Source organism: Alsobacter sp. SYSU BS001988 (assembly GCF_054796215.1).
Map to the genome: position 1 here is coordinate 91,507 of NZ_JBTAMK010000013.1, position 45,122 is coordinate 136,628.

The following is a 45,122-nucleotide window of genomic DNA, read 5'->3' on the forward strand; positions in this document are numbered from 1 at the left end:
GGCGCGCCCGCCGCGGGGGCCCCCCCCCCCCGCCCCCCCCCCGGGGGGGGCCCCCCCCCCCCCCCCCCTCGGCCGTCCCTGCCCACCCAGTCGGAGCGCGAGGGAAGCGTTTGGGTCAGTACATCATCAAGCGTGCGGCGAGCCTGGTCCTGACGCTGTTCGCGGCGTCCTTCCTGGTCTTCGCCGTGACCGAGTTCTCGCCCTCCAACGTGGCGCGCAAGACGCTGGGTCCCTTCGCGCTGCAGAGCCAGGTGGACATCCTCTACGACAAGCTCGGCCTGCGCGACACGCTGGCGGTCCGCTACGGCCGCTGGCTGGGCGTGCTGCTCGGCCTCAAGGCCGACCCCCTGCAGGACCCCGCGCTCGGGCTGCAGTTCAAGGACCCGCGCGGCGACCGGTATCTCGGCAATTTCGGCTATTCGACCCTCTACAAGGCGCCCGTCAACGACGTGATCTGGAGCCGGCTGCGGGCGACCGCGATGCTGGCCGGCATCGCCTTCGCGCTGATCGTGCCGGTGTCGCTGGCGCTCGGCGTGCTGGCCGGCATGCGCGAGGGCAGCGGGCTCGACCGAACCATCTCGATCTTCGGCATCGTCGCCACCTCGGTGCCGGAATTCGCCTCCGGCGTGTTCCTGGTCGCCGTCTTCGTGGTCACGCTGGGCTGGCTGCCCGGCACGAGCCCGCTCGATTCCGGCTCCGGCTGGCCGATCTGGACGCAGCTCGTCCTGCCCGTCACGGTGCTCGTCCTCTATGACGCCGGCTACGTGGTGCGGATGGTGCGCGGCTCCATGGCCGAGGTCATGAACAAGGCCTATATCCGCACCGCCGTCCTCAAGGGCCTGCCGATGCGCGACGTGGTGATGCGCCACGCCGTGCGCAACGCCATGATCGCGCCCTTCACGGTGATCCTGCTGCAGATCAACTTCCTGATCTCCGGCGTCGTCGTCACCGAGATGGTCTTCGCCTATCCGGGCTTCGGCCGCATGATCCTCGACGCCTCGCTGTTCGGCGACATCGCCCTCATCGAGGCCGCCACCCTGATCGCGCTCAGCATCGCGATCGTGACGCAACTGGTGAGCGACGTCGGATACGCGCTCCTCAACCCGCAGATCAGGCTGGCATGACCGCCGTCACGCCCGACCTCGCCCCCATCGCGCCCCCCGCCGAGCGGGCTCCGCCCAGCCTGCTGCGGCGCCTGCCGACCTCGCCGGTGGCGATGGTGGGGCTCGGGCTGATCCTGTTCTGGGTGCTGCTCGCCCTGCTCGCCCCGCTGCTGCCGCTGATCCCGCCCAACAAGCAGGACCTGATGGCCCTGGCCGATCCGCGCCCGTCGGCGGCGCACTGGCTGGGGGCCGACTTCAAGGGCCGCGACATCCTCTCGCGCCTGATCTGGGGCGCCCGGACGGTGCTCACCGTCGCGCCCGCGGCCGCGCTCGCCGCCTATGTGGTCGGATGCCCGCTGGGCCTCGCCGCGGGCTATTACGGCGGCAAGATCGACACGCTGATCAGCCGCCTGTCGGACATCATCCTGTCCTTCCCGATCATCATCCTCTACGTCATCCTGATCGCCAATATCGGGCCGTCGGTGCTCAACATCGTGCTCGCGGTCGTGGTGACGGCGGCCCCCGGCATCGCCCGCATCGTGCGCGGACTGACGCTGGAGCAGCGCCATCTCGACTATGTGGCGGCGGCGCAGCTGCGGCGCGAGAGCGCCCTCTACATCATGTTCGTCGAGCTTCTGCCGAACTGCCGCGGGCCGCTGATCACCGATTTCTGCCTGCGCGTCGGCTACACCATCATCACGATCGGGATCCTGGGCTTTCTCGGCCTCGGGCTGCCTCCCCCCGATCCCGACTGGGGCACCATGGTGAAAGAGGGGACCACGATGATCTCGGTCCGCCCGCACATGTCGCTGTTCCCGTCCATCGCCATCGTCAGCCTGATCCTGGGCTTCAACCTGCTCGCCGACGGCGTGCGCGAATTGTCGCTGAGGGAATGACATGAGCGCCGCCCCGTTGCTGAGCATGGAGCATGTCAAGGTCGAGTACGTCTCGTCGCTCGGGGCGGTTTCGGCCATCCCCGACCTGACGCTCGACATCCGCAGCGGCGAGAGCTACGGGCTCGTGGGCGAGTCCGGCTGCGGCAAGTCCACCCTGCTGATGGCCATCCTGGGCTATCTCGGCCAGACGGGCCGGATCGCGAATGGCAGGATCGTGTTCGACGGGCTCGACCTGACCCATGCGGACGCCGCCACCCTGGCCAAGGTGCGCGGACGCGGCGTCTCCATCGTCTACCAGGACCCCAACGCCGCGCTGAATCCGACCCTCACCATCGGCCGCCAGCTCATCGAAGTGCCCATGCTGCATGAGGGCCTCGACGAGAAGGCCGCCCGGGCGAAGGCCCGCCGCATCCTGGCGGACGTGCACCTGCCGGACCCCGACGCCGTCATGGAGCGCTATCCCCACCAGCTCTCGGGCGGCCAGAAGCAGCGCGTCGTCATCGCCATGGCGCTGCTGGCCCATCCCAAGCTGCTGCTGCTGGACGAGCCGACCACCGGCCTCGACGTCACCGTCGAGGCGGCCGTCCTCGACCTCGTCAACGAGCTGCGCGACAAATACGGGACCACGCTGCTCTACATCTCCCACAATCTCGGCGTCATCGCGAAGGTGTGCGACCGGGTGGGCGTCATGTATCTGGGCGACCTCGTCGAGGAGGCGCCGGTCGGCGAGCTCTTCGCCCGTCCGCGCCATCCCTATACGCGGCGGCTGCTCGCCTGCGTGCCGCGGCTCGATTCCGACAAGCACCGGACGACGTTCCTGCCCATCCCCGGCCAGCCGCCCTCCCTTTCGGCGCGGCCGCGCGGCTGCAGCTTCGGCCCCCGATGCGCCGGCTTCGACGCGCCGCGCTGCGGCGTGGCGCCCATCCCGGAGGAGCCCGTCTCGCCCGGGCACGCGGTGCGCTGCGTGCGCTGGCGCGAGCTGGACCAGTTCGAGAGCCGCGACATCGAGCATGTCACGCCGGCGACGCCCAGCCAGGACAGGGTGCTGGAGGCCGCGGACCTGTCCAAGGTCTACGAGCTCGGCAACGCCTTTTTCGGCTTCGGCTCGACCCGGCGGCTCATCGCCAACGAGGACCTCTCCTTCGACGCGAACAAGGGCGAGATCCTCGCCATCGTGGGCGAATCCGGGTCCGGCAAGTCGACCTTCGCCCGGATCCTGGCCGGGCTGCAGGACGCCACCGCCGGCAAGCTCACGGTGCTCGGCCAAGACCTGTCGCGCCTGCCGGCCCATCGCCGCACGCTGGAGCAGCTCTCCGCCGTCCAGATGGTGTTCCAGAACCCCGACGCCACGCTGAACCCGTCCCACACCGCCGGCTTCTCCATCGGCCGGGCGCTGAAGAAGTTCGGCGTCGCGACGTCCCGCAAGGACCTCGACGCCAGGGTGAAGGAGCTTTTCGGCATGGTGCGGCTGTCGCCGCATCTGGCGCGGCAGCGCCCGGGCCGGCTCTCGGGCGGGCAGAAGCAGCGCGTCGCCATCGCGCGCGCCTTCGCGGGCGATCCGAAGATGCTGGTGGCGGACGAACCTGTCTCGGCGCTGGACGTGTCGGTCCAGGCCGCCATCGTCAACCTGCTGCTGCAGATCCAGGCGCGGCGCGGGGCGACGATCGTCTTCATCAGCCACGACCTCGCGCTCGTCCGGCATCTCGCCGACCGGGTGGTGGTGATGTATCTCGGCCGCGTCATGGAGATGGGGCCGGTCGCCTCCATCTTCTCGCCCCCGTGCCATCCCTACACGGAAGCCCTGCTGGCCGCCGTCCCGGTGCCGGACCCGACCGTGAAGCAGAAGCATGTGCGGCTGGAGGGCGAGCCTCCGAGCCCCATCAACGTGCCGGCCGGGTGCCGCTTCGCGGCCCGCTGCCCGCGCAAGATCGGCGACATCTGCGACACCACGCCCCCGCCCGACAGGGACGCCGGCGGCGGCCACCTCATCGCCTGCCATATCCCGATCGAGGAGCTGCGGCGGGTGACGCCGATCTTCCAGCGCGCGCCTGCGCCGCAGACCGCCTGAGCGTCAGACGTCCTTGAGCAGGCGCAGCGCGTCGTAGACGGCCGCGTGGATGTTGCGCGAGGACACGGCGTCGCCGATCCGCCAGAGCGTGAACCGGCCGGCCGGGTTGGCCCGCACGGCCTGGGGCCGGTCCTGGGTCAGGGCGTCGTAGTCCACCTCGCCGAGATTGGTCGACAGCGGCTTCAGGGCGAAATAGAGGTCCTCGTTCGGCAGGCAGCCGTGCTCGACCACGATCTGGTCGGCCTCCTTCTCGACGGTCCGGCGGCCATACTCGTCCTCGAACGACGCCACCAGGGCGTTGCCCTCCCGGCGGACGCTGCGCAGGCGCAGATTGAGGGTGAAGACGACGTCGCGGCTCGCCAGCGCGCGGAAATACGCCGGGTAGTTGGTGCCGCCGACATCGGGCGCGATGACGCGCTCGGGCGAGACGAACTCCAGCCGCGAGCCCGCCTCGACGGCGTATTCCGCCGCCGTCAGGCCGGGGTGGCCGCCATGGTCGTCGTAGAGCAGCACGCGCTCGCCGGGCTTGGCCGCGCCCGACAGGATGTCCCAGGTGGTGGTGACGAGGTCATGCCCGGCGTCGAGGAAGCTCGTGTTGGGCAGCCCGCCGGTGGCGACGACCACGATGTCGGGCTCCTCGGCCAGGACGTCGGCCGGCTCGGCGTAGGCGTTGAAGCGCAGCGCGACGCCGTCGCGCTCGCAGGCCGCGACCCGCCAGTCGATCACGCCCTGGATCTCGCGGCGGCGGCGCAGCGCCGCCGTCAGGGCGACCTGGCCGCCCGGCCGGTCGGCCGCCTCGAACAGCACGACCGCATGGCCGCGCGCCGCCGCCACCCGGGCGGCCTCCAGCCCGGCCGGCCCGGCGCCGATCACGACCACCTTGCGGGCCGGTCCGCCCGATCGCGCCACCTCGTGCGGCATGGTCGCCTCGCGGCCTGTCGCGGCGTTGTGGATGCACAGCGCCTCGCCGGCGAAATAGATGCGGTCGATGCAATAGCCCATGCCCACGCAGGGGCGGATCTCCGCCTCGCGTCCCTCGGCGACCTTGCGGGCGATGTGCGGATCGGCGATGTGGGCGCGCGTCATCCCCACCATGTCGAGCTTGCCGCTGGCCACCGCATGCCGCGCCGTCGCCACGTCCTGGATGCGGGCGGCGTGGAACACCGGAAAGCGCGTCGCCGCCCTCACCTCGCCGGCGAAGTCGAGCGCCGGCGCGGAGCGCGCGCCCATGCCGGGGATGACGTGCGACAGCGCCTCGTCGGTGTCGATGTGCCCCTTGATGACGTTGAGGAAATCCACCTGTCCGGTCCCGGCGAGGCGCTGCGCGATGGCCAGCCCCTCCTCCCGGCTGAGGCCGCGGTCCCAGTCCTCGTCGCAGACGAGCCGGCAGCCGACGAGGAAGTCCGGGCCGACGCGCCGGCGCACGGCGTCCAGCACCTCCAGGGAGAAGCGCATCCGGTTCTCCAGGGCGCCGCCATAGTCGTCCTCGCGCCGGTTGGTCGCCGGCGACCAGAACTGGTCGAGGAGATGGCCGTACATCTCGAACTCCAGCCCATCCAGCCCGCCCGCCTGGCAGCGCTCGGCCGCGTCCGCATAGGCGGTCTTGATCCGCCGCAGGTCCCAGTCCTCGGCCGCCTTGGGGAAGGTGCGGTGGGCCGGCTCGCGCACCGGCGACGGGGCGACCACCGGCAGCCACTCGCCGGTCGACCAGCTGGTGCGGCGCCCCAGATGGGTGATCTGGATCATCACCGCCGCGCCATGCTCATGCACGTCGTCGGTCAGCTCCTTGAGCCAGCGGACGACCTCGTCGCGGTAGAGGACGATGTTGCCGAAGGCCTGCGGGCTGTCCTGGGCCACGACCGACGACCCGCCGATCATCGTCAGCGCGAGGCCGCCCTTGGCCTTCTCGCGATGATAGAGCCGGTAGCGGTCCTTCGGCATGCCGTCGACCGTGTAGGCCGGCTCGTGGGCGGTCGACATGAAGCGGTTGCGCAGCGTCAGCGACTTCAGCCGGAAAGGCTGCAGGAGGGGATCGCTGGTGAGGGTCGACGGCATCTCGCGCCTTTCTGTCGAGGCCGGGCCTGACCTGCGCCCAGCGTCGCACGGAGATTAAGGGGCGCCGCCGATCGCGCCATCCGCAAAGCGACGCCGCCTGGAAAAAGTCCGAAATGCGGGAACAACCGCGGATGCGACCCGTTGCCACTGCTCATCCACGGCCAGGGAGACAGAACATGGGGCGAGAGTTCCGTCCGAACACCATCGTCGTCGTCGAGGACGAAGAGGATATCCGCGCGCTCGCGGCGACCTTGTTCGAGGAGGCCGACCTGAAGGTGCGCGAGTTCGAGCGAGCCGATGCGGCCTGGGCGCATATCGAGAAGAACCCGGAGCAGATCGCGATCCTGTTCACCGACGTGAACACGCCGGGAAGCATGGACGGGCTCACCTTGGGCCAGAGGGTGAGCCAGCGCTTTCCCTGGATCCGGGTGATCGTGACCTCCGGCAAGGCGCTGCCCAGCGAAGCCGCGGGCGACGTGACGTTCCTGCCGAAGCCCTGGCTTCCGCTCGACCTCCTGATGGCGGCCGAGGATGGCCGCTCAGGCGACGCCCGCCACGCGTGAGCGCCACATAGGGCGTCGTCTCGCGCCGGAACCGAGCGAGCGCGCCCCTTTCCTCCGGCTTTCGATCGACAGCGGCGCAGTGGCCTCAAGGCCTCTGTCAAGTCGTCGCAAGATTGCGATCTGACGATTTTGCCGTTTTGTGTCTTCCCAGCGTCACACGGCTCGGTTAACCTCTTCGGCACAGGGAGAAGGTTGGAGGCCCATGATGACGCGGTTCACGCCGTGCGGCCCCATGCGAGCCGCTGAGGAAAGCATCTACTATCCCGACGACCTGCTGCCCAAGGTGCAGGAGACGCTGGGCGCTCTCGCCGACATCGAACTTCGTTACGAGCAGGAGCGGGCGCGTCTGGCCCGGCTCGATGGTCCGGACACCGCGCGGGTCCATGCCCGTCGCCGCCTGGACGACGAGCGCAAGCAGGAGCGGCTCGCCTTCGAGCGCCGCCTTTTCCGCCTGCATGAGCGCATGACCGAGATCGTGCTGCAGGATCTGCGCTCGGTGCATTGAGGCCTCGGCCTCGCCCCCGCCACAAGCCATTTACATCGCCCGAAAAGCCGGGACTATGCGTGATCGCATGTCCCGGTCCTTCAGGATGATCCATGAAGCTTCTCTACGCCGTCGCCTCGCCTTTCGCGCGCAAGGCGCTCGTCGTCGCGCATGAGCGCGGCCTCGAGTCGCAACTGACGCTGGTCACCAGCGCCGCGAGCCCCGTTGCGCGAAACCCCGACATCGTCGTCCACAACCCGACGGGCAAGATCCCGACGCTCATCCTGGACGACGGCACGGCGCTCTATGACAGCCGGGTGATCGCCGAATATCTCGACGCCCTGCAGGGGCCACGCCTGTTTCCCGCCGGCGCGGCCCGTTGGCCGGCGCTCTGCCTCCAGTCGCTCGCCGACGAGATGATGGGGGCCGCGCTGCTGATGCGCTACGAGGGCTTCATGCGCCCCGAGGCGCTGCGCTGGACCGAGTGGATGGACGGGCAGAAGGCCAAGGTCCTGTCGTCGCTCGATCACCTGGAGGAGCGCTGGATCGGCCATCTCGGCGGAGAGGTCGACATCGGGACCATCGCCGCCGCCTGCGGGCTCGGCTACCTCGATTTCCGCTTCGCGGATCTCGGCTGGCGCCAGGGCCATGACCGCCTGGCCCAGTGGTACGAGGGCTTTTCGGCGCGCCCCTCGATGGTCGCGACCGTCCCGGCCTGAGGCTCACGCCTCCCCGCCCATCTCGGCCAGCGCCCGCGCCCGGGTCCGGTCGAAATAGGAGGCCAAGGCCGGCCAGAGCGCGCGGCACTGGCCGGCGAGGTCGGCGGCGAGCGGCAGGTCGCCGGCCGCCAGCGCGGCCTGCATGCGGGCGTGGAGTTCGCCCAGCGCGGCTCCCGCCGGGCCGACCGTCTCGCGCGGCCCGAGCACCGTGAGGATCGGCGAGGGCTGGCTCCTGCCCTTGACGGCGATGCGGTCCAGTTCGAGGAACACGAAGGCGTCCGCGGCGGCGTCCGCGGTCTCCTCGCCCACCAGCAGGGGAACCGCGAAGGCCTTGGAGAGGCCCTCGATTCGTGAGGCGAGGTTCACGGGGTCGCCCAGCACCGAATAGTCGAAGCGCCAGCGCGAGCCGAAATTGCCGACGATGCAGTCGCCGGTGTTCACCCCCACCCCGACCGCGAAGCGCGGCGCCCCCTCCCCCTCCTCGACGGCGAGTTCGGCGTTGACCCGCTCGACCGCGTCCAGCATGGCGAGTCCCGCCCGCACGGCCCGGGCGGCGTGTTCGGGGGTGTTCAGCGGCGCGTTCCAGAACGCCATCACGCAGTCGCCGATATATTTGTCGATGGTGCCGCCATGCTCCAGCACCGCCGCCGACAGCGCCTCGAGCAGCCTGTTGATCAGGGTGGTCAGCCGCTCCGGCTCGTCGCGCAGCCGCTCGGAGATGGTGGTGAAGCCCCGGATGTCGCAGAAGAGCACCGTCAGCCGCCGCCGCTCGCCGCCCAGCCGCAGGGCGTCGGGATTGCGGGCGAGCTCCTCCACCATCGCGGGGTTGAGGTAGCGCGAGAACGCGTCCGAGACGGCCCGCCTCAGCTTGCGCTCGCGGGCATAGTCCAGGCCGACCCGGCCGGCGAACGCCGCCAGGGACGCCGCCATGGGCAACGCCGGCGAGGTCCAGACCCGGCCATGGCGCAGCAGCGCCCAGGACAGGACCGCGATCGCCGGGATCCACACCGCCGCCCAGAGCGCGCTGCGCCAGGACGACCGCCGTCCGGCCAGCAGCGAGGCGCCGAGTGCCGCCGCGAGGCCGAGCCCGAACGCGACCCACCAGGGCGCGGCCCGGACGAAGAGCCCGCCGCGCAGGTTGTCGTAGATCGTCGCCTGGATCTCGACGCCGGCCGTGAGCGTCCGCTCCCTCACCGTGTAGGCGGTCGGGAACGCGTCTCCTGCGCCGCTGTCGGCCTGGGGCGGATGGCTGAGGCTCAGGCCGACGAAGACGGTCTGGCCGCGCAGGCGCCCGGGCGGCAGGAACTGCTCGGGATCGAGCGCCTGGTAGTAGGAGACCGTGGGATAGCTCCGGGCCGGCCCGAAATACTGGATCAGCGCGCCCTCGGGCGCCGCGGCGGGCGCTCCGCCCGCGGCTTCGAGCGCCAGCGCGGCGAAGCCGGCCTGCTGGTCCGGCATGCGCCGCAGATAGGCGTCGGCGTCGAGGTCCACCGAGGTGGAGCCCGAGCGCGCCCCGGCCGCCAGCAGGGCCGGAAGGGGCTCCACCCGGCTCGTCTGCACGCCCTGCGGCATGGCGATGACGCTCTCTTCGGCCGAGAGCACCACGTCCGGCCCCATGGCGGCTGCGAGGGCCTGGTCGTCCTGGGCGAGCGACGGTTCGGAGAACAGGATGTCCAGCGCCACGACCTTGGCGCCCGCGCCCCGCAGCTTCTCCACCAGCCGGCCATGCAGGCTGCGCGGCCAGGGCCAGCGTTGCCCCACTTCGGCGAAGGACGGCTCGTCGATCGCCACGATGACGACGCCGGGTTCGGCCGGACGGGGCGGATCGACGGTCGAGAAGAGATCGTAGAGCCGCAGGTCCAGCAGGCGCAGCGGCTCCGACAGGAAGGCGAGGCCCAGCGCGGCCGCGACCGCCAGCGAGAGCAGATGCGGGCGCAGCGCGCTCTCCCGGCCGGCCTTGCGCGCCTGCGCCAGTTCGGCGGCGGGATCGCTGCGCCCCGGGCCCTTCATCTCAGAAACGCGCCGTCGCGGTCGCCGTCACGGTGCGGCCGGAGCCGAGCAGGCCGCTCGAGCGCTCCGCCTTCTCGTCGAAGATGTTGAACACCGCGACGCCCATCTGGAGGCGCCGGTCCGGCGTCTCCCAGGTCAGGCTGGCGTCCGTGGAGGCGAAGTCGTCGATGCGCGTTCCCGCGAGATCGCCGCGGCGCCGGCTGACGACGGTCTCGGCGACGGTCAGCTTCAGCCGCGAGGGGTGGACGAAGGTCAGTCCGGCCCGAGCGAAGCGCTCAGGCACGAAGGGCACGGGCAACCCGGTCGCCAGCCCGCGCGTGATCTCGCTGTCGGCCGCCCCGATGGTGGCGAAGACGCCGACGCCGCCGCCCAGCCAGAGATTGGCCGTCGCCGTCACCCGGTCGATCCGGGCCTTGTCGATCGCGAGCGTCGTCTGCAGGTTCGGGATGAGGATGCCGAGGTCCCCGGCCGTCTGGCGCTGGTACTCGACGGCGGTGAAGAACCTCTTCGACCATTCGGCGTCCCAGCGCAGGGCCGCAGTGCTCATCCGGCCCCCGAGCGACGCCGGCAGCAGGTTCGGGGCGATGCCGATCGTGGTCACGGGGGAGAGCGTGAAAGCGGAGGCCTGCTCGACGTCCTGGCGGTATACCGCCCGCAGCCACTGGCCCTCCCAGGGCGACACCGCAAGGCCCAGACGCGGGCCGAGCCCGCGGACGGTGCGCTCCTGGTCCGGCCCGGCCCGGACGGAGACCGCCTCCTCGGGCGCCCGCAGCAGCGTCCCGAAGAGGCCGGCCTCGGCCTCGAAGCGGTCCGACGGACGCCAGAGCGCGTCGGCGTAGACACGGCCGGACCGGAAGGTGGACCGGGTGCTGGTGAAGGCGGGATCGCCCTCCACCGGCGGGTCGAGGATGAATTGCTGGCTGAGGCTGGTCGCCGTCGCCCGGCCGACCTGTCCCTCCACGCCGTAGCGCAGCGACACGTCGCCGACGCCGACGGTGTGGTTCACCGCCGCCGTCGCGACGTCGAGCCGCTGCCGGTCGCGGACGGACGCCAGCGCCGGGAAGCTCACCGGGACGCCCGGAAAGGGCGCGAGCTCGAAGGCCGAGAGCGATCCCTGCCGCGTCGCCCCGGAGGCGGCCGTGACGGCGACGTTGAGCACGTTGCGGTCCGAGAAGGTGTGGCTCCACCCCAGGCCGACCTGCCCGTTCAACACCTCGTTGCGCAGGCGCGCCGTCCCTCCGCCATTGGCGAGCACGAAGCGCGGGTCGAGCCGGCTGAAGGAGCCGAACATCAGGAACCGGTCGGCGCTGCTCGGCGCGGATCCCACGAAGAAGGAGCCGTTCTGGCCGACGTCCCACTCGCGGGTGAGCGGATCGGGCGCCCGGATCGCGTTGGCCGAGACCACGAAGGAGGTTGGGTACGGCAGGTTCGAGAAGCCCTGGACGGTGAGGCCGCTCTGCCATCCGGCCCGCCCGTCCCGCGCCACGACGCCGCCGGAGACCTCGGTGTCGAGGAAAGGCCGGCGGATCAGGTCGATGCGCCCGGCCCGGCCCGCCACGGCGAGCGGATCATAAAGCAGGCCCTGGACGATGAGGTTGAACGCCTGCAGGTCGAAGGCGGCCGGGTCGTTCTTCAGGTCCGGCACCGTCTCCAGCAGCGACGGCAGGGACCGGGCGTTAGCCTGGTCGAAATAGCCCGTCGAGGTGAAGGGATCGAAGACCCGGTCGCCGTAATAGCGGGCCCAGGCGTCCAGCCCGATCAGCCGGTAGGCCTCCGACATGTAGGAGCCGCCGGCCTTGGTGTGGGCCAGGGGCGCATAGTAGCCGCCGCGGTTGCGGAAGCGCCGGACCGATTCCCGCGCGTTCTCGATGGCGTCGTCGGCCTTGCGCATGTCGATCGCGATGGCGGTGCGGGCCACCGAAGTGACAGGGTCGCTCGGGTCGAGCCGGTCGGCCGCGTCGAGCTGCTGCTCGGCCAGGTCCACCTGCCCGTCCATGTAGTAGCCGATGGCGGCGGCGAGCACGCCGTTCGCGTAGGACGGATTGGCGGCGGTGCCGGCGAGGAAGTACTCGATGGCCTTGGCGGAGTCGCCGCGCTGCAGCAGGAGCCGGCCCTTGGCCGTGTAGGCGACGTAGAAGGCGGGGTCGACCGCCAGCGCCTTGTCGATCAGCACCGCGGCCTCGTCCACGCGGCTCTGGTCGAGCAGCGTGATGGCGAGGTTGGCGTAGGCGACCGGGCTGTCCGGGTCGACCTCGATGGCGCGGCGGAACGCGGCCTCCGACTCGCGCTGGGCGTCGCGGGCGCTCTGGATCAGGCCGATGGCGTTCCAGACCTGGGCGTCCCCGGGCGCGAGGGCGGCGGCGCGCTGCAGGTCGGCGAGAGCGCCGTCCAGGTCGCTGTCGACGTCGCCCTTCAGCATGCTGCGGGTCAGCAGCACCAGCGGGTCGTCCGGATCGAGGCGGCTCAGGGTGTCGACGCGCTTGCGCATGGCGTCGCGCCGGTCCAACGCGTAGGAGACCTGCGCGCCGAAGGAGCCGAGCAGCGTGTCATCAGGGTGGAGGCGCTCGGCCGCCTCGGCGACCTTGGCGGCGTCCTCCAGGTTGTGGGTGAACCCGGTCAGGAAGGCCTTGAGCAGGGACGAGTAGCCGTCGCCCGACTGGATCTTGGGCTCCGGCAGGACGCGCCGCGGATCGGCCAGCGAGGCCGCGATGTATCCGCCATAGGCCGCCGTCACCCTGCGGCGTCCCGAAAGTCCGGCCTCGGCGCGCTTGAACAGCCGGGCGGCGTCGCTCCAGCGCCTCTCGCGCGCCGCGAGCGTCCCGGCGACGAGGTCCGCCCGGGCGCGCTGGCCCGGGGTGAGCCGGCCGGCCTCGGCCTCGCGCAGCAACGCCGCAGTCGTCTCGCGCGTCTCCCGGCCGAGCGAGACCTCGGCCAGCGTGAGCCGGTCCTCGACGCTGCGCGACGGCGGGGCGACCGCCTCGATGCGCGCCTTCTCCCGCCGCAGGGCGGCGCCCTGGAGCGGCGTCGCCGGCATCCAGGTGAAAGCGTCGCGCAGGGTGAGATGAAGCAGCATCTGCTCCCGCTCCTTGCGCTTCACCAGGATGATCTTGGTGGGGGCCGACCCGATGGTGGCGACGGCGGCTTCGCCCTGCCGCACCGTGACGGAGCCCTGGGGATTGGTGAGGTCGACCACCCCCTCGATGACGACCAGCGACGTCTTCGAACCGTCGACGGAGAGCGACCAGTCGGTGCCGCGGATCGTGGCGGCGGCGGCGGGCGTCTTCACCACCACGCCGGTCCCGCCGCGCGCGGCGCGGGCCCAGACGTTGCCGGCCGGGAGCTCGACGGAGGTGGGACGATCGCCGGAGGCGATGTCGTTGAGCACCAGGGTCGAGCGCGGGCCCACCCGGATCTGGGTCTGGTCGGAGAACAGAATGCCGAGATTGCCGATCGTGTTGGTGCGCAGCGTGTCGCCGCCGACGAGATCCTGCCGGATCTCCGCCGGGCGCCAGGCTTCGTCCTTCACGAAGCGCAGCTCCTCGCCGCCCTTGTTGGCCACGATGGCGCCGAGCGGCGCGGCCTGGCGCGGAACAGGCGCCTGGGCGAAGACGGGAAAGGACCAGCTCGCCGCCGCGAAGGCGAGGCCCAGCAGGCGGAACACGACATGCTTCATGCGCTCTGACTCATCGACACCGCGGCCCGGCCTGCGCCGCTGACGAAGAGCGGCGCCTCGGCCGGACCCCATCTTCGCCACATTTTCGACAGTGTCCGCGCAGGTCAAGAAAGCAACTCACGGTTGTCTTCAGAAGAAGAGTGACCGTGTTCAATCCGTCACGCCGGCCCTCGCCTGTGCGCGATCGCACATCGCAGCGGCGCTTCAGGTCCCGCGGCCGGGCCGACGGCCGACTCGCGCCCGCCATGGCCGCGCTTGTCCTCGCGGCTTCACCGGCGTAAGAGAACGCGCCGGGCCGGACGCGCAAACGCGATGCCGGCCCACTCCTTTTTCAGCCAAACCTTGGGACCTGACCCGCATGACGGCCCAGCCCCGGATCTCCTTCGTCTCGCTCGGTTGTCCGAAAGCGCTGGTGGACAGCGAGCGGATCATCACGCAGCTGCGGGCGGAGGGCTACGAACTGGTCAAGACGCATGAGGGCGCGGACGCCGTCATCGTCAATACCTGCGGGTTCCTGGACAGCGCCAAGGCGGAATCGCTGGCCTCGATCGGCGATGCGCTGGCCAAGAACGGCAAGGTCATCGTCACCGGCTGCATGGGAGCCGAGCCCGAGCAGATCCGAGCCGCCCATCCGGGCGTGCTCGCGATCACCGGGCCGCAGGCCTATGAGAGCGTCGTCAGCGCCGTCCACGAGGCCGTGCCGCCGGCGCATGACCCGTTCATGGACCTGGTGCCGCCGCAAGGCGTCAAGCTGACGCCGCGCCACTACGCTTATCTCAAGATTTCAGAGGGTTGCAACAATCGCTGCACCTTCTGCATCATCCCCAAGCTGCGCGGCGACCTCGCCTCCCGGCCGGTCGGCGACGTGCTGCGCGAGGCCGAGAAGCTCGTGAAGGCGGGCGTCAAGGAGCTGCTGGTCGTCTCCCAGGACACCTCCGCCTATGGCGTCGACATGCGCTACGCACCGAACCCCTGGCAGGGCCGCGAGGTGCGCACGCGCTTCTACGACCTCGCCAAGGAGCTCGGCGAACTCGGCGCCTGGGTGCGGCTCCACTATGTCTACCCCTACCCCCATGTCGACGAGGTCATCCCGCTGATGGCCGAGGGCAAGGTGCTGCCCTATCTCGACATCCCGTTCCAGCACGCGTCCCCGACGGTGCTGAAGGCCATGCGCCGCCCCGGCAACCAGGACAAGACGCTGGAGCGCATCCGCGCCTGGCGCGAGATCTGCCCCGACCTCGCCATCCGCTCCACTTTCATCGTCGGCTTCCCGGGCGAGACCGAGGAGGATTTCGAGACGCTGCTGTCCTTCCTGGACGAGGCCCGCATGGAGCGCGTCGGCTGCTTCAAATACGAGCCCGTCACCGGCGCGACCGCCAACGACCTCGGCCTGCCGGTCGTGCCGGACGAGGTGAAGCAATCACGCTGGGACCGCTTCATGGCGCGCCAGCAGGCCGTCAGCGCCAGGCGCATCGCCTCCCGGGTCGGCCGGCGCATCAAGGTCATCATCGACCAGCCCGGGCCCACCGTCTCCAAGGGCCGCTCCCAATGGGACGCGCCGGAAATCGACGGCAATGTCTACGTGGCGAGCCGCCGGCCACTGCGGGCGGGCGACATCGTCACCGTCAAGGTCGAGCGGGCGGACGCGTATGACCTGCACGGGGTGGCGGTGTGATTTGTCAACACACCGTTGACAGATCTGATTGAGCTCTGCATGCTCTGGCCATTGTGATTGGCCATTTTCGCTCGAAGACGTTGCGACAATTCTGGGAAGACGGCCGCACGCGCGGCCTCAGGCCGGATTGGCTTGCGCGCGTCGGGCGCATTCTGGACGCCTTGGATCAGGCGGAGGCCGCGGCCGAATTGAACCTGCCAGGATTGGGCTTTCACGCGCTTACGGGGGACATGAAGGGACGCTTCGCCGTAACCGTCTCTCGCAACTGGCGAATAACGTTCGCGCTCGAAGGTGGAATGGCGACGGACATCGATCTGGAGGACTACCATGGCTAGCGTGAGGTCGCCCGGCCGTTGCCCCACCCATCCGGGCGCGCTGCTGCGGGAAGACATCCTTCCTGCGGTCGCGAAGTCGAAGACGGAGATCGCGGCGCTTCTCGGGATCTCGCGCGAGACCTTGTATCGTCTGCTGCGGGAAGAGCAGAGCGTCACGGCTGAACTGGCCGCGCGCCTCGGCAAATTGTTTGGGAATGGCCCGGGGCTTTGGCTCCGCATGCAAGCCGCGCATGACGAATGGCGGGCCCAGCAAATGGACGTGTCCGCCATTCCGACGCTCAGCGCCGCATAGGCCGCAATAGCGCTGGACGACCTGTCTGCACCAGGTCGGCCGTTCCAGCTCCTCGAACAAACATCATCGCGTTCCACCAACCCGTTTCCACATGGTGGAATGATGCGCCTGGGACCCGCGGGCCAGCGGCGTGCAAAACCGAGCACCACGGTTGCACCCGGAGGCGAGCGGATCGCCTCCGGGGAAACGCCCGCTTACTTCGGCAGCTTGTCGTCGATGCCCTTCACGTAGAAGGCCATGCCGAGCACCTGCTCGTCGGACAGGTTCGCGCCGCCCTTGCACTCCACCGTCTTGCCGTCCTGGTCGACGACCGGGCACTTGAACGGGTTCAGCGCGCCGGACTTGATGGCGGCCTCGGTGTCGGCGGCCAGCTTCTTCACGTCGTCGGGCATGTTGGTGAAGGGGGCCATGTTGACCATGTTGGCCGCAAAGCCGCCCCAGGTGTCCTCGGACTTCCAGGTTCCGTCCAGCGCGGCCTTCACGCGGGCCACGTAGTAGTCGTTCCAGTTGTCGACGATGGAGGTCAGCGTCGCCTTGGGGGCGAAGCGGATCATGTCGGAGGCCTGCCCGAAGGCGAGCTTGCCGCGGCTCTCAGCCTGCTGCAGCGGCGCCGGGCTGTCCGTGTGCTGGGTGATGATGTCCGCGCCCTGGTCGAGCAGCGCCTTCGCGGCGTCGGCTTCCTTGCCGGGGTCGAACCAGGTGTTGGCCCAGACGATCTTGACCTTGATGGCCGGGTTCACGGATTGCGCGCCCAGCATGAAGGCGTTGATGCCCGACACCACCTCGGGGATCGGGAACGAGGCGACGTAGCCGATGGTGTTCGACTTCGTCAGCTTGCCGGCGATGACGCCCTGCACGTAGCGGCCTTCGTGGAACTTGGCCGAGTAGGTCGCCAGGTTCTTGTCGCGCTTGTAGCCGGTGGCGTGCTCGAACAGCACGTTGGGGTACTTTTTCGCCACCTTGACGGTCGGCTCCATGAAGCCGAATGAGGTCGTGAAGATCAGCTTGTGGCCAGTGCGGGCGAGCTGCTCGATGGAGCGCTCGGAGTCGGCCTCCGGCACGTTCTCCAGGAAGGTGGTCTCGACCTTGTCGCCGAGCGCCTTCTCGACCGCGAGACGGCCCTGGTTGTGCTGGTAGCTGTAGCCGAAGTCGCCGATCGGGCCGACATAGATGAAGCCGACCTTGAGTTTGTCGGCGGCGGCGGCCGGCGTGGCCAGCCCGGCCGCGACCGCAATCGCGCCGGCGACCTTGAACAATGTGCGCATTCTCGTCTCCACTCCCCGGGTAATCAATAAGCAGGTTGGACCGTACCCGACCCGATCCTTCCCGAAAACATCAATCGGATCAGCGATCCGGCACGAAGGACGTCCCCAGCGACCCCGGCGCGGCGGCCGCCTTGCGACGCCCCGCCGACATGATCACCAGCGCCACGATGGTCGCCACATAGGGGAAGGCCGACATCACCTGCGAGGGGAAGCCCAAGGAGGCCGCCTGGGCGTGCAGCTGCAGCACCGTCGCGCCGCCGAAGAGGTAGGCGCCGAACAGCACGCGCAGCGGCTTCCAGGAGGCGAAGACCACCAGCGCCAGCGCGATCCAGCCGCGGCCGGCCGTCATGCCAGGCGACCAGAAGGGCGTGTAGACGAGCGACAGATAGGCGCCCGCCAGCCCGGCGCAGCCGCCGCCGAACAGAATCGCGAGCAGGCGCACCTGCATCACCGGCAGGCCGAGCCAGTGCGCCGAGGTGTGGTTCTCGCCGATGGAGCGCAGCGTCAGCCCCGCGCGGCTCCGGCCGAGGAACCACAGCACCGCGCCCGCGAGCGCGAGCGAGAGGTAGACGAAGGGGTCCTCGCCGAAGAGCAGGCGCCCGACGCCCGGAAGCTCCGTCAGGCCCGGAATGCGGATGGCCGGGATCGCCTCGCGGCTCGTGCCGACGAAGCCGGCGCCGATGAGCCCGGACAGGCCGAGGCCCACGATGGTGAGCGCCAGCCCGGTCGCGACCTGGTTGGTGGCGAGCCCGAGCGTCAGCAGCGCGAACACCGCCGAGAGCGCCACGCCCGCCGCCACCGCGGCGAGGACGCCCAGCGCGGACGAGCCGCTCAGCGTGGCGGCCGCGAAGCCGCAGGCGGCGCCCACCGCCATCATGCCCTCGATGCCGAGATTGAGCACGCCAGCCCGCTCCACCACGAGTTCGCCCAGGGCGGCGATGAGCAGCGGCGTGGCCGCGGTGATCACCGTGATGAAGACGGCCTGCCAGATGTCCATCTCAGGCCCTCGCCATGGTGACGATCCGCACGCGGTAGGACACCAGCGCGTCGGCCGCCAGCACGCACATCAGGAGCACGCCCTGGAAGGTGCGGGTGAGGTCCAGCGGCAGCTTCAGGGCGATCTGCGCGCTCTCGCCGCCGATCACCGTTAACGCCACCACAAGCGCGCCGAACACCATGCCGAGCGGATGGAGGCGGCCGAGGAACGCCACCGTGATGGCCGTGAAGCCGTAGCCCGAGGAGATGCCCGGCTTGAGCTGGCCGATCTGCCCCAGGACTTCGAGCACGCCCGCGAGCCCTGCCGCCGCGCCCGAGATCGCGAAGGCGGCCAGCACCATGCGGTTCGCGTCGAAGCCGGCGAACCGCGCCGCCTTGGGGGCTTCGCCGGCGACGCGCACGCCGAAGCCGAACAGGGTGCGGCTGATCACGAACCACGCGACAAGCACCAGCACGGGCCCCAGCAGCACGCCGGCGTGAAGCCGGCCGCCGTCGGCCAGAAACGGTAGCGTGGCGTCGAAATTCACCGTCTGGGGGAAGTTGAAGCCCTTGGGGTCGCGCCAGGGGCCGCGCACGAGATAGTCGAGCACCAGGTCGGCGACATAGACCAGCATCAGGCTGGTCAGGATCTCGCTGACGCCGAAGGCCACGCGCAGCAGCGCCGGAATCATCGCATAGGCGAGCCCGCCGAGCGCGCCCATGACGAGCGCCAGCGGGATGACCCAGAAGCCCGCGCCGGAGCCCGCCGTGTAGAGCGGCAGGATGGAGCCGACCAGCGCGCCGATGATGAACTGGCCCTCCGCGCCAATGTTCCAGAGGCTGGCCCGGAAGCAGAAGGAGAGCCCGACCGCGATGATCAGCAGCGGCGTGGCCTTCACGGCCATCTCCTGCAGGCCCCAGCTCTCCGACAGCGTGTCGACGAAGTAGACCTGGAAGGCGGCGGCCGGCGAGCGGCCCATGATGGCGATCACGACGCCGCCGATCAGCACGGCCGCGATCACGGCCGCCACCGGCGCGAGCACGCGAGCCCAGGGCGAGACGTCCCCGCGCGGGACGAGTTCAAGCCGCATGGGGGCGCTCCTCGGCCGTGCCGGCCATCAGCAGGCCGATCTTCTCGCGATCGATCTCGCGCGCCGGGTAGGTCGCCGACAGATGGCCGTCATGGATCACCGCGATGCGGTCCGCGATGGCGAAGATCTCGTCGAGGTCCTGGCTGATCACCACCACGGCCGCCCCCCGCGCCGCGAGGTCGATCAGCGCCTGCCGGATGGTCGCGGCCGCGCCGGCGTCCACGCCCCAGGTCGGCTGGTTGACGATCAGCACGCCGGGCTCGCGCAGGATCTCGCGCCCGACCACGAATTTCTGCAGGTTTCCGCCCGAGAGCGTGCCGGCGGGCGGATCCACCCTGCCCTTGCGAACGTCGAAGACCCGGATGATCTCGGCCGCGACCGCCTTCGCGGCGGCCGCATCCACCAGCCCGTTGCGGGCGACGCCGCCGGTGGCGTGGCGCGACAGCACGACGTTCTCGGACAAGGTGAGCCGCGGCGCCGCGGCGTGGCCGTTGCGCTCCTCGGGCACGAAGGCCGCCTTGCGCCGGCGCCGCGCGTCGATGTCGTCGCGGCCCACGTCGACGCCGTCGATGCGCACGGCGTCGGCGGTCTCGGCCCGGGACTCGCCCGACATGGCGGCGAAGAGCTCCGCCTGGCCGTTGCCGGCGACGCCCGCCACCCCGACGATCTCGCCGCCCCGCACCGCGAGGTCGACGCCTTTCATCGCGACGCCGTGGATCTCGTCCGGCGCCAGCGACAGCGCGTTCAGCTCGAAGCGCACGGGCCCGAGCTGGTGCGCGGCGGCGGCGCGGACCTCCATCACCTCCGAGCCGACCATGAGGCTGGCGAGGCGCCGCACGCTCTCCTGGCGCGGATCGCAGGCGGCCACGACCTTTCCGGCGCGCATCACGGTAGCGCCGCTGCAGAGCCGCTTCACCTCCTCCAGCCGATGGGTGATGTAGAGGAGGCCGCAGCCGCCGGCCGCGAGCTTCTCCAGCGTGACGAAGAGGGTGTCGGCCTCCTGCGGGGTGAGCACCGAGGTGGGCTCGTCGAGGATCAGGAGCCGCGGCTCGCGCAGCAGCGCCCGGACGATCTCGATGCGCTGGCGCTCGCCGGCCGACAGCGTCCAGACCGGCCGGCCGGGCTCCAGCGCGAGGCCGTAGCGCTCGCCGACCGAGGCGATGCGGGCCGCGATGGAGCGCATGTCCTCGCCCTTGGGCAGGGCCACCGCGATGTTCTCGGCCACGGTCAGGTTGTCGAACAGCGAGAAGTGCTGGAACACCATGCCGATGCCGAGCCGGCCGGCGTCCTCCGGATTGGCCAGCGTCACGGGCTGGCCCTGCCAGCGGATCTCGCCCTCGTTGGGCTGCAGGAGGCCGAACAGGATCTTGACCAGCGTCGACTTGCCGGCGCCGTTCTCGCCCAGCAGCGCATGGATCTCGCCGGCGCGGATGTCGAGATCGACATGGTCGTTGGCGGTCAGGGTCCCGAACCGCTTCACGATGCCGCGCAGGCTCACGAGCGGCGGCTCGCCCGCCGGGCCGTCCTGATCCACCCCGCCCGCCATCGCTACCCCTCGCACGTCTCCTGCGGCTCTTCTGGGGAGCCCATGCAGGTCGGGCGCCACTGTCCCGCTTGAGGCGGCCCTGCACGGATTTTGGACCGGGTCGCGGCGGCCCCGCAACGGCTAACCTGCGGTTTCGCCCAGCTTTTCCGCCTCGCCCCGGCTGTTACGGGATGAGGATCGTGGCCCCGGTCGTCTCGCGCCCTTCGAGCGCCCGGTGGGCGTCTGCCGCATCTTTGAGCGCGAATGTCTGGCTGACCGGGATCTTCACGGCCCCGGAGGCGATCACCGAGAACAGGTCCTCGCACATGGCTAGCAGGTCCGTCCGCTCCGCCGCATAGGTGAAGAGCGTCGGACGGGTCGCGAACAGCGAGCCCTTCTGGGCCAATATGCCGATGTTGAAGGCGTCGATGGGCCCGGAGGCGCTGCCGAAGCTGACGAACATGCCCAGGGGCCGCAGGCAGTCCAGGGAGCCCGGGAAGGTCGCCTTGCCGATGCCGTCATAGACGACGTGGCACTTCTTGCCGCCGGTGATCTCGGCCACCCGGGCGACAAAATCCTCCTCGCGGTAGAGAATCGCGTGATGGCAGCCGTTCGCCTTGGCGAGTTCGGCCTTGTCGGCGCTCCCCACCGTTCCGATCACGGTGGCGCCGAGATGCGCCCCCCATTGCGACGCGATGAGGCCGACGCCGCCGGCCGCTGCATGGATCAGGATCGTGTCGCCGGGCTGCACCCTGTAGGTGCGGCGCAGGAGATACTGGGCCGTGAGGCCCTTCAGCATCATGGCCGCGCCGGTCTCGTACGAGATGGCGTCAGGCATCTTCACCAGCACCTTGGCGGGCACGTTCCGCTCCTCGGCGTAGCCGCCGAGGCGCGCCACATAGGCGACGCGGTCGCCCGGCCGGAACTCGGTCACGCCGTCGCCCACGGCCGTCACGTCGCCGGAGGCTTCGCTGCCCGGGATGAACGGGGTCTGCGCCGGATAGGCTCCGGTCCGGTCGTACACGTCGATGTAGTTCAGTCCGATCGCCCGGTGGCGCACCCGCACCTCGCCCGGACCCGGCGCCGGCAGATCGACGTCCTCATAGACCATCGCCTCCGGACCACCCACCTTGTGAACCCTGACCGCCTTGACCATGCATCGTCCCTTCGCGTTTTCAGGCGCATCTTAAGGAGATGACCGGACTCGGCAACCGCCTTCGACTCTGCCATGATTTCACATCGTCCATACGTATTTTTAGACGGCGCGGACCCGCGCGGCTGACCTGGATCCTGCATCCGATGACGTCCTCCCCACGGCGCGCCCGGCCGAGTTTCGCCGAACTCTTCACTCCCAAGCTCGTCACCGTCCTGCGCGAGGGCTATGGCGCGAAGGCTTTCCGGGCCGATGCGCTGGCGGGCTTCACGGTGGCGATGGTCGCCCTGCCCCTCTCGATGGCGATCGCCAAGGCCAGCGGCGCGACGCCCGACCGGGGGCTGTACGCCGCCATCGTAGGCGGCTTCCTGGTCTCGGCCCTGGGCGGGAGCCGGTTCCAGATCGGCGGCCCCGCCGGGGCCTTCATCGTGGTGGTGGCGGCCGCCATCGAGCGGCACGGGTTCGACGGCTTCCTGCTCGCGACCATGCTGGCCGGCCTGATCCTCATCGCGATCGGGTTCCTGCGGCTCGGCGCCTACATCAAGTACATCCCCCACCCGGTGACGGTGGGCTTCACCAGCGGCATCGCGGCGATCATCTTCGCGAGCCAGGTCACGGACCTGCTGGGGCTCACGCTGCCGGGCCGCGAGCCCGCCGCGTTCCTGCCCAAGGTCCAGGCGATCGGGGCTGCGCTGCCCACCGCGAGCCCCGGCGCCCTGGCGATCACGGCGCTGTCCATCGGCCTGATCCTGCTGCTGAGGCGGGTCCGGCCGCATTGGCCCGGCTTTCTCATCGCCATCGCGGCGGCGTCGCTCGCCTCTGCGGCGCTGGCGCGCGCCGGCTTGCCGGTGGAGACGATCGGGTCGAAGTTCGGCGGCGTCCCGAGCTCCCTGCCCTCCCCGGCCCTGCCGCCGATCTCGCTCGAGAGGATCGCGGCCGTCCTGCCGGACGCGATCACCTTCGCGCTCCTGGGCGGCATCGAATCGCTGCTCTCGGCCGTGGTCGCCGACGGCATGAGCGGCCGCCGCCACCGCTCGAATTGCGAGCTGGTCGCGCAGGGCGTCGGCAACGTCGCCTCGGCTCTGTTCGGCGGCCTATGCGTCACCGGCACGATCGCCCGCACCGCCACGAATGTGCGGGCGGGCGCCAGGGGCCCGGTCGCCGGGATGTTGCACGCGGCGTTCCTGCTGCTTCTGATGCTCCTGGCCGCGCCGCTCGCGGCCTATATCCCGCTGGCCTCGCTCGCCGCGGTGCTGGCCGTCGTCAGCTGGAACATGGCCGAGAAGGCCGAGTTCGTCGCCATCCTGCGCCACTCCCGGGGCGATGGGCTGGTGCTGCTGGCGACCTTCCTGCTCACCGTGTTCCGCGACCTCACCGAGGCGATCGCGGTCGGCGTCGTGCTGGGCGCGGTGCTGTTCATGCATCGCATGGCCGAGCTCGTCAGCATCGAGACCCATACGGACCTGCTCGATGACGACCAGCCCGACAGCCTGGACCCGCGCGGCGCCTATCTGGGGCTCGCCAACGGATCGGACGTGATCGCCTACCGGATCGCGGGGCCGTTCTTCTTCGGGGCGGCGTCGGAGGTGGCGGCCGTGCTGGACCGCATCGGCGAAACCCCGAAGGCCTTCGCGCTGGACCTCGGCGGCGTGCCCTTCGCCGACTCGACGGCGGCGCGCTCGCTGCGCAGCTTCGCCGAGAAGGCCGCCCGCAAGGGCGCGCAGGTCTACGCGGTCGCGGCGCGGCCCGCCGTGCGCCGGGTTCTGGCCGAGCATGGCGCGGGCGAGCCGCTCATCGTCTATGTCGACACGCTGGACGAGGCCAAGGCGCGCAGCGCCGCGAAGGCGGCGGCCTAGACGGCGTCAGCCCTCGCTGCCCACCGGCTGCTTCTCGGCCTTGGCGGCCTGCGCCATCCGGGCCGCCTTGCGCCGGCGCGCGGCCGTGATGTTGATCATCTCCACGCAGGCCGAGAAGGCCATGGCGGCGTAGATGTAGCCGCGCGGCAGGTGGAAGCCCGTGGCCTCCGCGCAGAGCGAGGCGCCGATCAGGATCAGGAAGGCCAGGGCCAGCATCTTGGTGGTGGGATGGGCGGCGATGAAGGCCGAGACGGGACCCGAGGCCACATACATCACGATCATGGAGAGCAGCACCGCCGCCACCATGATCGACAGGTTGTCGGCCATGCCGATCGCCGTGACGATGGAGTCGATGGAGAACACCAGGTCGACCAGCGCGATCTGCATGATCGCGGCCATGAAGGCCCGGGGCGCCGCTCCCTTCTGAGCCTCGTCGTGATCGCCCTCCAGCCCGGCGTGGATCTCATGCGTCGCCTTGGCGACCAGAAAGCCGCCGCCGCCGAGCAGGATCAGGTCGCGCCAGGAGAGGCCGAGCTCGAAGACCGTCAACACGGGCTTCGTCAGCCCGATGATCCAGGTGAGCAGCGACAGGAGCAGGATGCGGAACACCAGCGCCAGGAGCAGCCCGATCGCCCTCGCCCGCTTGGCCTGCTCCTCGGGAAGCCGGGCCACCAGCACCGAGATGAACACGACGTTGTCGATGCCCAGCACGATCTCCATGGCGGTGAGCGTGAGCAGGGCGGCCCAGCCGGCGGGGTCCGTCAGCCAGTCCAGCATTCCGTCGCGTCCTTTCAGGCGAGTTCAGGCGCCTCGCGGCAGGGCATGCCCTGCGGCGGGCGGGTTCAATGGGGCGAGATGGGGCCGGCCGGCCGTTTGCGCAACAGGCCCAGCCCCGCAAAATAGAGGGCGCAGATCAAAAGGACCGCATGGGTGATGCGGTCCGGGCTCAGTTTCTCGGCCACGGCCACGAATCCGGCGACCGCCCAGACGGCCGACATCAGCAAGGTGAGCGGCTTCAGCTGCCGCACCCGGAACGGGTGGACGAACACGATGGGCAGCGCCTGCCCCACGGCCGCGACCAGGATCACCGCCGACGCGATCCAGGCCGGCGGGGCGTAGACGACGAGATAGAACGCGACGACGTTCCACACGGCGGGGAAGCCTGCGAACCAGTTGTCCGGCGTCTTCATGCGCAGGTCGGCGAAATAGAGCGCCGCCGACACGATGATCACCACCGCCCACAGGATGGCGATCTCGCGCGACCAGATCTGGCAGAACACCAGGATGGCGGCCGGGACGAACACATAGGTGGTGAAGTCGATCACCAGGTCGAGGACGTCGCCGGAGATGTTGGGCAGGCGGTCGCGCACATGCAGGGCGCGCGCGATGGTGCCGTCGATCCCGTCCACGATCAAAGCGAGGCCGAGCCAGCCGAAGGCTGCGGCATGCTGGCCGTCCACGGTCGCCAACAGCGCCAGGAAGGCGAGCGCGCCGCCCGAGGCGGTGAAGAAATGGACGCAATAGGCGGGCAGCCGTTCTGCGAAGCTTCGTTTCCCCCGATTTTCCACGGTCGCTTCTTGTTCCACGCTTCGCACACCGATCCCAGGCAGGGCCGGCCCGAATGGGCGGCCCGTGGTCATGGTTCCTCGGCAAGCGGCCTGACGACGAACGGGAACCGTGGGCGATAAAACATCACCGCACGAGTTCTGGCCAGTGGGGGACCCGGTTGCACACGGTTGAATCGGCGCAAGCCGCCGGCGTGGCCCGTCGCTTCAACGCCCGGACAGGGCGCGAAGGACCGCCTCCGGCCCCACCGCCGAGACCGCGACGGCCAGGCCGGCGGCGATCAGCCCCGCCCCGACGGCGCGCGGGACGGCGCGGCCGGGCGTCATCTTCTCGACGGTGGCGAGCGAGGCCAGCGCCGCCATCCAGAGCAGGTTCATGGACCCGGCGAGCAGCATCAGCCCCATCGTGGCGGCGCAGCAGCCGAGGCAGGCCCGGCCCTGCTCGACGCCCAGGCGAAGGCCGGAGAGGAGCGACGCTCCGGCCCCGCGCTCCAGTTCGCGGTCCGGACGCCGGCACACGGCGAGGCAGCGGTCCTTCCAGTCGCTGAACTGGTAGAGGCCCGCCGCCCCGATGGCGAAGCCGGCCAGCACGCCGGCGGCGTCAGGCGGCAGGGCCAGCCGGGACGCCAGGCCGGCGAGGACGGTCTGCGCGAGCGCGGCCAGGATCGCGACCGCGATCCAGACGGCCAGATAGCCGGCGAGGACGGCGAGGGGCGACGCGCTGCGCTGTCCGTCGCGGCTGCGGCGCTCGACGATCCCCGCATAGGCGAGAGCCATGGGCGCGGCGGTCGGCAGCATCATGGCGACGGTCATGACCGACCAGAGCGCCGCGGAGGCGCCGAACCCGGCCAGGACCGGGCCGCCGGCGCCGCCGTCCAGCGCCGTGGGGCGGCAGATCGCGCTCAGGAGGGCGTCGGCGCCGGCTCCCGCCCGGAAGGCTTCGGCCAGCAGCGCGCCCCAGGCGGCGAGCGTCAGCACGGCCACTGCCGCCGCAGTCGTCGCGGCGGGCCGGGAGGCGGCCCCGCCGGCGAGAGGCTCGGGGCGGGCCGGCGCGGACTGGAGGAGCGGCGCTGGGGTCACGGGGGTAGAAAGCTCCTGGGCCGCTCGCTGGGCAATGCGGACAAACACCGATCCCGGCCCGCTGCGATGCGCCGCATGGCGCGGTCGAGCCTGCGCGCAATCTAGAGGCCGGCGTCCGGCGGCGCGTTGACCCTGATCATGGTCCCGCGCCGCAATGCGGCCTTGACCAGGGCCAGCGCGGCCTGATGAATCGCTGCGGCATGGAAAGAGCGCGGACATGAACGGACCTCCAGCAGACCAGCCCCTTGCGGGGACGTCAGCGCCCGGCGCGGGGCCGTCGGCGCCCGGCGCGGAGCCGACCGGGCGGCGCCGGGCGGAGATCGCCGTGGTCGGCGCCGGCGCGGTGGGGCTCGCCGCCGCCATCGCGCTCGCCAAGGCGGGCTGGGAGGTGGCCCTGGTCGGCCCGACGGGCGCGCGCCCCGACGGGCGCACCGTCGCCCTCATGGAAGGCTCGCTGCAGTTCCTCATGGCGATCGGCGCATGGGACGCGCTGGAGCCCCTCGCCTCGCCGCTGGCGGTCCTGACGATCGTGGACGACACGGGCGGCCTCCTGCGGGCCCCGCCCGTCAGTTTCCATGCGGGCGAGATCGGGCTCGACGCCTTCGGGCAGAACATCGTATCGGCGGCGCTCACGCAGGCGCTGGCCGAGGAGGCGTCCAGGGTCCCGGGCCTGACCCGGATCGACGACGCCGTCGCCTCGGTGCGCCTCGGCGACGACCGGGCGGAACTGGCCCTGCTCTCGGGCGCGACGATCGAGGCCGACCTCGTGGTCGGGGCGGACGGGCGCGACTCGGTCGTGCGCGCCGCGGCGGGGCTGCACGAGCGCAGCTGGAGCTACCCCCAGACCGCCCTGACGGCCATCCTGTCCCATGCGCGTCCGCACAAGGACGCGTCGACCGAGTTCCACACGCGCGAAGGGCCGTTCACCCTGGTGCCCATGGCGGGGCGCCGGTCCAGCCTGGTCTGGCTGGCCGCCCCCGAACGCGCCCGCGCGCTGGCGGGGCTGAGCGATCCGGAGTTCGCCCTCGCGGCGGAGAAGCAATGCCGCTCCATGCTCGGGCCCATGACGGTGGATGGCCCGCGCGGCGTGGTTCCGATGTCCGGCATGGCGGTGGAGGGCTTCTCCGGGCGCCGCTGCGTCATCGTCGGGGAAGCGGCGCACGTCTTCCCGCCGATCGGCGCGCAGGGGCTCAATCTGGGCCTTCGCGACGTGGCGGACCTCGCCCGGGCGGTGGGTCCGGTCGGGGGAGATCCCGGCGCGCCGGAGCGTCTGGCCGCCTTCGACCGCAAGCGGGCGCTCGACGTCCGGGCCCGGACGGCGGCCGTGGACCTCCTCAACCGGTCGCTCCTGGCCGCCTTCCTGCCTGTCGACATCGCCCGCAGCGCCGGCCTGCTGGCGCTCTCCTCCATCGGCCCGCTGCGGCGCTTCGTGATGCGCCAGGGGCTGGGGGCCTGAGCCTCGCCATGCGGCGCGGACGACTTTAGCCGCCCTCCCGGCGGAACGCCGGGGCGATCGGCAGGACGGCGGCCGGGATGCTCCGCCCGCCCGCCTCGCTCACTTGCGCGTCGAACAGTCCCCGCGCCCTGAAATGAGGGTCCGCCAGCGCCTCCTCGAGGCTCGCCACCACGGTGCAGCAGCAATCGAGCGGCCCGAGCCGCCGCGCCCACGCGGAAGCCGGCTCCGATCGAATGATGGCCGCCACGGCGGCGCGCGTGGCGTCCGGGTCGACATGGTCCCGGCGGAGCGCGGGCGGCAGCTCCAGCGCGTCGCAGAAGCTCGTCCAGAACTTCTCCTCGAGCGCCCCCACGGCGAGGAAGCGCCCGTCGGCGGTGGCGTAGACGCCGTAGCGGGGCAGCCCCCCATGGAGCATGCCCTCGTTCGGCGTGGGGAAGCGGCCCGAGGCATGGCCCTGCGCCAGGGCCAGCCAGCCGAAGGTGAACATCGCGTCCGCCATGGCGATGTCGAGCCGGCAGCCCGCGCCCGTCAGGTCGCGCTGGCGCAAGGCGAGCAGGATGTTGATCACGGCCGGCATGGAGCCGCCGGCGATGTCGGCCGCCAGCGCCGCCGGGACGGCCGGGGCCTCCGCCCCGCCGGGCGCGAGGCCGAGAAGGCCCGTCACCGCCTGGTAGTTGAGGTCGTGGCCCGCTTCGCCGGCCCGCGGCCCGTCCTGGCCGTAGCCGGTGATCGAGCAGTAGATCAGCCGCGGATTGATCCGGCTCAGCGCCTCGTAGCCGAATCCCAAGCGCTCCATGACGCCCGGCCGGAACTGCTCGACCAGGACGTCGGCGGCCTCGATCCGCGGCCTGAGGCGCTCCAGCGCGCCGGGATCCTTGAGGTCCTCGAAGATCACCCGCTTGCCGCGGTTCAGGACGGCGTAGGCGGCCGAGGCCTCGCCGAACCGGGGCGGGAACCGGCGCATGTCCTCGCCGCCGGGCCGCTCGATCTTGAGCACGTCAGCCCCGGCCTCGGCCAGCATGAGCGTCGCCATGGGCCCCGGCAGGAGCGTCGAGAAATCAAGGACCGATAGTCCGGACAGCGGCTGCATGGTCGACCCCGGCGCTCCCGCCCGCTCCGGCGCGGGCCCATCCCGGCCATGGTACTCGTCCGGCGGTCCGGCGAAACCACCCCGGGCGGCGGTTCAGGGGAAGAGATCGTACGGGATCCGGTCCTCGGCGATCAGGATCAGGAGCGTCGTGACGGTCGCGACGGAGGCCAGGGTGCCGAGCAGGATCGCGGTCGAGGCGCGCTCGACATAGGTCTTGTACTGGTTGGCGATGACGAAGACGTTCAGGGCGGGCGGCAGCGACGCCATCAGGACGGCGGTGAACATCCACTCTCGGCTGAAATTCCCGATCCAGGACAGGATCACCCAGGCCAGCAGGGGGTGCAGCAGCAGCTTGATGCAGAGAAGCGCCGGCGTCTCCGCCGGGATGCGCCGCACGGGCCTGAGCGCCACCGTCACCCCCATGGTGAACAGCGCGCAGGGCGCGGCGGCGTTCTTCAGGAAGGTCAGCATGGTGTCGAGCGCCACCGGCGGCTCGAAATGCGCGTAGGCCGCCGCGACCGCGACGGCGGTGGCGATGTTGAACGGGTGGGTGACGACGCGCTTGACCACATACCAGGCGGTCTGGCCCCAATTCATCTCGCCCTTGCCGCCCAGCGCCATCAGGAACGGCACGAGGGTGAAGAGCAGGATCGTGTCGAACACGAAGATCAGGGCGGTCGGGACGATCGCCGCCTGCCCCAGCGCCGCGATGGTGAGGCCCGGGCCCATATAGCCGACATTGGCGTAGCCGCCGGCCACTCCCTGCACGGCCGATTCCCGGACATCGCCGCGCGTCGCCAGCATGCCGACCGCGAAGGCGGCCGAGAAGGCGAGCCCCGTCGCCAGGGAGGTTCCGGCCACGAAGGACCAGTTGGCCAACTGGTCCAGCGGCGCCGCCGCGATCAGTTTGAAGAAGAGGCCGGGCAGCGCGACATAGACGATGAAGAAATTCATCCATTGCAGGCCGGCCTCGGGATACTTCAGCAGCTTGCCGCAGAAGAAGCCGAGGAAGATCAGGCCGAAGAACGGCGATGCGAGGGATGCGACGCTCGACACGGGGTCCCGGGACTGCGCGGATGCGGTGAAGAGGCCTTAGGGGAGCCATGCCCCGACCGTCAACGAAAAGCGGCGCGCCGCCACGCAACCCTGACCCGACCGCCGCGGCGGAGGCGGCCCGCAGAACGCTTCCGATCCCCGGCGATGCGTGGTAGCCGGACGTCCTCGGGATGGGGCGGGACAGTGGCTGCGGACGACCGAAGCGAACACGAGGCGCGCACGCGCGACCGCGGCGGCATGCTGGGGCCGTTCGGAATCCTGACCCGTCTCGAATATGCCGGCTTCCTGATCGTCGCCGCGCTCTTCCGGGCGCTGCCCATCGACGTCGCTTCCGGGTTCTCCGGCTGGATCTGGCGCAGCGTCGCGCCGCATCTGCGCCGCCACGCCCGCGCCGACCGCAATCTCGCCGCCTCGATGCCGGAGCTGAGCCCGCAGCAGCGCGCCAGGATCCTCGACGAGATGTGGGACATGCTGGGGCGCACCTTCGCGGAGGCGTTCCACCTCGCCGAGATCATGGACGACCCGACGCGCCTGCGCATCGACGTCGGCGACGACGTGAAAGCCCTCCTGAAGGGCGGCCAGGGCTGCGTGGTCGCGTTTCCCCACATGGGCAACTGGGAGGTGGCCAGCATCGCGGCCAGGCTCCAGGGCGCCGAGATCGCCGGCGTCTACCAGCGGCTCAAGAATCCCCTCGTGGACCGCGCCGTGACGCGGATGCGCGAACCCTTCTATCCGCGCGGCCTGTTCAGCAAGAGCCGCGACGCCGTCATCCAGCTCAAGCGCGTGTTGCGCACCGGCGGCGCGGTCGCGCTTCTCGCCGATCTGCGCGACATGCGGGGAATCTCCGTGCCCTTTTTCGGCCGGCCGGCGCCGTCCACCCCCTTCCCGGGCCTGCTGGTGCGCTCGCATGGCGCGCCCCTCATCCTCGGCCGGGTGGTGCGCCTCGAAGGGGCGCGTTTCCGCGTCGAGGCGGAGGTCGTCCCGACCCCCTCCACGGCGGACCGCGCCGCGGACGTAGAGGCCGTCACGGCTCTGATCCACGCCCGATTCGAGAGCTGGATCCGGGAGAATCCCGGCCAGTGGATGTGGGGACACCGGCGCTGGGGCTGAGCCGCCGCCTCTGCGCCGAATGGCGGGTGGCGGGGGCTCGACGGAGCTTGTAGTGCACTGCACGATGAGCCCTGAACGGAGGACGCCCATGAAGCTCCCGCGCAACTTCCACCGCCCCCTCGCCATCGGGGCGCCCGAGCCCTATCGCGAGCTTCCCGTCCGGCTGGAGCGCATGATTCACTTCGTGCCTCCGCACATCGAGAAGGTCCGGGCCAAGGTTCCCGAGCTCCTGAAGGAGGTGGACGTCGTCCTCGGCAATCTGGAGGACGCGATTCCGCTGGACGCCAAGGAGGCGGCCCGCGAGGGCTTCATCGCGCTCGCCAAGGCGAATGATTTCGGCCGCACCGGCCTGTGGACGCGCATCAACGCGCTGAACAGCCCCTGGGTGCTGGACGATCTGACCCGGATCGTCGCGGAGGTCGGGGACAAGCTCGACGTCGTCATGGCCCCCAAGATCGAGGGTCCCTGGGACATCCACTATCTCGACCAGCTGCTGGCCCAGCTGGAGGCCAAGCACCGGGTCGCCAAGCCCATCCTGATCCACGCCATCCTGGAGACGGCCGAGGGCGTGAAGAACGTCGACGACATCGCGTCGGCCTCCCCGCGCATGCACGGCATGAGCCTCGGCCCCGCCGACCTGGCGGCCTCGCGCGCCATGAAGACCACCCGGGTCGGCGGCGGCCACCCCGACTACAAGGTGCTGTCGGATCCGGCGGAGGGCGCGCCGCGCGCCGTCGCCCAGCAGGATCTCTGGCACTACACCATCGCCAAGATGGTCGACGCCTGCGCGGCGAACGGCCTGAAGGCCTTCTACGGGCCCTTCGGCGACTTCTCCGACTCCGCCGCCTGCGAGGCGCAGTTCCGCAACGCCTTCCTGCTCGGCTGCGCCGGCGCCTGGACGTTGCATCCCTCGCAGATCGGCATCGCGAAGGCGGTGTTCAGCCCCGACGTCGCAGAGGTGCTGTTCGCCCGGCGCATCCTGGAGGCGATGCCCGACGGCAGCGGAGCGGTGATGATCGACGGGAAGATGCAGGACGACGCCACCTGGAAACAGGCCAAGGTGATCGTCGACCTCGCCCGCACGGTCGCGGCCGGGGACAGGGACCTCGCGGCGGCCTACGGATTATGACCATCTTGCCTTTGGAAGCGCCTCGCCGTTTTCATTGACATACGTTGCGCCACAGGCGTATCGAGTCACGCAAATGAAGCAGAAACTCGCAAAATACGGGCTCGGACAGGTGGTCAAGCATCGGCTTTACCCCTTCCGCGGCGTCGTGTTCGACGTCGACCCCACATTCTCCAATTCCGAGGAGTGGTACGAGTCCATTCCGGAGGACGTGAGGCCGTCCAAGGACCAGCCCTTCTACCATCTCTTCGCCGAGAACGCGGAGACCGAGTACGTCGCCTATGTCTCGGAGCAGAACCTGCTGCCCGACACCTCCGGCGATCCGATCCGCCATCCGCAGGTGGACGAGGTGTTCGTGCGCGACGAGACCGGCGCCTACCGGACCCGCGGCGGCGCGGTGAACTGATCCGGCGCTACGCCCGCTCCCGCCTGGGCGCGGCCCGGTCAGGCCGGTCCTGCCGCTCGGTCTGAGGCCGATAACTTGGCGCGGCGTCCCTCGGCCTGGGCGCGTCGGGCCCGAAACGGGGCCTTGTCCACAGGCCCGTGCGGTCGGCCGCCGGTGCGCTGATCTTCACGAAGGCCGCCGTCGCGGCGGCGCCCGCCGCCAGCGCGAGCTTCTCGCCGCGCGACGTCGAGGCCCGCACGTCCCATGCGGCGGCGCCGTTGCGGCGCACCTTGCGGCCGATCGCCCGGTAGACCGCGCGCGCCGTCGCGATGGCGACGGCCGAGCGCATCGGCAGCCTCGCGATCCCCGCCAGGGCGCTGGCGTAATAGCCCTCGGCCTCATCGAGCAGCCGGGCCGTCACCCGCGCCACCTGCGGCCGGAAGGCCGGATCGGCGATGCGCGACGGGCGAAGGCCCGCCTCGTCCAGCCATTCGGAGGGCAGATACACCCTCCCCTGCCCGGCGTCCTCGACCACGTCGCGGGCGATGTTGGAGAGCTGGAAGGCGATCCCGAGGTCGCAGGCCCGGTCGAGCGTCGGCTCGTCCCGCACGCCCATGACGGTCGCCATCATGACGCCGACCGCCCCCGCCACCCGGTAGGCGTAGAGCAGCGTGTCGTCCATATGCTCGTAGCGCCGGCCCTCGACGTCCATGGCGAAGCCGTCGATCAGGTCGAGCGGGTAGCGGGACGGGATCTCGTGCCTGCGCGCCGCCTGCTGCAGCGCCCGGAACGGCGCCGCCTGTACGTCGGCCCCGGCCAACGCCTTGCGGGTCTGGCTGCGGATCGCCTCCAGCCGCTCCGCCGGGGCGCGAGCCGCCCGCGCGGCGCTCGGAAAGCCGAGGTTCTGGCCGTCGATCTCGTCGTCGCAGTAGCGGCACCAGGCGTAGAGCAGCGAGGCGCTCTCGCGGATGTCCGGCGCGAGCAGCCGGGCGGCGCCCGCGAAGCTCTTCGATCCCGCCTCGATGACCTCGCGGCTGCTGGCCGCGAGCCCGGCCTGGCTGAGGGGAGCGTCCATCAGGCCGCCTCCACGCCCGGCCCCGGCCGCGCCTTGGGCGCCGGGACGGAAGCGGCGGGCGCCGCATGGCCGGCGTCGGCCAGCATCAGCCCGGCGGTCGCCTTGGCGGAGCCCACGACGCCCGGGATCCCGGCCCCCGGATGGGTGCCCGCGCCGACGAAATAGAGGCCGCCCAGGCGGTCGTCCCGGTTGTGCGGCCGGAACCAGGCGCTCTGCGTCAGCGTCGGCTCGAGCGCGAAGGCCGTGCCCAGATGGGCGTTCAGCTCGGACTTGAAGTCGTCGGGGGTGAAGATCCGGCAGGTGACCAGGTCGCGCCTGAGATGGGGGATGCAGCGCTCCTCGAGCGCGTCGAGGATCCGGTCCCGGTAGCGCGGGCCCTCGGCCGCCCAGTCGATGGGGGCGGCGCCGAGATGGGGAACGGGCGACAGGACATAGAAGGCGCTGCAGCCCGGCGGCGCCAGCGACGGGTCGGTGACGCAGGGAGCGTGGAGGTAGAGCGAGAAGTCCTCCGCCAGCTCCGGCCCGCGGAACACCTCCCGGATGAGCTCGCGATAGCGCGGCCCGAACAGGACGGTGTGGTGCGCGAGATGGCTGCGCTCGCCCCGCAGCCCGAAATAGATGACGAAGAGCGAGTTGGAGAACCGCTTGCGCGCCAGCCTGGCGCCTTCGCGGCGCCCGCGGTCCTCATGCGCCAGCAGGGTCCCATAGGTGTGGACCACGTCGGCGTTGCTGGCGACCATGTCCGCCGACAGGACCTCGCCGGCCTGCGTCCTGACGCCAACGGCGCGGCCGTCCCGGGTCTCGATCCGGGCCGCCGGACAGTTGAGCCTCAGCGTGCCGCCGAGGTCCTCGAACAGGCGCACCAGGCCGGCGATCAGCGCGCCGGTCCCGCCTTTGGGGAAAAAGACGCCCCACTGGCGCTCGAGCGCGTGGATCAGCGTGTAAATCGCCGAGGTCGAGAACGGGTCTCCGCCGACCAGCAGCGAGTGGAAGCTGAAAGCCTGGCGCAGCCGCTCGTCGCGGATGAAGCGGGAGACGAGCGCATAGACGCTGCGGTAGCTCTCCAGCCTGACGAGCTGCGGGGCCACCCGCATCATGTCCCTGAAATTCAGGAACGGCACATGGCCGAGCTCGACATAGCCCGCCTGGAACACCTGCTGCGAGTAGGCCAGGAAGCGCCTGTACCCGGCGACGTCCTCCGGCGACATGGCGGCGATCTGCCGGTCGAGCGAGGCCTGGTCGTTGACGTAGTCGAAGGACGAGCCGTCCTCCCAGGCGAGGCGGTAGAACGGCTCGACGGGCAGGAGCTCGACATAGTCGGCCATGCGCCGGCCGGAGGCGGCGAACAGCTCCTCCAGGCAGCCCGGGTCCGTGATGACGGTCGGGCCGGCGTCGAAGGTGAAGCCTTCGTCCTCATACACATAGGCCCGCCCGCCGGGCCTGTCCCGCTTCTCCAGCAGGGTGACGTCGAAGCCGCCCGCCTGCAGGCGGATCGCGAGCGCCAGCCCGCCGAAGCCGCTGCCGATCACCAGCGCCGTCTTGCGCGTCATGCGTTGATCCTTTCGGCGCGCAGCACCGGAGCTTCCCGGAGCACGCGCAGGGCCATCCCGATCGGGACCGGCGGCTTGCCGCTGAGCGTCCTGACCTTATCGAGGAAGGTCGAGCGCCCGGCGTAGAAGCGGTCGATGAGCGGCTCGGGCAGCCCGTAGAACCGCTTGAGGACGCGCCAGCGCCTGTCGGGCGACGCGGCGAGGAACAGCAGGCGGGCTAGCAGCCGCAGGAAGCGCTGCTCCCTCCAGCGCCGCCGGGCATGCGCCTCCACGGCCCGGCTGACCGCGCCGCCGTCGTGCCGCGGCAGCGCCGCGATCAGCTCGGCGAGGCGCACCGCGTCGGGCAGCGAGTAGCCCGTCACGGGATGGCAGAACGCCCCGGCGAGGCCGGTCCGGGCGACGCCCGGAGGGCCGGCCGCCAGGAACTTGTCGATGTCGCCGGCCATCAGCAGCGGCAGGACGCCGGTCTCCTCGCGCAGCACCCGGGCGATGCGCCAGCCCTGCGCGGCGGCGTAGTCGCGGATCCTGGCCCGGATGGGCTCGCGATCGAGGCGGTCGGCGTCGCTGTAGTAGGTGTCCTCGATCAGCAGGCGGTCCGCCGCCAGGGGCAGCACATAGACGAAGCGGTAGCCGTCCTCCTGGGCCACGGTGGCGTCCATGATCAGCGGCGCGGTCCGCCCGTGGGGCGTCTCGGTTTGCACCTCCAGCCCGACGAATTTCTGGAAGCCGAGCCTGAGATGCGGGGAGGACGCCGCGCCTCGGCCGTCCAGGACCGCGCCCGCCTCGATCGAGCGGCCGTCCTCCAGCGCGAGGCCGGTCGCCGCCAGCCTCGCCACGCCCACGCCCGTCCGGATGGAGGGGCCGAGCGCGCGCTCGATCTCGGCGCGGAAGGAGTCGGCCGTGATCGTGCAGTAGCCGGCCGAGAGGAAGCGGGTGCGGCCCGGGAAGCGCACCTCCTGCCCGGACCAGCGATGCGCGATGAAGGGCTCCAGCCAGCCCATCGCCTCCGGCGAGACGTCGCCGCCATGGAACGACCAGGTGTGCTGGCCGCCGATCTCCAGGTCCCGCTCCAGCAGGAGAAGGCTCAGCTCGGGGCGCAGCTGCGCCAGGCGGTAGGCGATCAGCCCGTTGGCCAGCCCGGCCCCGGCGAAGGCGACGTCAACCCTCATGGCGCACCCAGGACGGTTCCTGCGCCAGCGGCGCGCGCCTGAGCTCGGCCAGCGTCCGCGATCCCGTGCAGAAGCAGGCGATCCGCAGCTCGGCCATCACGGCCTCGAAGTGCTCCACGACCGCGTCGGCCGACTCCACCGCCGCCTCGAGCACGCCCGCCGCCTGCCCGGCGAGATCGGCCCCCAGCCGCAGCGCCCGCGCCACGTCGAGGCCGTCGCGGACGCCGCCCGAGCCGATCACCAGGGCGTGCGGGCACGCCGCCCGGACATCGGAGATCGCCACCGCGGTGGGGATGCCCCAGCCGGCGAAGGCGGCGGCGATGCGGGCCGCGCGGCCCTGCGCCCGCTCGCTCTCCACCGCCGCCCAGCTGGTGCCGCCCGCGCCGGACACGTCGACGCCCGCCACGCCGATCTCGACGAGCCGCCGCGCCACCCGGCCCGAGATTCCGTTGCCGACCTCCTTGACCACCACCGGGACCGGGACGCCGCGCACGACCTCAGCCAAGCGATCCAGAAGCCCCGCCCAGTTGCGGTCGCCGCCCGGCTGGACCGCCTCCTGCAGCACGTTGAGGTGCACGATCAGCGCGTCGGCGGCGATCATGTCGACGACGCGGCGGGCCTCCTCGACCCCCCAGCCTTCGTTGAGCTGGGCGGCGCCGAAATTCGCCAGCAGCAGCGCGCCGGGCGCGATCGACCGCAGGTCGGCGCCGAGCCCGATCCCCACGCCCGCCTCCAGCGCCACGCGCTGCGAGCCCACCGCGAAAGCGACGCCGAGGCGCTGGGCCGCCTCCGCCAGATGGGCGTTGATCGCGCCGGCCCGCCGCGGCCCGCCGGTCATGGAGCTGATCAGCAGCGGCGCCGCGAGCCTCTTGCCGAAGACGTGGACCGACAGGTCGACGTCCTGGATGTCCATCTCCGGCAGCGCGCAATGCTCGAACACGACCTCGTCGAGGCGCGACGACACGCGGGCCCGCCCGGCGCCGGACAGCACGATGTCGAGATGCTCGTTCTTGCGCCGCTCGATGTCGCTCATCGGCAGCACGGCGGCGGGCTTGGGCCGGCCGGGCGACGGGCGGGTCACGACGCCTCCTCCCCGCCGGACCGGCTCCGGGCGCGAAGCTGGCGCACCAGCCGGTCGAGGGGCGCGGCGTAGAGGAAGCCGAACGAGACCGCGCCGTCGCGGCCCCGCACGGCGTGATGCAGCCGGTGGGCCTGGACGAGATGCTTCAGGTAGCCGCGGCGCGGCACCCAGCGGAACGGCCAGCGGCGATGGACCAGCCCGTCATGGACGATGAAATAGAGCAGCCCGTACAGCGCCACGCCGACGCCGATCCACCACAGCACCGGCCGGTCGGCGCCCAGGATGAACAGCGGCGCGGAGAGGAGCGCGAAGCAGACCGCGTAGAGGTCGTTGCGCTCCAGCAGGTCGTCATGCGGCTCGTGATGCGAGCGATGCCAGCCCCAGCCGATCCCGTGCATCACATAGCGATGCACCAGCGTGGCGACGCCCTCCATGGCGAGGACGGCGCCGATCACCAGGGCGGCCTTTGCGGCGAGGGAGAGCATGGGGTCCCTCCCAGTCAGAGCGCCAGCTTCCGCTCGAACGCGTCGAGCAGGCCGTCGAGCGGCGCGATGTCGAAGCTGCAGGACGACAGGACGTCCCGCGCCTCGACCAATTGGCCGGCGACGCGCCGCCGCGCCTCGTCGACGCCCGCGAGCGAGACGACGGTCGGCTTGCCGCCGTCCTGCCGGACGTCCTTTCCGGCCTCCTCGGGCGTGCTCCTGGCGTCGACGATGTCGTCGGCGGTCTGGAACGCCAGTCCGAAGGTCTCGCCGAAACGCGCGAGCTTCTCCAGGTCGTCGTCGCACAGGCCCGCCACGAGGCCGCCGAACTCGACGGCGGCGACGAAGAGCACGCCGGTCTTCAGCCGGTTGAGGGCCTCGACCCGGGCGACGTCGGAATAGATCGCGCGGTCATGCAGGTCGCAGTCCTGCCCGGCCACCAGGCCGGCCGAGCCGACGACGCCGGACAGGCGCGCCACGAGCCTCGTCCGGGTGCGATCGTCGACGCCGTCGATGGTGGACAACAGGCCGAAGGCCCGGTTCAGCATCGCGATGGCGCTCAGGATGGCGGTGCTCTCGTCGAAATGCAGATGGGCGCAGGCCTGCCCTCGACGGAGCGCGGCGTCATCCATGGCGGGCAGGTCGTCGAGGACGAGAGAGGCCGTGTGCACGAGCTCGATGGCGCAGCCCGCGTCGAGGGCCGCCGAATCCGTCCGCCCGGCGCCATGGGCGGTGAGGACGCACAGCATCGGCCGGATGCGCTTGCCGGGCGCCAGCAGGCTGTAGCGGATGGCGCTGTGCACCCGTTGCGGGCGGACATGCGCCGAGGGGACCAGAAGGGCCAGCCGCCGCTGGATGATGCTCCTCAGATAGTCCAGGCTGAACGGCGCCTCGTCCAGGGGCCTGGTCTGCTGGCGCGGGGTCCTGGCTTCGAGACCCCGGCGGAGCTTGGGACGCGCATGCGCCTCGCTCTCGACGGCAGACGTCTGATCCGTCATGTCGGCGGCTCCCACCCTGAACATCGTCGCGCACGCCACGCGATCCTCGTCAATTCAGAATAGCGTTGTCGCCTGCTGCGCCAATGAAACGAGATGAACAAAACTCAACATGCGCCAATATGGCGCGCCGTTACTGCTCAGAACAAGCTTCTGTTGCTGCTATGCTTGCGCTTCCACTTGGCCGATCCGCCGCATGGTCGTCCAGCTTTCGCGCTCCATCTTGAGGCCAGGGAGACATGATGAGTGAGAGACATGACGGCTGAGAGCCAGGACTTGACCGCCCAGGTGGATCGGGACCAACCGGCCCGCCGGGAGGCCTACGGACGGCAGACCCTCGTCGGGCTCGCGCTGGCGGCGCTGGTCATCGCGGCCTGGGCCGCATGCCATGTCTATGGCGTGTTCTTCCACCGCTGGTCGCCGGCCGGCGTGGCGGCGGCTCCGGTCCTGATCGCGCTTCAGTGCTGGCTCAATGTGGGCCTCTTCATCGTCGCGCATGACTGCATGCACGGCTCGCTGGCGCCGTTCCGTCCGGGCCTGAACCGCGCGATCGGCCGCCTCTGCCTCGCCCTCTACGCCGGGTTCTCCTATGACCGGCTGATCGGCAAGCACTTCGCCCATCACCGCCATGCGGGCACGCCGCTCGACCCGGACTTCGACGAGAACCATCCGTCCGCCTTCTGGCCGTGGTTCCTGTGCTTCTTCCGCGAGTATTTCGGCTGGCGCGAGATGGCGACGCTGGCAGCGCTGCTGGCCGTCTATCTCGTGGCGCTCGGCGCCTCGCCGGTGAACGCGCTGCTGCTCTGGGGCGTCCCTGCGATCCTGTCGGCCATCCAGCTCTTCGCCTTCGGCACCTATCTGCCGCACCGGCGCGACGAGATCCCCTTCGGCGACCGGCACAACGCGAGGAGCAACGATTTTCCGGTCTGGCTGTCGCTGCTGACGTGCTTCCATTTCGGCTATCACCACGAGCATCACGACGTTCCGAGCGCGCCCTGGTGGAAGTTGCCGGAGATCCGGGCCAGCCGCGCGAGCGGTCAGGACGCGGCCGCGGCGGCGCCCTCGACGATGTCGCAGGCGAGCTCGACCCCTCCGGCCTGAGCGATCTCCGCCGCGACGGACCGGGCCCGCTCGCGGGGGCCCTGGTCGCCGAGCAGACGTTCGATGGCGTCGCGGACGGGAAAGCGGCCCCAGCGCCGCCGGACGACGATCCCGGCCCCGATCCTCTCCAGCCGGGCGCCCGTCCCCGGCTGCTCGAAGCCGAGCGGCGTCACGGCGAGCGGCACGCCGAAGGACAGGGCGTCGAGCGCCGTGTTGAAGCCGGCGTGGCACACCGCCAACGCGGCCCGGCTCAGGATCGCGCGCTGCGGCGCGTAGGCCATGGCGGTTGGGCGGCCCGGCAGGCCCGCGACCTGCTCGTCGGAGAGCCGCCCGCCATGCGCGATGACGAGCCGCAGGTCCAGCGCGTCGCAGGCGGCGGCGACCTCCCGGAAGAGGCCGACCCGCGAGCCCTGAAGCGTGCCCAGCGAGCAATAGACCAGCGGCCGGCCGTCGGCGTCGGGCCCGAGGGGCGGGCCGTCTTCGACGCCCGAGCGGAACGGGCCGGCATAGGCGAAGCCCGGCGGAAGCGCGCGGCGGGGGAAATCGAGGCCGCGGACGCATTGGGCGACCTGGGCGGTCGGCGAGAGGCAGTCCTCCACGCTGCGCAGCCGTCCGAGCCGCCAGGCGTCTGCCCAGCCCGCGATGACGTCGTGAAGGGGCTTCATCAGCCAGGCGCTGACGCGCCGTCCGCCCCTGTTCCTCCTGCGGCCGGCGTCCGTCGGATCATAGGGCCAGCCCACATAGGGCGGCGGGACGTCCGGCTCCTCGTTGATCGGCAGCGCGTTGGCGACGGAGACGAGCGGCAGCCCCAGGCGCCGCGCCAGGAGCCCGCCGGCGGGCTCCAGTTGGTCGCAGACCAGGGCGGCGGGGGCCAGCTCGCGCAGGGCGTCCGGCGCGTGGCGGCACAGGCCGTCGGTCGACTCCGCCATGTCCCGGACGGTCGCCCGGATCCCCCAGGGGCCGCCGGGCCGGGCCATGCGGCGCTCGACGGCGGCGAGATCGGGCCCCTGGCCGGCGCCGCCCACCGCGACCGCGTCCAGCCCCATGCCGCGGATCCGGGCGGCGGCGTCCGGGCTCGCCAGGAACACCGCCCGGCTCCCCCGGGCGGCCAGGCTCCTGGCGAGCGCCGCATTGGGATTCAGGTGTCCGAGAAAGGGCGGAGCGACGAAGGCGAAGGTCGGCACGGGCGTTCCCGGCTGCAGGGCGCGAGCGGCTGAACTAGGGCGCAGGGCGGCCTCGGGCGAGCCGTCGCGGCCTTGGGCCTCGGGTGCATCCTCCACGCGGCTGACGCGTTGTCGGCCCGTCAGCAACAGGGAGACAGGCCGTGACGAATACGCAAGGGATCCGCGAGCACATGGAAGTCGTCGGGGCCGACGGCGTCCATGTCGGGACGGTGGACGGGGTCGAGGGCGACCGCATCAAGCTCACCCGCAAGGACAGCGGCGAAGGCGCCCACAAGGGGCATCACCACTATGTGTCCACGGCGCTCGTGGCCGAGATCGAGGGCGACCGCATCCGCCTCTCGGCCAATGGCGACGTCGCCGTGAGCTTCGAGGAAGAAGAAGGCGGCGCTCCGGCCGCCTGACCCGGCTCGCCGGATCAGGCCCCGCCAGGTCCGGCGCATCGGCCCCGTTACGTATACTGAAAATCAATGAACGGCGAAAATACTCTCTATGGTTGTGGAGAGAGTGCAATGCGTGACCTGATCCAGCGTTTCATCGGCGACGAGCGCGGGGCGACCGCCATCGAATACGCCCTGATCGCCGCGATCGCGGCGACCGGGATCGTGGTGGCGCTCCAGCAGATCAAGGGCAACCTGAACGCCACGTTCAACCGCGTGAGCAGCAACCTGGCCACGGCCAACTAGCGTCCGCCGCGATTGGCCCGCGAGGCCATGACGGCGGCCAGGCTGCGGCGATGGACGGCCTCATAGGGCGCGAAGGGCCTGACATGGCCGGCCGCGACGTCCTCGGCGATCCAGTCGTCCAAAGGTCGGTCGTCCAGGGGCCGGCCGTCAGCCTGCGCCGAACCCGCGGCCTCCAGCAGGCGGCGGACATAGCGCCGGTTCGCCTCGATCAGCCCGGGCCCGAAGCCGCCTGACGCGATCACGCCCTCGTCGCCGTGGTCGGGCAGGATCGCCTCCGGCGCCCAGCTCGCCATCAGGTCGAGGCCGACCAGATGCGCGGCGAGCCGGTCCGGCTCGGCCACATAGGTGATCGGGTCCTCCAGCGTGTCGCCGGCGAGCAGGACTCGGGCCTCGGGCAGCCACACGACAGTTCCGTCCGCGCTGTGCGAATCGACCTGCCGCAGCTCGACCTCGAGGCCGCCGACGCGCAGCGCCAGGCGGTCCGCGAAGGAGCGGGTCGGCAGGACCAGCGGCCGGATGGCGGGCGGCCCGGAGGCCTGGCCCGCCTCGATGGCCGCCCTGCGCTCGCCCAGGATGGCGCAGGTCAGCCCGTTGGCGATGATCTCGCAATCGGCGAAGACGGCGTTGCCGGCCACATGGTCGACATGCCAGTGGCTGAGCGCGACCGTGACGGCGCGGACGCCGCGCCGGACCAGCTCCGCCCTCACGGCCCGGGCGTGGTCCAGGGAGATGTGCGTGTCGAACACGAGGGCCTCGCCGGCGTCGACCACGGCGTAGCTCGCGACCCCCAGCCCGTAGGCGCCGTCGTCCAGCCAGTTCGGCTCCGGCCCGAAGAGCCGCCGGCCGGCGGCGCGGCCGTCATAGAAGGCCAGGATGTTCGGCCGAGGCTCGAGCACGCGCAGCCCGGCCGCCAGATCGATCGTCATTCGTCGCCCCCGTCATCGCCGGCGCCCCCATCCAGGAACAACGGGGACGACCCCGGCGTTCGCTCCAGGTGCGCGGCCGGATCCGCTCCAGCCCGCGAAGGCAGGAAAGGCATAGCATGAGCATCGACGATATCACGGTGGGCAGCGCGCATGTGGACCTCGGCGGCGCCTTCCAGGAGCTCGCCCAGGACGAGATTCGCAAAACCGCCCGCAAATATCTCGGCGACCTCACGAGCGCGTCCGTGCACGTCGCCCGGGAGGGGCGCCAGTTCCGCTGCTCGGTCAACATGCAGCTGCGCGGCAACGCGGTCATGAGCGGGGAAGCCGAGGGGCCCGAGGTCCCCATCGCCTTCCGGGCGGCCCTGGCGAAAGTCGAAAAGCAGCTTCGCCGCACCAAGCGCGAGCTGCGCGAGGACAAGCAGACTCGCCCGACCCGCATCACCACCGCCTGACCGCCGCGCCGGGGGGTGCGCGGCCGCACAGCCCAGGGCCGCCCCGCGGAGCCAAACCTGCGCTGGCGCCATCCCCCCGGATGCGCGAACCAGCGGAGGGAACCATGACGTTTCGTCAGTTCATCATCGAACGCGACATCCCGGCGGTCGGCTCGCTCGGCCGCGAGCAGCTCCAGGCGGCGGCGGCCAAGTCCAACGACGTGCTGCGCCAGCTCGCCCCGCGCATCCAGTGGGTGGAGAGCTTCGTCACCCCCGACAAGCTCTTCTGCGTCTATCTGGCCGACGATCCCGAGACGATCCGGGACCATGCCGAGAGGAGCGGGTTTCCGGCCACCCGGATCACCGAGGTGCGCAAGCGGATCGACCCCATGACGGCGTCGGACGCCTGACCGGGAACGCAGGCCCGGCGGGCCCGTCCCCGCCGCGCTTGCGCCGGAGCGGCGCAGGCCCTAACTCCGGCGCCGGGCCCGCATCACAGGCGATCGACATGACGAGCAACGACCCCGGCGACCTCGGCGCGCGCGTGGACACGCTGGAGGTCGCCCTGGCCTATCAGGACGACCTGATCGAGCAGCTGAACGCGACCGTGACCGAACAGGCCCGCATGATCGACATGCTGAAGCGGCGCATGGACGAGCTGAAGGAGCGCGTGCTGGACCTGCAGGCCGCCGGCGCCCCGCGGGACGAACCCCCTCCCCCGCATTACTGAGCCCGTCGCGGCGGCCGCGGCCAGGGCGCGGCTCTGCGCTCAGGCGCCCCCGGCGCGGAACGGGAGGCGCCGGCTGACGTTGCGATGCGAAGGCCCGATCGCCGGGACCGCATGCGACGTCACAAGGAAAGCCGCCGATGAGGACCACCCTCTTTCTCGCCGCCGCCCTCCTCCTCCCCTGCGCAGCGACGGCGTTCGCCCAGGGCCAGATGGGCGGCTCCTCCACGGGCCAACCCGCGACCGGCTGGTCGGGCGGCACGGCGCCGGGCTCGTCGCCCGCGCAGTCCGGCGGGCATCTCAACATGGGCGCCGGACAGGGCCAGGGGAGCGCGGGCGCGCAGGACCAGCCCAAGCCCGGCGCGAGCGGGTCGGCGGGCGACGTCCCGGCGGCCGCCCAGGGCGGCGCCGGCGGATCGACCAGCCTCCATGGGCAGGTGAACTCGGAATCGGGCGCGCAACCCAAATAGGCCCGCGCGCGGAGCCTGAGCCCGCGATTGACGGCCGTCAGGTCCCGCCTCCGGCAGAGGCGGTACATTCCTAGCGCTTCGGCTTCGTCCGGCCAGGGAGAGCAGGAATGAACAGAACCGTCCTGATGCTTGTCGCCGGCCTCGCCCTCGGGGCCGCGCTGACGGGCGAAGCCGCCGCCCAGCAGGCCGGGCGCGCCGGCGGGCACCGGCACGGCGCCTTCCAGGGAGGCCCCTGGCGCGGCGGCGGCTTCCCCGGCGCGGACTCCGGCGCCGTGCTGCGCCCGCAAGAGGCCGCCCAGCTGGCCGCCGCCGCCATGCGGGCGAACTGCCTACAGGGCTTCATGACCTGCCTCATCCCACGCTGACCGCCCGCAAGGTCCGCAGCCGCCCCCCTCGCCCCGGAACGGGGAGAGGGCTGGGGTGAGGGGCGGTGGGGCTTGGCTGGATTTCGGCCCCTCATCCGACCTCGCTGCGCTCGGCCACCTTCTCCCCGTGCCGGGGAGAAGGGGACGCGCGTTCAGCTCCGCGGCCTTTCGGGGCGGAGGTGGAGGGCGGCGCGGAGCGGCGTCGCTGGGGGCCCCACGGCGAGTGGGGTGTGGAAAAGAGAAGCCGGGAGGCCGCCAGGCCCCGCCGCTCCGCGCG

43 protein-coding genes are annotated in these 45,122 nt (G+C 71.2%); 22 read left to right on the forward strand and 21 right to left on the reverse strand.

Going from position 1 to position 45,122, the window contains the following annotated elements; genetic code table 11:
- Nucleotides 1-110: 110 nt before the first annotated feature.
- From ACYVO7_RS19795 to ACYVO7_RS19805, 3 genes are read left to right on the forward strand one after another with little or no spacing between them, the layout of a single operon-like run.
- Nucleotides 111-1,124, forward strand: coding sequence for an ABC transporter permease (locus ACYVO7_RS19795; RefSeq protein WP_460451533.1), 1,014 nt, complete (start codon nt 111-113; stop codon nt 1,122-1,124).
- The gene (locus ACYVO7_RS19800; RefSeq protein WP_460451534.1) at nt 1,121-1,999 is read left to right on the forward strand and encodes an ABC transporter permease; all 879 of its coding nucleotides are present in this window, start codon (nt 1,121-1,123) and stop codon (nt 1,997-1,999) included. The genes ACYVO7_RS19795 and ACYVO7_RS19800 overlap by 4 nt, the downstream gene beginning before the upstream one ends.
- 1 nt (nt 2,000) lies before the next feature.
- Nucleotides 2,001-4,067 carry an ABC transporter ATP-binding protein gene (locus ACYVO7_RS19805; protein WP_460451535.1) on the forward strand — a complete coding sequence of 689 codons (2,067 nt, stop codon included), beginning with the start codon at nt 2,001-2,003 and terminating at the stop codon, nt 4,065-4,067.
- 3 nt (nt 4,068-4,070) lie between these two features.
- Here ACYVO7_RS19805 and ACYVO7_RS19810 read toward each other — a convergent pair whose 3' ends face one another.
- A complete protein-coding gene (locus ACYVO7_RS19810; protein WP_460451536.1) occupies nt 4,071-6,122 on the reverse strand; it encodes an oxidoreductase in 2,052 nt (683 codons plus the stop codon).
- Nucleotides 6,123-6,298: 176 nt separating this feature from the next.
- Here ACYVO7_RS19810 and ACYVO7_RS19815 point away from each other — a divergent pair, with 176 nt between their 5' ends.
- The 3 genes from ACYVO7_RS19815 to ACYVO7_RS19825 all read left to right on the forward strand — a co-directional run bounded on the left by ACYVO7_RS19815 (nt 6,299) and on the right by ACYVO7_RS19825 (nt 7,888).
- Nucleotides 6,299-6,685 carry a response regulator gene (locus ACYVO7_RS19815; protein ID WP_460451537.1) on the forward strand — a complete coding sequence of 129 codons (387 nt, stop codon included), beginning with the start codon at nt 6,299-6,301 and terminating at the stop codon, nt 6,683-6,685.
- Between the two features lie 205 nt (nt 6,686-6,890).
- Nucleotides 6,891-7,190, forward strand: coding sequence for a hypothetical protein (locus tag ACYVO7_RS19820; protein ID WP_460451538.1), 300 nt, complete (start codon nt 6,891-6,893; stop codon nt 7,188-7,190).
- A gap of 92 nt (nt 7,191-7,282) precedes the next feature.
- Nucleotides 7,283-7,888: a glutathione S-transferase gene (locus tag ACYVO7_RS19825; RefSeq protein WP_460451539.1), complete on the forward strand. Its 606-nt coding sequence runs from the start codon at nt 7,283-7,285 to the stop codon at nt 7,886-7,888.
- A gap of 3 nt (nt 7,889-7,891) precedes the next feature.
- Here the strand turns inward: ACYVO7_RS19825 and ACYVO7_RS19830 are convergent, their stop codons facing one another.
- Nucleotides 7,892-9,898 (reverse strand): CHASE2 domain-containing protein, encoded by a 2,007-nt coding sequence (locus ACYVO7_RS19830; protein ID WP_460451540.1) that lies wholly within the window; start codon nt 9,896-9,898, stop codon nt 7,892-7,894.
- Between the two features lies 1 nt (nt 9,899).
- Entirely contained in the window at nt 9,900-13,571 is a 3,672-nt protein-coding gene (locus ACYVO7_RS19835) for a tetratricopeptide repeat protein (protein ID WP_460451541.1), read from the reverse strand.
- Nucleotides 13,572-13,929: 358 nt separating this feature from the next.
- On the opposite strand from ACYVO7_RS19835, the gene rimO reads away from it, so the two are divergent.
- Genes rimO through ACYVO7_RS19850 form a run of 3 tightly spaced genes read left to right on the forward strand, consistent with a single transcriptional unit; the run spans nt 13,930 to nt 15,873 of the window.
- Nucleotides 13,930-15,246 (forward strand): 30S ribosomal protein S12 methylthiotransferase RimO, encoded by a 1,317-nt coding sequence (rimO, locus tag ACYVO7_RS19840; RefSeq protein ID WP_460451542.1) that lies wholly within the window; start codon nt 13,930-13,932, stop codon nt 15,244-15,246.
- 53 nt (nt 15,247-15,299) lie between these two features.
- Nucleotides 15,300-15,581, forward strand: a complete 282-nt coding sequence (locus ACYVO7_RS19845) for a type II toxin-antitoxin system RelE/ParE family toxin (protein WP_460451543.1) — start codon at nt 15,300-15,302, stop codon at nt 15,579-15,581.
- A complete protein-coding gene (locus ACYVO7_RS19850) occupies nt 15,574-15,873 on the forward strand; it encodes a HigA family addiction module antitoxin (RefSeq protein ID WP_406857869.1) in 300 nt (99 codons plus the stop codon). The genes ACYVO7_RS19845 and ACYVO7_RS19850 overlap by 8 nt, the downstream gene beginning before the upstream one ends.
- Before the next feature lie 194 nt (nt 15,874-16,067).
- Here ACYVO7_RS19850 and ACYVO7_RS19855 read toward each other — a convergent pair whose 3' ends face one another.
- From ACYVO7_RS19855 to ACYVO7_RS19875, 5 genes are all read right to left on the reverse strand, one after another.
- Nucleotides 16,068-17,138 carry a BMP family ABC transporter substrate-binding protein gene (locus ACYVO7_RS19855; protein WP_460451544.1) on the reverse strand — a complete coding sequence of 357 codons (1,071 nt, stop codon included), beginning with the start codon at nt 17,136-17,138 and terminating at the stop codon, nt 16,068-16,070.
- 79 nt (nt 17,139-17,217) lie between these two features.
- Nucleotides 17,218-18,135 (reverse strand): ABC transporter permease, encoded by a 918-nt coding sequence (locus tag ACYVO7_RS19860; RefSeq protein WP_460451545.1) that lies wholly within the window; start codon nt 18,133-18,135, stop codon nt 17,218-17,220.
- Between the two features lies 1 nt (nt 18,136).
- Nucleotides 18,137-19,204, reverse strand: a complete 1,068-nt coding sequence (locus tag ACYVO7_RS19865) for an ABC transporter permease (RefSeq protein WP_460451546.1) — start codon at nt 19,202-19,204, stop codon at nt 18,137-18,139.
- A complete protein-coding gene (locus ACYVO7_RS19870; protein WP_460451573.1) occupies nt 19,194-20,750 on the reverse strand; it encodes an ABC transporter ATP-binding protein in 1,557 nt (518 codons plus the stop codon). Before ACYVO7_RS19870 ends, ACYVO7_RS19865 begins: the two co-directional genes overlap by 11 nt.
- Before the next feature lie 163 nt (nt 20,751-20,913).
- Nucleotides 20,914-21,885, reverse strand: coding sequence for a quinone oxidoreductase family protein (locus ACYVO7_RS19875; RefSeq protein WP_460451547.1), 972 nt, complete (start codon nt 21,883-21,885; stop codon nt 20,914-20,916).
- A 143-nt stretch (nt 21,886-22,028) separates the two neighbouring features.
- On the opposite strand from ACYVO7_RS19875, the gene ACYVO7_RS19880 reads away from it, so the two are divergent.
- The gene (locus ACYVO7_RS19880; protein WP_460451548.1) at nt 22,029-23,738 is read left to right on the forward strand and encodes a SulP family inorganic anion transporter; all 1,710 of its coding nucleotides are present in this window, start codon (nt 22,029-22,031) and stop codon (nt 23,736-23,738) included.
- Between the two features lie 6 nt (nt 23,739-23,744).
- Here the strand turns inward: ACYVO7_RS19880 and ACYVO7_RS19885 are convergent, their stop codons facing one another.
- The 3 genes from ACYVO7_RS19885 to ACYVO7_RS19895 all read right to left on the reverse strand — a co-directional run bounded on the left by ACYVO7_RS19885 (nt 23,745) and on the right by ACYVO7_RS19895 (nt 26,383).
- Nucleotides 23,745-24,515 carry a TerC family protein gene (locus ACYVO7_RS19885; RefSeq protein WP_460451549.1) on the reverse strand — a complete coding sequence of 257 codons (771 nt, stop codon included), beginning with the start codon at nt 24,513-24,515 and terminating at the stop codon, nt 23,745-23,747.
- Between the two features lie 65 nt (nt 24,516-24,580).
- A complete protein-coding gene (locus ACYVO7_RS19890) occupies nt 24,581-25,306 on the reverse strand; it encodes a CDP-alcohol phosphatidyltransferase family protein (RefSeq protein WP_460451550.1) in 726 nt (241 codons plus the stop codon).
- A gap of 204 nt (nt 25,307-25,510) precedes the next feature.
- Nucleotides 25,511-26,383, reverse strand: coding sequence for a DUF2182 domain-containing protein (locus tag ACYVO7_RS19895; RefSeq protein ID WP_460451551.1), 873 nt, complete (start codon nt 26,381-26,383; stop codon nt 25,511-25,513).
- A gap of 217 nt (nt 26,384-26,600) precedes the next feature.
- Here ACYVO7_RS19895 and ACYVO7_RS19900 point away from each other — a divergent pair, with 217 nt between their 5' ends.
- Nucleotides 26,601-27,839, forward strand: coding sequence for a UbiH/UbiF family hydroxylase (locus ACYVO7_RS19900; protein ID WP_460451552.1), 1,239 nt, complete (start codon nt 26,601-26,603; stop codon nt 27,837-27,839).
- A gap of 25 nt (nt 27,840-27,864) precedes the next feature.
- Here the strand turns inward: ACYVO7_RS19900 and ACYVO7_RS19905 are convergent, their stop codons facing one another.
- Together ACYVO7_RS19905 and ACYVO7_RS19910 are read right to left on the reverse strand one after the other, a co-directional pair.
- Nucleotides 27,865-28,929, reverse strand: a complete 1,065-nt coding sequence (locus ACYVO7_RS19905; RefSeq protein ID WP_460451553.1) for a CaiB/BaiF CoA transferase family protein — start codon at nt 28,927-28,929, stop codon at nt 27,865-27,867.
- A 93-nt stretch (nt 28,930-29,022) separates the two neighbouring features.
- On the reverse strand, nt 29,023-29,985 hold the full coding sequence (locus ACYVO7_RS19910) for an AEC family transporter (protein WP_460451554.1): 963 nt from the start codon (nt 29,983-29,985) through the stop codon (nt 29,023-29,025).
- A 183-nt stretch (nt 29,986-30,168) separates the two neighbouring features.
- On the opposite strand from ACYVO7_RS19910, the gene ACYVO7_RS19915 reads away from it, so the two are divergent.
- The 3 genes from ACYVO7_RS19915 (at nt 30,169) to hspQ (ending at nt 32,627) form a co-directional block, all read left to right on the forward strand.
- Nucleotides 30,169-31,095: a lysophospholipid acyltransferase family protein gene (locus ACYVO7_RS19915; protein WP_460451555.1), complete on the forward strand. Its 927-nt coding sequence runs from the start codon at nt 30,169-30,171 to the stop codon at nt 31,093-31,095.
- Nucleotides 31,096-31,183: 88 nt separating this feature from the next.
- Nucleotides 31,184-32,224: an HpcH/HpaI aldolase/citrate lyase family protein gene (locus ACYVO7_RS19920; RefSeq protein ID WP_460451556.1), complete on the forward strand. Its 1,041-nt coding sequence runs from the start codon at nt 31,184-31,186 to the stop codon at nt 32,222-32,224.
- A gap of 73 nt (nt 32,225-32,297) precedes the next feature.
- Nucleotides 32,298-32,627 (forward strand): heat shock protein HspQ, encoded by a 330-nt coding sequence (gene hspQ, locus ACYVO7_RS19925; RefSeq protein WP_406857855.1) that lies wholly within the window; start codon nt 32,298-32,300, stop codon nt 32,625-32,627.
- 7 nt (nt 32,628-32,634) lie between these two features.
- Here the strand turns inward: hspQ and ACYVO7_RS19930 are convergent, their stop codons facing one another.
- The 6 genes from ACYVO7_RS19930 to ACYVO7_RS19955 are packed head-to-tail and all read right to left on the reverse strand — an operon-like array spanning nt 32,635 to nt 38,961.
- A complete protein-coding gene (locus ACYVO7_RS19930) occupies nt 32,635-33,681 on the reverse strand; it encodes a phytoene/squalene synthase family protein (protein WP_460451557.1) in 1,047 nt (348 codons plus the stop codon).
- Nucleotides 33,681-35,231, reverse strand: a complete 1,551-nt coding sequence (locus ACYVO7_RS19935) for a phytoene desaturase (protein WP_460451558.1) — start codon at nt 35,229-35,231, stop codon at nt 33,681-33,683. The genes ACYVO7_RS19930 and ACYVO7_RS19935 overlap by 1 nt, the downstream gene beginning before the upstream one ends.
- Entirely contained in the window at nt 35,228-36,400 is a 1,173-nt protein-coding gene (crtY, locus tag ACYVO7_RS19940; RefSeq protein ID WP_460451559.1) for a lycopene beta-cyclase CrtY, read from the reverse strand. Before crtY ends, ACYVO7_RS19935 begins: the two co-directional genes overlap by 4 nt.
- The gene (fni, locus tag ACYVO7_RS19945) at nt 36,390-37,433 is read right to left on the reverse strand and encodes a type 2 isopentenyl-diphosphate Delta-isomerase (protein ID WP_460451574.1); all 1,044 of its coding nucleotides are present in this window, start codon (nt 37,431-37,433) and stop codon (nt 36,390-36,392) included. Before fni ends, crtY begins: the two co-directional genes overlap by 11 nt.
- 44 nt (nt 37,434-37,477) lie before the next feature.
- On the reverse strand, nt 37,478-37,966 hold the full coding sequence (locus ACYVO7_RS19950; protein ID WP_460451560.1) for a sterol desaturase family protein: 489 nt from the start codon (nt 37,964-37,966) through the stop codon (nt 37,478-37,480).
- Between the two features lie 14 nt (nt 37,967-37,980).
- Nucleotides 37,981-38,961 carry a polyprenyl synthetase family protein gene (locus ACYVO7_RS19955; RefSeq protein WP_460451561.1) on the reverse strand — a complete coding sequence of 327 codons (981 nt, stop codon included), beginning with the start codon at nt 38,959-38,961 and terminating at the stop codon, nt 37,981-37,983.
- A 252-nt stretch (nt 38,962-39,213) separates the two neighbouring features.
- Between ACYVO7_RS19955 and ACYVO7_RS19960 the strand changes: the two genes are divergently transcribed.
- Nucleotides 39,214-40,059 (forward strand): fatty acid desaturase, encoded by an 846-nt coding sequence (locus ACYVO7_RS19960; RefSeq protein ID WP_460451562.1) that lies wholly within the window; start codon nt 39,214-39,216, stop codon nt 40,057-40,059.
- Here the strand turns inward: ACYVO7_RS19960 and ACYVO7_RS19965 are convergent.
- Complete coding sequence (locus ACYVO7_RS19965; RefSeq protein WP_460451563.1) at nt 39,996-41,243, reverse strand: nucleotide disphospho-sugar-binding domain-containing protein; 1,248 nt, start codon at nt 41,241-41,243, stop codon at nt 39,996-39,998. The genes ACYVO7_RS19960 and ACYVO7_RS19965 overlap by 64 nt on opposite strands.
- Before the next feature lie 140 nt (nt 41,244-41,383).
- On the opposite strand from ACYVO7_RS19965, the gene ACYVO7_RS19970 reads away from it, so the two are divergent.
- Together ACYVO7_RS19970 and ACYVO7_RS19975 are read left to right on the forward strand one after the other, a co-directional pair.
- Complete coding sequence (locus ACYVO7_RS19970; RefSeq protein WP_460451564.1) at nt 41,384-41,644, forward strand: DUF2171 domain-containing protein; 261 nt, start codon at nt 41,384-41,386, stop codon at nt 41,642-41,644.
- A gap of 108 nt (nt 41,645-41,752) precedes the next feature.
- Nucleotides 41,753-41,926, forward strand: a complete 174-nt coding sequence (locus tag ACYVO7_RS19975; RefSeq protein ID WP_460451565.1) for a Flp family type IVb pilin — start codon at nt 41,753-41,755, stop codon at nt 41,924-41,926.
- Here the strand turns inward: ACYVO7_RS19975 and ACYVO7_RS19980 are convergent.
- On the reverse strand, nt 41,923-42,852 hold the full coding sequence (locus ACYVO7_RS19980) for an MBL fold metallo-hydrolase (RefSeq protein WP_460451566.1): 930 nt from the start codon (nt 42,850-42,852) through the stop codon (nt 41,923-41,925). The two genes, ACYVO7_RS19975 and ACYVO7_RS19980, sit on opposite strands and share 4 nt — an antisense overlap.
- Nucleotides 42,853-42,968: 116 nt before the next feature.
- On the opposite strand from ACYVO7_RS19980, the gene ACYVO7_RS19985 reads away from it, so the two are divergent.
- From ACYVO7_RS19985 to ACYVO7_RS20005, 5 genes are all read left to right on the forward strand, one after another.
- Nucleotides 42,969-43,304, forward strand: a complete 336-nt coding sequence (locus ACYVO7_RS19985; RefSeq protein ID WP_460451567.1) for an HPF/RaiA family ribosome-associated protein — start codon at nt 42,969-42,971, stop codon at nt 43,302-43,304.
- A 104-nt stretch (nt 43,305-43,408) separates the two neighbouring features.
- A complete protein-coding gene (locus tag ACYVO7_RS19990) occupies nt 43,409-43,693 on the forward strand; it encodes a DUF4242 domain-containing protein (protein ID WP_460451568.1) in 285 nt (94 codons plus the stop codon).
- A 98-nt stretch (nt 43,694-43,791) separates the two neighbouring features.
- Complete coding sequence (locus ACYVO7_RS19995) at nt 43,792-44,013, forward strand: SlyX family protein (RefSeq protein ID WP_460451569.1); 222 nt, start codon at nt 43,792-43,794, stop codon at nt 44,011-44,013.
- Between the two features lie 137 nt (nt 44,014-44,150).
- Nucleotides 44,151-44,480 carry a hypothetical protein gene (locus ACYVO7_RS20000; RefSeq protein ID WP_460451570.1) on the forward strand — a complete coding sequence of 110 codons (330 nt, stop codon included), beginning with the start codon at nt 44,151-44,153 and terminating at the stop codon, nt 44,478-44,480.
- Nucleotides 44,481-44,587: 107 nt separating this feature from the next.
- On the forward strand, nt 44,588-44,845 hold the full coding sequence (locus tag ACYVO7_RS20005) for a hypothetical protein (protein ID WP_460451571.1): 258 nt from the start codon (nt 44,588-44,590) through the stop codon (nt 44,843-44,845).
- The last annotated feature ends 277 nt before the right edge of the window (nt 44,846-45,122 follow it).

Coding starts and splice junctions, on each gene's coding strand:
- ACYVO7_RS19800 (WP_460451534.1), top strand. CDS start 1,121: ATGACCGCCGTCACGCCCGACCTCGCCCCCATCGCGCCCCCCGCCGAG.
- ACYVO7_RS19805 (WP_460451535.1), top strand. CDS start 2,001: ATGAGCGCCGCCCCGTTGCTGAGCATGGAGCATGTCAAGGTCGAGTAC.
- ACYVO7_RS19810 (WP_460451536.1), bottom strand. CDS start 6,122: ATGCCGTCGACCCTCACCAGCGATCCCCTCCTGCAGCCTTTCCGGCTG.
- ACYVO7_RS19815 (WP_460451537.1), top strand. CDS start 6,299: ATGGGGCGAGAGTTCCGTCCGAACACCATCGTCGTCGTCGAGGACGAA.
- ACYVO7_RS19820 (WP_460451538.1), top strand. CDS start 6,891: ATGACGCGGTTCACGCCGTGCGGCCCCATGCGAGCCGCTGAGGAAAGC.
- ACYVO7_RS19825 (WP_460451539.1), top strand. CDS start 7,283: ATGAAGCTTCTCTACGCCGTCGCCTCGCCTTTCGCGCGCAAGGCGCTC.
- ACYVO7_RS19830 (WP_460451540.1), bottom strand. CDS start 9,898: ATGAAGGGCCCGGGGCGCAGCGATCCCGCCGCCGAACTGGCGCAGGCG.
- ACYVO7_RS19835 (WP_460451541.1), bottom strand. CDS start 13,571: ATGAAGCATGTCGTGTTCCGCCTGCTGGGCCTCGCCTTCGCGGCGGCG.
- rimO (WP_460451542.1), top strand. CDS start 13,930: ATGACGGCCCAGCCCCGGATCTCCTTCGTCTCGCTCGGTTGTCCGAAA.
- ACYVO7_RS19850 (WP_406857869.1), top strand. CDS start 15,574: ATGGCTAGCGTGAGGTCGCCCGGCCGTTGCCCCACCCATCCGGGCGCG.
- ACYVO7_RS19855 (WP_460451544.1), bottom strand. CDS start 17,138: ATGCGCACATTGTTCAAGGTCGCCGGCGCGATTGCGGTCGCGGCCGGG.
- ACYVO7_RS19860 (WP_460451545.1), bottom strand. CDS start 18,135: ATGGACATCTGGCAGGCCGTCTTCATCACGGTGATCACCGCGGCCACG.
- ACYVO7_RS19865 (WP_460451546.1), bottom strand. CDS start 19,204: ATGCGGCTTGAACTCGTCCCGCGCGGGGACGTCTCGCCCTGGGCTCGC.
- ACYVO7_RS19870 (WP_460451573.1), bottom strand. CDS start 20,750: ATGGCGGGCGGGGTGGATCAGGACGGCCCGGCGGGCGAGCCGCCGCTC.
- ACYVO7_RS19875 (WP_460451547.1), bottom strand. CDS start 21,885: ATGGTCAAGGCGGTCAGGGTTCACAAGGTGGGTGGTCCGGAGGCGATG.
- ACYVO7_RS19880 (WP_460451548.1), top strand. CDS start 22,029: ATGACGTCCTCCCCACGGCGCGCCCGGCCGAGTTTCGCCGAACTCTTC.
- ACYVO7_RS19885 (WP_460451549.1), bottom strand. CDS start 24,515: ATGCTGGACTGGCTGACGGACCCCGCCGGCTGGGCCGCCCTGCTCACG.
- ACYVO7_RS19900 (WP_460451552.1), top strand. CDS start 26,601: ATGAACGGACCTCCAGCAGACCAGCCCCTTGCGGGGACGTCAGCGCCC.
- ACYVO7_RS19905 (WP_460451553.1), bottom strand. CDS start 28,929: ATGCAGCCGCTGTCCGGACTATCGGTCCTTGATTTCTCGACGCTCCTG.
- ACYVO7_RS19920 (WP_460451556.1), top strand. CDS start 31,184: ATGAAGCTCCCGCGCAACTTCCACCGCCCCCTCGCCATCGGGGCGCCC.
- hspQ (WP_406857855.1), top strand. CDS start 32,298: ATGAAGCAGAAACTCGCAAAATACGGGCTCGGACAGGTGGTCAAGCAT.
- ACYVO7_RS19930 (WP_460451557.1), bottom strand. CDS start 33,681: ATGGACGCTCCCCTCAGCCAGGCCGGGCTCGCGGCCAGCAGCCGCGAG.
- ACYVO7_RS19935 (WP_460451558.1), bottom strand. CDS start 35,231: ATGACGCGCAAGACGGCGCTGGTGATCGGCAGCGGCTTCGGCGGGCTG.
- crtY (WP_460451559.1), bottom strand. CDS start 36,400: ATGAGGGTTGACGTCGCCTTCGCCGGGGCCGGGCTGGCCAACGGGCTG.
- fni (WP_460451574.1), bottom strand. CDS start 37,433: ATGAGCGACATCGAGCGGCGCAAGAACGAGCATCTCGACATCGTGCTG.
- ACYVO7_RS19950 (WP_460451560.1), bottom strand. CDS start 37,966: ATGCTCTCCCTCGCCGCAAAGGCCGCCCTGGTGATCGGCGCCGTCCTC.
- ACYVO7_RS19955 (WP_460451561.1), bottom strand. CDS start 38,961: ATGACGGATCAGACGTCTGCCGTCGAGAGCGAGGCGCATGCGCGTCCC.
- ACYVO7_RS19960 (WP_460451562.1), top strand. CDS start 39,214: ATGACGGCTGAGAGCCAGGACTTGACCGCCCAGGTGGATCGGGACCAA.
- ACYVO7_RS19975 (WP_460451565.1), top strand. CDS start 41,753: ATGCGTGACCTGATCCAGCGTTTCATCGGCGACGAGCGCGGGGCGACC.
- ACYVO7_RS19980 (WP_460451566.1), bottom strand. CDS start 42,852: ATGACGATCGATCTGGCGGCCGGGCTGCGCGTGCTCGAGCCTCGGCCG.
- ACYVO7_RS19985 (WP_460451567.1), top strand. CDS start 42,969: ATGAGCATCGACGATATCACGGTGGGCAGCGCGCATGTGGACCTCGGC.
- ACYVO7_RS19990 (WP_460451568.1), top strand. CDS start 43,409: ATGACGTTTCGTCAGTTCATCATCGAACGCGACATCCCGGCGGTCGGC.
- ACYVO7_RS19995 (WP_460451569.1), top strand. CDS start 43,792: ATGACGAGCAACGACCCCGGCGACCTCGGCGCGCGCGTGGACACGCTG.
- ACYVO7_RS20000 (WP_460451570.1), top strand. CDS start 44,151: ATGAGGACCACCCTCTTTCTCGCCGCCGCCCTCCTCCTCCCCTGCGCA.
- ACYVO7_RS20005 (WP_460451571.1), top strand. CDS start 44,588: ATGAACAGAACCGTCCTGATGCTTGTCGCCGGCCTCGCCCTCGGGGCC.